The organism is Exiguobacterium sp. KRL4 (assembly GCF_001870785.1).
GTDB lineage: Bacteria > Bacillota > Bacilli > Exiguobacteriales > Exiguobacteriaceae > Exiguobacterium_A.
Map to the genome: position 1 here is coordinate 56553 of NZ_MOLV01000005.1, position 57671 is coordinate 114223.

The window sequence follows — 57671 nt, forward strand, 5'->3', positions numbered from 1 at the left end:
TTTTTTAAATCATGGAAAATGACGGCGCCGACACCGACTTCGCGTGCCGTCTGTTCCGCATTTGCGAGGTTTGGATTTTTCTCGGCAATGTTTTGCTTCGCGACATTGATCGCATCTTGTAACACTTCTTCAAGAAGAACAATCCGACCCTTACGCGTCGACATCTTTTTCCCATCCTTCATGATCAGACCAAACGGTACATGGTGCATACCGTCGACATTTTCAAAACCAAGTTTTTTCAAGACCGCAAACAATTGTTTAAAGTGTAAGGCTTGTTCGCCGCCGACCACATAAAAGGCTTGCTCAAAACCGTATGTCTCAAGACGGTAGACCGCAGCCGCTAAATCACGTGTCGCGTACAACGTCGCACCATCTTTTTTCTTGATCAAGGCCGGAGGCATCCCTTCTGCTTCGAGATCGACAACCATCGCGCCTTCTGATTCAACTAACAATTCTTTTTCTTCGAGCAGATCAATGACGTGCTGCATCTTATCATTGTAGAACGCTTCCCCATTCAAACTGTCGAAGCTGACACCAAGCATTTCATAGACGCGGTTGAACTCGACGAGCGACACTTCACGGAACCATGTCCAAAGTGCCGTCGCTTGTTCATCACCCTGTTCCAGTTTTTTGAACCAAGCACGGCCTTCATCTTCTAAAGCCGGATTTTCTTCCGCCTCTTCGTGGAAACGAACGTACAGTTTGAGTAATTCCTTGATCGGCTCAGCGCGGACATCTTCTTCCTTGCCCCACATGTTGTAAGCAACCATCAGCTTGCCGAACTGTGTTCCCCAGTCTCCGAGGTGATTGATTCCGACGACGTCGTATCCTTTTTTTCGTGAAATTTGATTCAATGCATTTCCGATGACCGTCGAACGTAAATGCCCCATCGAAAACGGCTTCGCGATATTCGGAGATGAGAAGTCGGTGACGATCGTTTTCCCGGTCGACTCACTTGAGCCGTATGCCTGTTGTTCGTCTAACACACGTTTGATGATCTCACGCGAAACGATTTCCCGGTTTAAGAAGACGTTGACGTATGGTCCTGCTGCTTGGACGTTTGAGAATAAGGGATTATCGATTTTTCCAGCCAGTTCCGTCGCAATCATCATTGGTGCTTTCCGGAATGCTTTAGCGAGTTGGAAACAAGGGAAGGCCAAATCTCCGTGGTCCTCATGTTTCGGTTGTTCAATCAGTTGTTCAATCTCTTGTTGCGACAAAGCATCACCAATCACACTGTGCAATACTTCCGCATATTGTTGCTTATAACTCATGTTATTCCCTCCAACAGTTTATTTTTTCCAATAAAAAACGCCCTTTGCGCAACACGCAAAGAGACGGAATGACCGCGGTACCACTCTTCTTGGTGTCAAACATGTGACACCCACTTTAACTGGGGATAACGGGGAGCCCCCGGCTACGCCTGATCAGATTGATTCGGATAGCATCTCGGAAGTGCGTTTCACGGTTTTTGTTTCATTCAGGCTTCCACCATCCCCTGATTCGCTGGCTGATCAAATCATCCCGTTACTTTCTTCGTCATCGATTGTTGATATCTTTCACATTATACGCAATCCCTCTCATTCTCTCAACCTTATTTTTTTGTAAATCCATCATCATATTTTCCACAAAACGGGTATAAGTAGGAAAGGACTGCTAAAGGAGGGGACGCACTATGGTCTACTATCAAAAAGTGGCGCGCACTGGTTGGCTTGTCTTGTGTCTCGTCGTGATTATCCTTACCTTCACTTTACTAATGTACCCGACACTTCTCGACTTTCCGCTCTCATTCGGAAATGCGGTCTATCTACTGGCACTCATCATTTTGTTTCAATTCGATAATGTCCGTCGCGGCGGCATTTATTATACATTTCAAGAAGGTATCATCTTATTCATCTTCCTCAACTACGGATTATTGCCATCCATCCTTCTCAGTCAGATTGGCATTCTGATTTTTCAATTTTTCTCACATAAGCAAGAAATCCGCTTAAAACGATTTTTATATTTGTATCCGATCAATGTTTTGTTTGACCTCATTTATCTTGCTTGTCCGTCACTGGTCTATTTAGCACTAGGTGGTCCGATTGGAACCGGTTTTACGTACTCTGAAGCCTTAGTTCCATTTTCAGGCTATTTGGCGACCGTCATGACCGTCTCTTACGTGCAGTGCCGTTTCGTCAACCGCGTCCTCTTCTTAAAATACGACTGGACTCGCCTCGTTCGCTTACAGACACTTGTCTACGGCATCAGTATGCTGTGCGCCTTTCTTGGAATCTGGTTTTATGATGAGAATCCCCTCATCGCCGCCTCTGTCTCGGCGCTGATCTTACTTTTATTTAAACGCTTGTTGCAACAACGAGGTGTGACGCTTGAAGCAATGGAAAATGCCAAACGGTTTGATGATGCCAAAGAACATCTGCTGATTTCCCGTTTCGAACGCGAGACCATCGACTCGTTACTACTTGATTTACCTCATTTACTTGATTTTTCAGAAGGATGGATCTCGATTCAGCAACAACGTAAACAAGTCATCTATAACATCCGGACAAAAACTGTCATCGATGTCCTTCCGTTGTTCCACTCGTTATCCGCGGAACAATTGCAGACCCCGATCATCCACGGTCTACGATTTGACTGGGGAACGGATATTCAGATTGCCTTACCGGTCGACCGTCACTCGATGCTTGCGATTCCTTCCATCACAAGCGAGGATGTTGATGTCTCGATCGTTTTGTTCCATCAAATAGCAGATGCATATGATGAAACGAACGCCGATGAACTGGCACGCCTACTCCGTATCTTTTGCCGTGTGTTGCATCGTTCACAGGAAACGTATCAACTGTATGCCGAAAGCCGGACGGATGCTTTAACGGAACTCGCTAACAGCCGGGCTTTTTATGAAGAAGGAGCGCATCAATTTGCTGCTGCTCATTATCCGTTATCGATTATCTTGTTTGACATCGATCATTTTAAGTATGTGAATGATACGTATGGTCATAAAGTGGGTGATTTGGTCTTACGCGAACTCGGCCGGCGCATTTTATCCTTACAGCAAAAACAGCCGACGATGTTCGCTGCCCGCTATGGTGGTGAAGAATTTGTCTTATTGATTCCTCATTGTCCGCAAAATCAGGCGATTGACTTAGCAGAACAAGTTCGGCATGCTGTCCTTGATCGACCTTTCGTCGTCGAGGGGAACCGTCTATCGATTACAATCAGTCTCGGTGTCGATACGGTCAACCAGCCCTATGAACGTTCCTTTGAAGAATCACTCCGTCAGGCAGATCACGCTCTTTATGTAGGTGGAAAACACAATGGTCGAAACTGTACTGCACATTACGCGAATCTCTGAAAGGTCGTGAACACTTTGTCAATCATTGAAATTGAACGCACACTCCCGACACTTGAGCTCCCACGGACAATTCGGATTTATCGCCCGACAGAGCTGCCGGCTGACGAAGCACTTCCGGTCATCTATATGCATGATGGGCAAAATGTCTTCAGCGGCGAAACGGCTTCGTTCGGAAAAGGTTGGGAAGTACATCACGCCTTGCACACCGTGAAGCTCCATGCGATGATCGTCGCCATCGATAGCCCGGATGACGCGATGGACCGCTACGACGAATATGCACCTTGGACCGACGAAGCCTTATTGATGCGCACCGCCTATCCTTCACACCGGACAACAATCGGAGGACACGGCAAACGATACATGGACTGGATCGTTCACGAACTAAAACCTTATATCGACGAACACTACGCTACTGTTCCGACGGATACGACCATGATCGGCAGTTCGATGGGCGGGGTCATTTCGCTTTATGGTTTGTTCGCTTATCCGGAAATCATTACACGTGTCGCGGCTCTCTCGACTGCCGGATGGGCTAATTTTTCATCCCTTCTTGAATTCATCGAACGTAGTCCAAATTTGTCGGAGCAACATCGTTGTTATATGGATGTCGGAACAAAAGAAATCAGCGGACCGATGACCGAAATCGATTATTTACACACAAATGACGTGCTTGCTCAGGCTGTTCGGCGAAAAGTAGATACGGCGAGATATGAAGTCATCCCAGACGCCGTCCATCATGAAACGGAATGGGCAAAACGAATGCCAGATATACTCCGGTTCTTATTTTCTTCCTAAACGACAAACAGACTGCCTGTACCCCGTGGGGTCCGGACAGTCTGTTTTGATGACGTACCACTTAGTTGACGAGTTCTTCCATCTGTTCTTTTACGTAGCGATTCCGTGGATGTTCCCGGCATTCATCTGAACAAGAGCGCATGACTTTCGGTTCACACTCTTCACAGCAGAAGTGCTGACGATTACATTCCGGGTTCGCACAGTTCACATAACGTGTCTCGTCTTTCCCGCAGTAGTAACATGTTGAGACGACGGTTGGATTGACTTCATTGACAGGTACTTGTACCCGTTCATCAAACACATACAGTTCGCCTTCCCAGTCTTCTCCACGCGTTGCTTCGTCTTTCCCGTACATGACGACGCCACCTTTTAAGTGGAAGATGTCGTCGCTGTTTTGACGTCTCCGGAAATAAGCCGTGAATTTTTCACAACGGACGCCGCCCGTGCAATACGTCAGGACTTTTTTCCCTTCAAACAGGTGTTCATTTTCGTCGAGCCATTGTGGAAATTCACGTGACGCATCCACATCTACTTTGACCGCATTTTTAAAATGACCGAGATCGTATTCATAGTTGTTTCGAACATCAAGAATGACCACATCTTCGTTTTGCATCATATCTTTCCACTCAGTTGGTTCAAGATACGTCGCGTGTTCTTCCGGCACGTTGAATTCATCTTCAAAGCGCCATGTCACGAGTTCGCTTTTGTACCGGACAAAGATTTTTTTGAAGGTGTGCTCGTCGACCTCATCGATTTTGAACTCGATGTCACTAAACCGTGGGTCAGCAAGTAAGTCTTGCATGTACTGTTCTGTCTGCTCGACAGTCCCAGACAACGTGCCATTGATGCCTTCTGGTGCGATCAAGATTCTTCCTTTGATGCCGAGCTCTTTGCAGTAAGCAAGGTGCTCTTTTGTTAATTGTTCCGCATTTTCAATCGGAACATACTTATAAAATAATAGTACGCGATAAGGTTTCATAATCCTCATTGGCCCCCATGTCAGTTTTTTGCAGTAAAACGAACGTTGGCGAACGAAGCGTCATAGCTATTAGCTAGCTGGGAACGCCTGCAAAACGCACCCATTTAAGTATAATACCAACTTCATTTGAATTGTACAATTGCCAGTTCAGCGGACGACACGATAAAGTTTTTCCTTTCTGATGAGTAAAGAGTTAAAATAGAAATTAGCAGTTTATTTTGTAAGGAGGATTCCGAATGCTCCAAACCGTCCGTCAGTGGATCGAACAGATGATTACGTTTCTTCAGGATCTTCCGGGTGGTGCTTCGACCGGGTTAATCGCTCCTTTTCTTGAATCGTTGTTTCCGTTCCTCCCATTAGTTCTCATCATTTCTGCCAATGCAGCGACCTATGGATTCTGGATGGGTGTACTCGTCTCGTGGGCCGGAAGTATGCTCGGTTCACTTGTCGTCTTTGCTTGTATCCGTTATTTATTTCGCCGCCCCGTTACCCGGTGGCTTGAACAGCATACAGCTGCACAACACTGGATTGAACGCGTCCGTCATATGAGCCCGATTTCACTTGGTTTTTTCTTTTCGCTCCCGTTTATGCCAGCATTCATCATCACGTCCATTTCTGCGATGATCCAGTTATCCCTTCGAACTTATTTGATTGCAGCTGGAGCAGGGCGGTTGATTGTCGTCATCATCTTCTCCTTGATCGGTAAAGAGTGGTCAACCTTTTTAGAGCGACCGATCCGACTCGTCTTCCTGTTTTTGATTTTACTCGCTATATGGGGTGTCAGCCGCGGGGTCGAAGAAATCATCAAGCGCCGCGCTCTCGCACGACGCTCTAAGGCATTACGTGATCTTGAACAAGAAATCGAGCACAATAACAAATGATTTGATCAATCATCGGCACACTCTTCATCAGGGTGTGTCTTTTGCTTATCCGATTTATCGTTTCATTCTGTCGTTTCACTTCATTTTTCCAAACAGGACTTTTGAATCATTTTTCCGTTCTAATATTTTTCCGAAATAATGTTCACACTTTGTTCAACATTGTAAACGTTTACATTTTATTGGTAAGACCAATATTAGTATAATATCATTATTTCTCTCTTCTAAATTAGGATGGATTTTCCAAAAGAAGTGTCTTTATAATGAATTTAAATTCATTTCTGAAGGAGGCCATCATGCACCAGGTATCTGAAACAACAAAGACCGAAACGACACGTTCCGCTGAGGCGATCGCTGAAAGTGCATCATTTAAACAATTGATGCACGAAAAAAACAGCTTCATCGTGCCTGCCATCTTATTTTGTCTTATCTTCTATTTTACGCTTCCCATCCTGACTAGCTATTTCACCTTCTTGAACCGGCCGTTGCTTGGCGATATCACCGGAGCTTGGTTGTTTGCATTCCTTCAATTCATCATGACATGGACGTTTTGTACCCTTTACAACAAAAAAGCCCGTTCGTTTGATCGATTGGTCGAACAGATCAAGGAGGAGTCACGATGAATTATACAGCTGTCGCCCTATTCGCTGCGATTGTCGGGTTGACACTCGTCATTACATATTTTGCTGCCCGTAAAACGAAGACAGCGAACGATTTCTACACCGCGGACGGCGGATTGACAGGGGCACAAAACGGAATGGCCATTGCCGGCGACTACATGTCTGCTGCTTCCTTCCTCGGAATCGCCGGAATGATTGCCTTGGCTGGTTTTGACGGATTCTTTTATTCGATTGGTTTTCTCGTTGCCTATCTCGTTGTTCTTTATCTTGTCGCCGAACCGTTGCGCAACTTAGGGAAATACACGATGGCAGATATGATCGCAGCTCGCTTTAATGCTTCGAAAGTTCGTGGGGTCGCAGCGATGAACTCGATTGTCATCTCGATTTTCTACATGATTGCTCAGCTTGTAGGAGCCGGTGCCTTGATTGAGTTGTTACTCGGAATTCCCTATACGACCAGCGTCATCATCGTCGGTATTTTGATGACCGTGTATGTTGTTTTTGGCGGCATGACCGCAACGTCATGGGTACAGATCATCAAAGCTGTGCTCTTGATGGCCGGAACAGCCGTCATCTCCTTTATGGTGTTTGCGAAGTTTGATTTTTCCATCATGAAGATGTTTTCCGAAGTCAAACAAGCGACACCACTCGGTGATTCGTTCTTGAATCCAGGGAATAAGTTTAAGTTGCCGCTCGATACGATTTCCTTGAACTTGGCACTTGTCCTCGGAACGGCCGGACTACCGCATATCTTAATTCGTTTTTTCACCGTCAAGGATGCACCAACTGCCCGTAAATCCGTTGTTTATGCAACATGGATCATCGGTGCGTTTTATATTTTAACGATTTTCCTTGGATTTGGTGCTGCTGCCTTCGTGGGTTCAGACGATATCATTGCTGCGAACGCTGCCGGTAACATGGCAGCCCCATTGCTTGCTCAAGCACTCGGTGGCGACTTACTCTTCGCCTTCGTTGCAGCTGTAGCCTTTGCGACGATCCTTGCCGTCGTCGCCGGACTTGTGTTATCGGCCGCTTCCGCGTTTGCCCATGACTTCTACAGTCATATTCTGCGTAAAGGACAAGCGACGGAAAAGGAACAAATGACGGCCGCCCGTCTTGCCTCGATTGCCGTCGCACTCGTTTCGATGGTGTTGGCTTTATTCGCTCAATCGATGAACGTCGCATTTTTAGTCTCACTTGCCTTTGCAGTTGCGGCAAGTGCCAATCTTCCCGTCATCCTGCTGACGATTTTCTGGCGCCGTTTCAATACTGGCGGAGCTGTCACGGGTATGGTCGTCGGTCTTTTTTCTTCACTGCTTCTCGTTGCGCTCAGTCCTAATATCTGGGCAGTCGACGGTTCAGCCTTATTCGTCGGGGAAGCCTTGTTCCCGCTGTCGAATCCGGGAATCGTCTCGATTCCACTTGGTTTTCTAGGTGCGATCATCGGGACGATTGTTACGAAATCGGACGAAGTCGCCGGTAACTTCGAACGTATTTTGGTCAAAGCCAATACCGGTATCGATACAGCGATTGAAGTCGCCGTATCAAAAGAATAATCCCCTTAACGGCTCCTTCAACCCCCTTGAAGGAGCCGTTCCCTTTTACATTTTGTGAGTAGCTTGCCATACTTATCGTATGATAGATTGTGAAAGGACTGTCCTAGATGGAGTTTTATTATTTTTTACCGCTTGGCTTTTTTATTGGTATCATTTCCGGTTTTTTCGGAATCGGTGGTGGCATCATTCTGACTCCGTTATTGTTGATTCTCGGTTTTGCACCAAGTGTCGCCATTGCGACAAGCTTGATGTTGACACTTGGTTCGACGGTTTCGGGGACGCTATCCCATCTTCGTTTGAAAAATGTCGTTTGGCAGGATAGCCTCGTCGTCGGTACCGTAGGAATCCTCGGTTCGACGATTGCTACACCCATCGTCCTTCGATTGGAGGAGGTCAATGGGGCGCATCTCGTCATTTCAGTGGTTTACATCGGACTGTTGTTATACTTCGCTAATAAGTTTTTACGTCCGAAGTCCACTGATGATACACAGACCGGTTGGAAAAATCGTTACCTTGCCCTCGGCTTCATCGGTTTATTTGCTGGATTCATCTCGTCTTTATTAGGAGTCAGTGGTGGATTCATCATCACTCCGTTGCTCGTCGGGATTGCCGGGTATGAACTCAAACGTGCGGTTGGGACAAGTATCGCCTCCGCTTTATTAATCGTTTTGTCCGGACTCGTCAACTATACAGTTGCAAGTACCGATGTGGACCTTCTCGTTGGCATCATGTTGATCATCGGCGCATTACTCGGTGCGCCAATCGGCGCGAAACAATTAGCTCATTTTGAAAGTCCATTCGTCAAAAAATATTTGGGAATCTTCTATCTGACCGTGGCCTTAAGCGTGCTGCTTGAAGTGCTTCATTTCAATACGGCTTCGTTGACCGTACTCGTGACGCTCAGTATCGTCTTTTTGATGACGCTAGTCGTCTATAGTAGAAAACGCTCGACGAAACCTTAAATAATCTCGAACCTACCGCGTGTCTGAAAAAACATTCCCTCCAAAAATGAACAATCCTTCTCCGCTAGTGAGAAGGATCGTTCATTTTTTACGCTGCGTTTCGAATCGTATCTGCCTCATACTGTTTCGTATGATCAATGACGACTTTCGAAAGCAACAACATACCAATTAAATTCGGAATCATCATCAGCCCGTTGGCGATATCTGCAACAAGCCAAAGCGGTTCAAGATTTGCAATCGCACCGTAACAAGCAGCAGCGGCAAAGATGATCCGGTACGATTCATTAAAGCGTGTGGCACCACTCAAATACTCCAAACATTTTTCACCGTAGACGTACCATCCGATAATCGTCGAATATCCGAAGAAGAACACTGAAAAAGCAACAATCCAGGCTCCACTCGAACCAAGGACACTCGTAAATGCTGCCGATGTCAACGCAGCACCAGATAAGGACGCATCATGGACCACACCTGACAACTCACCACCGGAAGGATCCCAAAATCCGGTCGTCATCAAAACAAGTGCTGTCATCGTACAGACGATGATCGTCACGATGAACGTACTGGTCATCGAAATCAAGCCTTGTTCCGCAGGACGTTCGCTCTTAGCCGATCCCGCAATCAAGGCAGCCGTCCCAAGACCCGCTTCGTTCGTGAAGATGCCACGTGCGACTCCGACCTGCATCGCGACCATGATGGAAATACCCGTGAATGCCCCCGCCGGTGCAAGCGGCTCAAAGGCATATTGAACGATCAAAGTAAGTGCAGGTAGAATTTGATCTGCCTGAATGAACAGAATCAATAGTGCCGCACAGATGTAAAGCAAACTCATCACTGGTACAAAAATCGTTGAGATGGCGCTGACACGTTCCAGGCCACCACGGATAGAAAAATAGACCGCAATCGCTAACACGATTCCGAAGGCGAGTAATGGAACTTCGAAGGTTTGATTCAATACCGTCGACATCGCATTCGCCTGAACCGTGTTCCCGACACCAAACGACGCAATCAAGCCAAACATGGCAAAAGCAATAGCTAGCGGTTTAAATCCTTTTCCAAGCCCTTTTTCGATATAATACATCGGTCCACTGACGACTTCACCACGATCATTTCGATCGCGATAAATAATCGCCAGTAAACTTTCCGCATACTTCGTCGCCATTCCGATCAGTCCGATGATCCACATCCAAAAGACGGCACCCGGTCCGCCCATCGTCAGGGCGACGGCAATACCTGCAATATTTCCATTTCCGATCGTCGCAGCAAGCGATGTCATCAGCATTTGAAAGCTACTGATTTCTCCTTCTCCTTGTTCGGACTTTGTCAAAGCAAGCTGAAACGCTTGTTTTAACCGCCGAAATTGTAATCCACGTAAACGAATCGTAAAGTATAGTCCTGTCCCGACCAACAAGACCATGCTGGGAATACCCCAAATCCATGATGAGATCAGTTGTAATACGTCCATATATCTGGTCCTCTCTTTCTTTAACCTCTATTCTGTCGCTCACCTTATCATAAGTTTGTTTATTCTTACAATCGACATCGAAACTTTTTGTGATTTTACACAAACAAAGATATACTGATTACATCAGATGTTTTAGAGAGAAAGAAGGAATGACTTTATGTTAGAAGCGACGTATCATTCGCTTGACGATTTAGCAGAGGCAATCGGCATTGCACTCAATGCTCCAATTACGATTGAGGATCGAAATCATCGTTTGCTCGCCTACAGTACCCATACGGTCGATACGGATCCCGCCCGGATCGCAACCATCATCGGTCGACGGGTTCCGGAATCCGTCATCGATCAACTCTGGAAAGATGAAGTCATTCAAAATCTGGCTGCACAAGATGAACCTCTCATCATTTCAGCTCGGACCGGTGTCGGTCTGAATGACCGGGTGGCAATCGCTATTAAACAGGATACGGAAATTCTCGGCTACATTTGGTCGATCGCTCGGACCACCCCTTTTTCAACGACAGAATTAGCGGATTTAAAAAAAGGCGCACTACTTGCCCAACGGCAGTTGCTCGCAATCGATATGCAAAAGAAACGCCAAGAAGAAAAATCAGAACAATTCTTTTTTGAACTGCTTCATGAAGACATGCCAGAATCAGAAATCTTAAAAACCTTCTCAAAACTGCACCTGGCACCACCCGGAATCAGTCGTTTGATGGTGATTCGTTTTTCGGAAGCCATCACGCCACGACTTGCTGATCGTCTTCGTTATTTGTTGACGATTCAGCAAACGGTTCGACCGCTCTTGTATGCCTATGATGAAACAGATTTCATTTTGTGGATCAGCACAAACGATCAAGACGTCCAACACGAACGCCTTCAATTTGATGCCTTCATCCACTCCTTTCGACAAATGCTTGCGGAACGATTCGGCTATACGAATTTTATTTCCGCGAGTAGTGAGGTCTTTACCGGCGTTCAGTCGATTCCCGAGCGTTACGAAGAAACCGGAATCGTCTTGCGGTTAAAGGATGCCTTCCCATTTGAATTAAACGCTGTCACCCGCTATGAACGACTTGGTTTGTTTCAACTGTTACCTATTTTTTCAGAACGACTGCGCCGTCGGACCGTCCGTCTCGAAGAAATCGAACGTCTCCGTGCTTATGATGGGAAACACGCGGCTTCGTTATGCGAAACATTAGAGTGGTTTTTGCACTATGACGGGAACGTCAAACAAGTCGCTTCCCACCTGCACGTCCACCCGAATACGATCCTGTACCGGATGCGCCGGATTGAAGAAGAGGCCGGCATCCGGATGGAGTCGCTCCCGGAACGTGCGCTCCTTTACTTGTATTTAAAAGCAGACCGTTATCCTTTGTGATTTTTCACAAAGGATTGTCTGTATTTTTGAAATCGCCGATAAAGTAGAACGCTTTCATTTCTCGTATACTGAAGGGGAAGTGAAACACTGTTTGTTTATTCGCGAAAGGGGATCGCATTTATGATCATCGGAGTATTAAAGGAAATTAAAAATAACGAAAACCGTGTTGCGTTAACGCCTGCTGGGGTAGCAGCCTTAACGGGTCAAGGACATACGGTCATCGTCGAAACAACAGCCGGTATGGGGAGTGGCTTTACAAACGAAGAATATACGCAGGCCGGTGCACAAATCATCGAGACGGCTGCTGAAGTTTGGGCAACTGCTGAGCTTGCACTCAAAGTAAAAGAACCGGTTGCTTCGGAATACCAATATTTCCGTCCGGAACTGACACTGTTCACGTACTTGCACCTCGCGGCAGAACCTGAATTGACACGTGCACTCGTTGATTCAAACATTACAGCCATCGCATACGAAACGGTTGAAAAAAACCGGACGTTACCACTCTTAACACCGATGAGTGAAGTGGCTGGTCGCATGGCGTCACAAATCGGAGCCCAGTTCCTCGAAAAACCGCATGGCGGCATGGGCATTCTCTTAGCAGGTGTCCCTGGTGTCCGTCGTGGTAAAGTCACGGTCATCGGCGGTGGTGTCGTCGGAACAAACGCTGCGAAGCTTGCGGTTGGTCTTGGTGCTGACGTGACGATCATCGATGTCAGTCCGGAACGCCTCCGCCAGCTCGATGACATCTTCGGCAATTCAATCAACACATTGATTTCAAATCCGTATACGATTGCGGAAGCAGTCGCTGAAAGTGATCTTGTCGTCGGTGCCGTCTTGATTCCGGGAGCGAAAGCCCCAAAACTCGTCACGGCTGAAATGGTCGAACGAATGAAACCAGGTTCGGTCATCGTCGACGTTGCGATTGACCAAGGTGGAATTTTTGAAACGGTCGACCGGATCTCAACACATGATGATCCGACGTATGAGAAGTTCGGTGTCGTCCATTACGCTGTTGCCAACATGCCGGGTGCCGTTCCCCGCACATCGACACTCGCTTTGACGAATGCGACGCTTCCTTATGTTCTGGAACTCGCAAACAAAGGAACACACCGTGCACTCGCTGAGAATACAGCTCTTGAAAAAGGTCTGAATGTCGCACAAGGATTCGTCACGTACGAAGCCGTTGCACGTGACTTGGGTTACACGTATAAATCCGTTGAGGATGTTCTCCACTTGCACGCTTAATCTCATAACATGTAGACAAGAAACAGTCCGTTGCTTCGCGCAACGGACTGTTTCTTGTCTCAGATATCCTATATGATGAAAAGATAACATGACATAAGGTGGATTAGATATGACACATACGTTACACGCACATTCAAACGACATCACGATTCCGTTTGCAGAACTTGACCTCTTGTATCACCTGACTTCTGAAATCGAAGTGGAGCGATTGCATGAAAAGATTCAATACCTTCAGCACTTGGCACCAACCCATCCCCTTCCCGGTATCGCACATGCCTACGGGTTGTTCCACGCCCAAAATTTTTCAGCAGCACGTCAACAAATCGAGTCGGCGCGTGATAAGACGGGAGATCATGTCCGGGCCCACCTGCTTCTTGGTTTGATGAGCGAAGTGGAGCAATTTCAGCACGAGGCGGAACAACACTTCTTGACTGCCCTCAAGCTTTTCCCGGACGAACCGATTGTCCATCGCCACCTTGCCGTCCATTATTACGATCGTGCATTTCATGGGGAGGCTGCGCATCACGCCCTGCAGTATTTGAAAAAGATCGGACCTGGAGGAGAAGGGACATTGATGACGATCGATATGATGCAGTCGATGCCGGATCACGACGAGCATGTCTTGGAATCGCTTTATGCATTACTCATCGAAATTCCTGAACATCGGCACGATATGGTGTTTCACGCAATTGCCGCTAATAACGCTGAAATGCGGTATGACGCCTTTTGTAAGACACTTGACGGTGAACCGGACGAAGCGACCACTGCGCGTCTTGATTCACTTTTATCCTTGATGGTCGAACATAGTATGTGGGCAGCCATCCACGATCAATCCGATGAACGGATGTATCGCAAGATTTTCACCGACATTTGCCGCGACTTGACGTTTCGTCATGCCGGATTGCGATCCGTTCCGTTATATCTATCCATCCGGTCACGGTACTGGATCAATCGCCTGCTGCACCGCAGATGACTTAAAGAGCGAAGGCGACGAGGGCACCAATCGTCAATGGAATCAACAGATTATCGGTGTCCCGGTACGAAACGGCTTCAATCAACGTGGCGATATTGGCCAGTAAAAATCCGTAGCTGACGGCGAGCCAAGACGGTAATTCATAAAACAAAAACGTTAATGTCAGGACAAGGAACGAGGCGAGGAACATCGCGATGCTCCCCTCAAACGAGCGTTGGATTTTTCCGCGGGTATAAAATGTTTTTCCAAAACGTTTCCCGACGAGAGCGGCCAATCCGTCTCCCCAGGCAAGAACCATACTCCCCGCGACGAGAGCCATCGGTTCCTGTTCGAAAAACAGGAAGACTAATACTGCTAGTGACGCTGGGTAATAGACCGTCCCGTAGGAAATCCGTTCGACCTGATTCATTTGCCCGGTCCCTCGTTTTAAGGTCACAAGATTAACAATTATAAAAAAGAGTAGTGGGACAATCGCGATATACCAATGATTGATCCAGGCTAGTGCCAAAAAGACCCAATGTCCGACCGCGATATGAATCCATTTTCGAATCGTTTCCGGTTGTGCCTGTCTTTTTCGTCCGATCCATTCCAGTAGCATTAAGACCGTTCCAACGATGACGACTGTTCCGATTGCAGCAATCCACTCCATGCGAATCCCCCTTTTTCTGCTACTTCCATTGTACTGTGTTCGATTGGCGTTTGCTCTTTCGAACCTTCATTTGTTAACATAAGGTCAAATGACGTTCTAGAGAGGAAGTATTCTGAATGTATGATGCTCAAGCAGTTCAAACGTTATCCGGCTGCCTACTTCGTTTAAAAGAAGGTAAAGGAATCGGTCCGCTCGTTTCAGAAGAGGAAGCCGAGCTTCCGAAAGTAATAACCCGCCTTAAACAATTTGATTCTACTAAAAACGGTTTGTCCATTAATGAAATCGTCCATCTTGCCAACGCATTGATCGGGGAACACATGTCGGCAACAACGATTCAAAACTGGACGAAACGTGAAGTCCGTGACATCATCGGTGTCCCGCACCGTGGCAAGAAGTATTCCATCAATCAAGCTGCCATCATCTACTTGCTCGATGATCTGAAGCATCTGTTTTCATTAGAAGAAACACGGGAATTATTGACGATCGTCTTTAAGAACCCAAACATCGATGAAGACGACTTGATCAGCCCGCTTGATTTTTATCTTGTTTATACACAACATTCGGAAACAAGCGGTCCGATTGAATTGACGGAAAAACGCCTGAGACGGTCCTTAGAACGAATCAATGCGTACCGCCCTGAAACAGTCCATGTCCTTCAACTTTGTCTCTATGCACGCCGTATATCGCATCTGACGCACGAAGCGAAGCAACGCCTTCAGCAAGTCTTACAGACTTAATCAAAAAAAGATGTCCTTCCGTCGTAGACGAGAGGACATCTTTTTTTGGATTAAACCGCTGTAAGCGATTTGTAGTTGACGGTGTTCGTTAGACTTTTTAAGACAGAGAGCAGTTCATACATCGAAAGTTTGTCCGCATCTTTGACGAGACGGTATTCGTCGCCGTCTTGCAGCAATTCTGCGACGACTTCTCCCGCTGAACTCCGAACTGAGAATTTTCCTTTTGTCAGGTCGAAGGAAATGGTATACGTGCCACGTTCATACACGTTATACTCACATTTCTTCGAGAAGAGTGAAAATTTCTCACGCATTTGACCTACTTCTTGACCATCGTGGTTCATCACGACCCATTTCTTACATGTCGGGATGAACTTACCAAACGCTACCCCTCTACCTTCACCATTCATTACTTCGACACGACCTGTTTCGTCGTGTTGAACCGCACCAATCATTTGGTGGGACTCATCATAAATCGCGGCATGACCTTGCGAAAAAACGCAACCCTGCACATAGACAACTTTGCGCAACAGAAATTCTCCTCTCACTGCTAAAAAGTGCTGGTAGTTCGTCCCCAGTATATTTAGACATTCCGAATAAATTGATTTTCTTTATCTGACTGATATTTCGTTAACGAAAATGATTATTACACCGTTTGAACAAATTGACAACCCCCTTTTGTCGACAATCATTCGACAATGTTAGCGAAAGCCAATCTCATGGGCAAATTCCAGTAATTCGTTTCGATCAATCAAGCGAACCCGGTTCGGTTCAGCTAAGCGATAAGCGGCTTCCGTATAAGACGAGTTGGTCACGACCCATCCCTCATCCATGTCATAAAACGGGACGGCGGCAGCCACTTGTTGAACCGCTTCAAGACCAACGGCTGAACCGTATCGTTTCGCTTGAATCGCAATCCTATACCCTTGTGCGTCTTCAATCAACAAATCTGCTCCGAAATCGCGTGAGGCCGGTGTCAACTCGACACGATACCCGGCTGTTTCAAAAAGCTCGACTAACCATTCCTCAAACTCGCGCCCTTCCATCCGATCCAAGCGATTCGCAAGCGACGGTGTAAGGAAGGAAAGGATTAAAAAGAGTGTACACCCTACTATACTGATAATCAAGATTAAAGGTTCCCAAGAACTCGAAAAAAAATAAGATCCAATTATTCCGATAAATGCGAATAGCAAGGCAATCAGCCTTCGTTTCGTCCGTTTCTGCATCATTTCCCTTTCCCCCTCCTGTCTGTAAACTGCTTTCATATGACCTATGTACAGCAAACCAAATATGCTTATTACCTTGATCTCATCATACTAAATTTATGGATGTCTTGTTCATTCAAAAGGAACGTCGTCATTCGACGGAGAATATATAGAGAATACATCCCTATCGCTAGTGACTTTTTGATGCGAACATACCCATCGCTTATCTTTTTTTAAGGAGGCAGCTCATGGCAGAACATTCATCTCCTTCTTCCAGCAGAGTCATCCATGCAACGTTACGCGCTCTCGAAGAACCTGTCGTGTTGGTTGATCGACTAGGTATGATCGACTTTGCGAATCCTGCATTTCACAAACAATTCCTGACAACGTCAGCTGACGTTTCGCTTTCTTCGTTTTTTTCAATAGAAGAAACACTTTTCCCGCTCTCTCATCAGGTTCGAATCGTTTCGCCCCCCTATGCGTTGACCTTTTCGCCGTTGGAGCAGACTGATTTCTATTTGGTAACCATCAAATCACTCGACTTAAGACAGTTGTTGAACTCAACGATTGATGCCGCCTTACTCGTTACCGACTCGAATTTCTTCATCACCTCGATGAATGAAGCGGCGAGCACGATGTTTGGATTTGATCTTACAGATCCGTTCGATCATGTCACACCCATCTCGCTGCATGATGCGGAAGAATTCCAACTCCGAAAACAACATCTTGAACAATTGAATCTTAAAAACTTAGCCGATGAAGATATTCTTTTGCTTCACGGTCGGGATACTGAAAACGAATGGACCTATCATCGGAAAGACGGCTCTCGTTTTCATGGACGCCTCTATATGACGCGACTCGAAGACGGCGGATTTTTCTTATTCATCACGGATATCAGTTCCCAAAAGCAAGTCGAAACGCATCTCGCTCAAAGTGAACGCCGTTTCCGATTGATTGCAGAATCGGTTCTTGAAGCCGTCATCTTCCATGATCAAGGTGTTATTCTCGACGCCAATCGCGCAGCCGAAATTATCTTTCGGACCAAACTTGAATTGATGAAGGGGCATCAGATTCTTGATCTCATTCAACCTGAGTTTCAAGAGTCTGTCATGCAACGAATCACTGCCCACTACGAGGAGCCGTATGAAGTCATCGGCAGACGGGCGGATGGTACGTCCGTCGGAATCGAAGTGTTTCCTCGCGAAATCACATACGATAAAACACGAATGCGTGTCGCCGTCGTCCGCGACATCAGCGAACGAAAAAAAATCGAAAAAATGTTAGAGCGTGAAAAAAATGCCATCATGCGGCAACGGGATATCACCCAATCGATCCTGCAAGCTTCGAACGAAGGTTTCTTATTGACGGAAGAAGACGGCAGTTTCATCTATATGAATGTCAAGGCACGCAAACTACTTGATGTCCCCGGTATCGCTCCAAGTAAGATTCAGGAGCGGATCAGCATGATCCCGAATCTGGATTTAGCAACACGTTATGCCATGCTGCAGCAAGTCGAAGAGTTGTTGGCCGGAAAACATTCCGAAATCGCCTTCCGGTTCATGTTACAGCAGCCGGATGAATCCAGTAATCATTATTTTGAATTTTATGCGACGTCCATCAAAAAGGAAAAAAGTCGTTTTTCCCGACATGGTTTTTTGTTCGTCTTCCGCGATCGGACCGAAGAGCAAAAAATGGATCAAGTCAAAGATGAATTGGTCAGTACCGTGTCGCACGAATTGCGTACCCCCCTTTCCTCGATCCTTGGTTTCATGGAACTGTTACGTTATCGACAACCGACACCGGAGAAGACAAAACGCTATATAAAAATCGTTCATGACGAAGCCAAACGACTGACCACCCTACTGAATGATTTTTTAGACATCCAACGCATGGAGGGTGGCAAACAGGAATATGCCTTCAAACCGTTTTCGTTGCGCCAGCTTCTTCTCGAAACGATTGAAACCTTTGGTGAGACGGCCGAAACCCATACAATTCGTGTTCATCTAAACGATGATCCGATTCTGATCTTCGCAGACGAAGATAAGGTCAAACAAGTCATCATCAACTTATTATCGAATGCGATCAAGTATTCACCTTCATCAGACCACATCGATGTTCGACTCGAACAATCGGCGGATCAAGCGATTTTGACCGTAAAGGATTATGGACTTGGAATTCCTCAAAATGCTTTTGATAAACTGTTCACGAAATTTTACCGGGTCGATAACTCGGACGTCCGGAAGATTGGCGGGACGGGGCTCGGGCTTGCGATTTGTAAGGAAATCATCGAATCCCATGGCGGTGCCATCTCCGTCGAATCAGAACTAAATCACGGATCCACGTTTACAATCGTGTTGGAGCTTGATCCACGAAAGGAATTTGAGAAACTATGAAACGAACTTACTTGATGACCGGTTTTCCGGGTTTCTTGGCAACGAAGCTCATCGAACGGCTCGCGCTTGTTCCGGAACAGATTGAGTGTTTTTATTTGCTTCACCTCAAGCACGAGCATGCCGGTGCTGTTGCCCAAAAGAACCATTTTTTAAAAACGACCGCCTTAAAAGAAGAACAGTTGGTTTTAGTCGAAGGTGATATCACAAAGGAGGGACTTGGTTTATCGAAAGATGTTCGGCAAGAACTGGCTTTTCGTGTCACCCACTTATTTCATCTTGCGGCACTGTATGATCTAGCGACTTCCTACGATACGGCTTTCCGTATCAACGTCGTCGGCACATCTAACGTGACACGACTCGCCCATACCTTCACTCACTTAGAACGATATGTCTATTTCAGTACCGCATACGTATCTGGTCTACGGACGGGAACAGTGTTTGAAAACGAATTGATCCATCATATGGCTTTTAAAAATGCCTATGAAGAAACAAAATATCTCGCAGAAGTCCGGTTCCGAAAAGAAATCGGGACATTGCCCTATACGATCATCCGTCCCGGTATCGTCGTCGGACATTCACAGACGGGGGAAACACCTAAATGGGATGGTGTCTACTTCGTCCTAAACGCCTTACGACTGCTGAACAAATTTTCGCCGTTACCCTATGCAGGACGCGCGAACGCACTCGTCAATCTGGTTCCTTATGATTATGTCGTCAATGCGACAACCTATCTCAGTCATGCCCCGACAGGCGTTCAGAAGACGTATCATCTAACGGATCCCTTTCCACATGGTGCCCGTGCCATCTACGAGATGTTACATGTCGTCTACTACGGTTCGTATCCACGCGGTGTCGTCCCGTTTCGTCTCGTCACATCGGTCTTGACGCCGCGTGTCGCTAAGCGACTGCAGATGCAACGGCAGACGCTTGATTATTTTGTCCATCCGGTACGGTATGACACAAGTAACACGTTACGCGATCTCGATGGGACCGGTATCGTCTGTCCTGATTTGGCAGAACTCATTCCTCGGCTCGTCACCTATTATAAAAAAAAGCACCCACAGATGGAGGAAACGACATGAATGTTTTGATTACTGGCATGAACGGGACGGTCGCCCCCGTCGTAGCAGATGTCTTCCGGACACAGGGCTATGACGTGACGGCATGGGACCGATCCGTCGTCTCGACGACGGACCTCGCGCTCATGGAAGCGTTCATCGACCGGGTTCAACCGGACCTGTTACTTCATATCGGAATGGGTTCTGCTGAATTCGCCGAGACACTTGCCCGTCTGTCGTTCGAACGAAATATCCCGTTCCTTTTCACAAGTACGGCATCTGTCTATGCTGATCATCAACAGGGTCCTCACGACCCTTTCGTCGCCCCTGAAGCAGAAGATGAGTACGGTTTATACAAACGGACATGTGAACGACTCATTCAAGCGGTCAATCCGAATGCCTACATCGTTCGGATCGGTTGGCAAATCGGACAAGCAGCCGGATCCAATAATATGATCGACTACTTAGAACGTCATGCTGCCTCAGGAGAGATTCCTGCCAGCGCGAACTGGTATCCTTCCTGCGCTTTCTTAGAAGACACGGCAGATACGCTGTATACACTCATCACATCAAAGACACCTGGTCTGTATCTTGCCAATGGCAATCGAGATCATTCATTCTTCGACATCGCGACCGCCCTTAATACGTTACATGGTTCGAAGTGGCAGATCACCGAAGACAACAGCATGACGCGCGATGACCGGATGACCGACTCACGGGTCATCATAAGGCCGATTTCAGAACGCCTGTCCTTCGTCCATTAAAAAAGTGTCGTCCGCCCCATGAAACCAGGGTGAACGACACTTTTTTACCTGTTGTTGAACATCAACCGATCAACATATTTTCTTTCGGATAACGAATCGTCCGGTCGTGTTGCGTCGCAAAGGTAAAGAGAATCGTTAAGGACCCGACCCGACCAAGCAACATCATGAACATGATCAACGACTTACCAAAACTGTTTAATTCTGCCGTCACGTTCAGCGAAAGTCCGACTGTGCCGAATGCTGAGACCGTTTCATAAAATAAACCGATGAATGAGAGATTCGGCTGAGTCAATGCCAGTAACGTCGTAATCAAGGCAATGAACAAGAGACTGAAGACGGCGATCGCATACGCTTTTTGGATGGCTTGTGGTCGAACTGTTCGTCGCATCAAGACCGTCTCTCGTTGTCCACGTAGATAGGTCCAGACGTTTTTTAAGATGACGGCCGCCGTCGTGACCTTGATTCCGGATCCCGTCGAAGCAGAACCTGCCCCGATATACATCAAGACCATCATCAATCCAATCGACAACGGGACCATCGTCGTTAAATCAATCGTCTGGAAACCTGCCGTCCGCGTCGTGACGACTTGGAAGAAGACGATATGGAGCGCTTCGAAAAACGAATAGTCCTTGAGTGACCCTAAATTAGACACCCATTCATACAACATCATCGCGATGACACCAAGACCGTTGATGACAACAAGCGATAGCACCATCAACTTGGAGTGTAAGGAAATCTTCTTGAAGCTGCGTTTCGCCGACAAATCGGCGATGACCGTAAAACCAAGTCCACCAATCATCAATAATGCTGCAATCGTCAGGATGAACGTCGTATCCTGCTGGAACCCGATCAAGTTGTCTCCCCATAAAGCAAAGCCGGCGTTATTGAAGGCTGAGACCGCATGGAACAACCCATAATATAATGATTTTCCGAGCGTGTATTTGTATTGAATGAACAAGTCGAGAGCAATCAATAGCATCCCAATCAATTCAACGACGACCGTCGTCAAAATGATATGGCGGACAAGACGAATCGTACCGCCCGGACTATCGAGATTAAACATCTCTTGAATGATGATCCGTTGACGAATTCCGATTTTTCGTCCTGTCACACTCAACAGGACAAGCGCAATCGTCATGAAACCTAGTCCACCAATCTGAATCAACAACATCAGAATAATCTGCCCCAACAGATTATAGGCTTCCGCGATGTTGATCGGCGACAAACCAGTTACTGTTCCGGCAGACGTCGCGACAAACAGACAATCAATAAATGAGACATCTTGACCTTCCTGTTGAGCGATTGGTAACCACAATAAAAAGCCGCCCAATAAAATCGTTAATGTAAAACCCATCGCAATAAAACGAGCTGGTTTATCAAATAATTGATGATACACCACTTCTCCAAACCGCCCGAACTTGGCTAATCGCGAACGTCTTTTATGTGAAAACATATTCTTACTCCTCCTAGATGAAATGACCCAATTGAATCTATCATACTCTCTCAAAAACATTTGTTCTATTTAAATCTGCAATCCGCTAAACGTTTTCGTTTTTTTTTGGTAAAATAGATAAAAGTCGACGTTTAATCATAAAAGGAGGTTGAAGGAAACAGTGGACCCTAGGACGGCTGACCATACGATTGAGGACGTCTGGCGAAGGCTAGAACGCCAATCACAATGGATGCCCGCACAGTTGTATTATCAATTCGAGGAATTATTATCGCTCCATGTAGATCAATCAATTCTAAATGAATTGTATATTGCATTAAAAAAATACGATGTATTAACCGATATAGAGCGTGACGAACGAAACGAAAGCATTCAATTGCTTATCGACGAAAACGGCGCGTGATTCTCGGTTTTTGGATTTCCGAGCAGAAGACGCCTCTTCTGCTCTTTTTATTTTTCGTTCACGATCAGACAACATGGGGAAAGGTGGCACAATTGAAATGGATATCGTGTCGATTATTGGTATTATACTAGGGCTCATCACCCTCGTCGGAGGAATGTTTTTAAAAGGGGCTTCTCCTATCGCGTTGCTAAACCCGGCGGCGCTCGTCATTATTTTTGCCGGTACTGCGGCGGCAATCATGATTTCCTTTCCAAAGGAACGTTTAAAGATCATCCCTGCTTTATTTAAAGTCATCTTCTTTGAGCAACAACTGATGACAAAACAAACGTTACTCCAACAGTTTTTAACACTTTCGACGCAAGCCCGAAAAGAAGGTTTGTTGTCGCTTGAAACAGCACTCGAAGAAGTCGACAATGCCTTCATGCGACGTGGTGTCATGATGGTCATCGACGGTCAACCGTCAGAATATGTCGAAGATGTCATGACCCGAGATCTTGAAAACATGACTGAACGTCACCATGCGAACGCAAACATCTTCACGCAAGCAGGTACATATGCCCCGACACTCGGCGTTCTTGGAGCCGTCATCGGACTCGTTGCGGCCTTGTCCGATCTCTCGGACATCGAAAAATTAGGTCATGCGATTTCCGGCGCATTCATCGCGACGCTGTTCGGGATCTTTACAGGATACGTCTTGTGGTTCCCGTTTGCGACCAAGTTAAAGCAAAAGTCAGCTAGTGAAATTCAACTGTATGAAATGATGATTGAAGGTATTTTATCCATCCAGAACGGAGAATCTCCTAAAAACCTGGAGGATAAATTACTTGTCTATCTGACACCGAAGGAGCGTGCGACGTATGAAACGGAAAAAGAAGCCGCATGACGAACACATTTCCGAAGGCTGGTTAATCCCTTATGCGGATTTACTTACCTTATTACTCGCCCTGTTCATCGTTCTTTTTGCATCCAGTAACGTGGATGCCGTAAAACTTAAAGCGATGTCTCAATCGTTTAGTTCCGTCTTCAACGGCGGGTCCGGCATGATTACGAACAGTTCCTTGTCGAGCTCACAGGAAGAAGAGGATTCGAAAAAGACGGATGCGCGCACGAAAGCTCAGAGCTATGAGATTGCGGAACTCGAAAAGATTAAAGAAGAAGCGAATGACTACATCAAAAAACAGAAGCTTGAAAAAGACATCAAAGTCGAAGTCACGAACGAGGGTCTGGTGTTCACGATTCGGGACCGGGCTCTTTTCTCCCCTGCCCAAGCCGACGTAAAGGGAGATGCGATTCAAATCGCTCAAGGCATGAGCACGCTGCTCGTCAAAGCGGGCCAGCGTCAAATTCAGGTTTCTGGTCATACCGATAACATTCCGATCAATACGGCGCAGTATCCATCGAACTGGGAGCTCAGTGCCGAACGGGCAATCAGCTTCATGCGGGCACTCCAACGTAATCCTCAACTGTCACCAAAACGCTTTACGGTAAGTGGATACGGAGAGTATCAGCCGATTTCCTCGAATCAGACAGAGCGCGGCCGGAGCCAGAACCGGCGTGTCGAAGTCTTGATTCGTCCGTTGATCGATATTAAAGCACAAAACGTATTAGAGGATCAGAATGCCACACCTTAACAATCCACCGATACCACAAATAACTACGGTTCCAGCTAAAGATAAATCTATATACTTAAACAGGTCCATTCCGAAACGTTCGGAATGGACCTGTTCTCATTCAATAATACGGACGGATCATCACATAGACGATGACACCGGTTAGACTGACATACAACCAAAGCGGCATCGTAAAGCGTGTCCACTTCTTATGTTTTTCGAAATTCTGATTCAGCGCATGCGCAAGCGACATCAAGACGAGTGGAACGATGACCGCTGCTAAGATGATGTGCGAAATCAGGATAACGAAATACAAGGGACGGACAAACCCTTCTCCTCCGAATTTGGTCGATTCACTGACCGCATGATACGTCACGTACGAAATCAGAAACAAGGTCGTCGTCGTCATCGCACCACCGATAAAACGGCGATGGTTGACCCGATTTCCCCGGCGGATTGAAATCCATGCTCCGAGAAGTAACATAAACGTAAAGCTATTGAAGATTGCGTTCAGAAAAGGCAATAGTGTCCAATCGAACCCCTCACCGACCTGTAAGGGCGGCGCAAAAAATAACAGTGCGACCAACAGGTTGATGACAAGCGTCAAGATGATGACGACTGGGACGAAATTACGTTTTTTAGCAGACTGCTGCATGCATCATTCTCCTTGTTTCCAATCAAAGTATCGTTTTAACCATTTTGGTAATGGACCATCAAACAAGCGTTCACGCCAGTACAGATCCGCTGCACGTTGGACGGCCGCTCCACGAATCGGGTACGGATGGACGACACGTGATAGTTGTCCGACTTTATCTTTGCGCGCCATCGCATACACGACTTCCTGCATCCATTCTCCCGCCTGTTCACCGATTGCGTGGGCACCAATCAATTTCCCACGTTTATCGGCAATCAGTTTGACACGTCCTTCGGTCCGACCATTGATGACAAACCGATCGACTTCATCAAGACCCGTTTGATAGACTTTGATATCATCATATTTCTGGCGCGCTTCCTCTTCTGTCAATCCGAGGTGGAAAAGTTCTGGTGTCGTGAACGTCACCCATGGTACCGCTCGGTAATCTGGTTTTGTGCGTAAACCGAACAAGGCGTTCGTGACAACCGTTTTCCCTTCAAGACCAGCAACATGTGTAAACGGTAACGATTGGATCGTATCGCCGACGGCAAAGATGTGGCGTTGGTTCGTTCGAAGCGACGGATCGACTTGGACATATCCTTTTTCGACGCGAACACCCGCACGATCGAGACGTAACGCTTCGATCCGTGGTTTCCGTCCGACAGCGACGAGGACTGCATCCGTTTCAATGACACGTGATTCGTCTCCTGTTTTGACTGTCACTTCAATCCCACTCGCTGCTTTTCGGACACTTGTGACCGTCGTATTCAAGTGCAACGTCAATTCCTGCTCGATTTGTCGTTGCAATACTTCGACCATGCCTTTGTCTTCTCTCGACATCAGCGCTGTTGCTCCTTCGATGACCGTGACTTCTGTTCCGAGATGGGCATAGGCTTGAGACAGTTCAAGACCAATCGCGCCACCACCGATGACAAGTAATCGTTCTGGTCGTTCCGTCTGCTCGAAAATCGTTTCGTTCGTCAAATATGAAATCGTATCCAGTCCGTCAATCGGTGGGACGATCGGCTGTGAGCCGGTCGAAATAACGAATTTTTCACCAACAACCAGTTGTCCCGCTACTTCCACTTCGTTAGCACTCAAAAAACTGGCTTCCCCGATGTAGACATCGACACCTAAATCTTCAAAACGTTTTGTGCCATCATGGGATTGGATGATGTTGCGTGCCCGGTCGACACTTGCTTTCGTTTTCGCGTAGACGGCGTCGCCGTTCAGCGTGATATTATATTTCGCCGCCGTCTGATTCATGACATGTACATCGTGTGCTGCTTCAATCAAGGCTTTTGACGGGACACAACCATAATGTAAACAGTCTCCACCTAAATGTGTATGTCGTTCAATCAACGCGACGTGCGCACCAAGACTGGCCGCTCCCGCTGCAATCGTCATCCCCGCTGCTCCGCCACCAATAACGACCAACTGATAACTTTTCATCGTAAAGCCTCCTTATAGCGTGCTGCAATCTCTTCCATCCGTTTCCGGTTGACACCCCAGTCTGAATAACCGACGCGCGAAGCGGAACGGAAATGGACTGTCTGAGACGCCTGGTCAAAATAAAATTCGACATCATCTTTAAAACGCATGACTTTACTTGAGAAGACAGCATGAATGTAATCGGAATCTTCTTTGACGACTGTTACCCGATCAAGACTTTGAAGAATCCGCATGATTTGAAACTTCGATTCTGCTAAAGTTCCTTTGAACGGTAAAGGTGCCATTTTCAACGCTTCTTTATCCGTCTGTGTCGATACCGCGTTTGGTTTTCCAGTGAGCGGACTTAATGTTCCATTCGATACGCCAAGTGCCATGACTGATTCCTCCATTCGTTTTGCCTTACAGTAAATCTTTATTCTCATTTTACTTTACCAGTTCAGTTTCGAAAGCGCTTCTCATTTGACTTTCTCGTTATGCTTTTGTGACCGGTAAAAGGATGGTCGCGATTGCGCCTCCTTCCGGCTGGTTGTCGATGAACAGCTTTCCTTCATGGGCTTCAACGAGTTCACGGCAGATGGCAAGCCCTAATCCTGTACCCCCTTTTCCTTTTTGGACCTGATAAAACTTCTCCGTCACGTGCCGGAGATGATTTTTCGGAATACCAGGTCCTTCGTCACTAAAGGACAAGAACAAGACCCGTTCCGATCGGACGAGACGAATCGTAATCTCACCGCCAACTGGTGAAAAACGGATTGCATTATCGAGTAAGTTCAAAAAGACTTGTTTCAAGCGGTTCTCATCGTATAATCCGACGACCTGAGCCGGGAGCTTGCGTACGATTCGGATATTCTTTTCCTCCAGCTTCTGACGTAACTGGGCTGTCACCGTTTCAATGACTTCGGTGATGTTCACTTCCTGCCGGTATAAAACCAAGCGACTTGTCTCGAGTTTCGAAAAATCGAGTAACTGTTCGACGAGCGAAATCAAACGTTCCGTCTCCGAGTGAATGATGCCCATTCCGAGCGACGCCTCTTCCGGTAAACGTTCTGGTTCTGCCAGTAATGTTTCACTCCAGCCCTTGATCGAAGTGAGCGGCGTTCGCAATTCATGCGAGATTCCCGAAATGAACTCGTCCTTCAGCGTTTCCTGTTGTTTGATTTGTTGCCCCATGTAGTTGATCGTCCGGGCGAGTTCGCCTAATTCAAAGGTGTACTCTTCATTGACTTTTACATCATAATGTTGCTTCGCGATTTGATCGGAAGCACCGATGACTTCTTGAATCGGACGAACGATGGACGAAACGAGACGGGACGAATAGATATACGCCAGCCCCCAGATGACGACACCCAACAATAGAATCGCTAAACAGATCTCGACGACCCGTTGATCAATTTTAGTAAGCGATGTCGTATAACGAAGTGCCCCGGTCGTCTGTCCAAACGACACGACGGGTTCCGTCACCTCGAGCAAATGTTCCTCCGTTTCCGGATCATCATACCGTTTCGTAATCGTGTTTCCTGCTAGCAAGCGGCTGACTTCTTGTTTCGTCATATTCCGCTTCGAGACGAATCCGGTTGACGAGTAGCGTGGAATTCCTTTAGCATCCAAGACTTCGATTTCAGCATCTGTATAGGCATATGAATCAAGCACATCATGAATCGTTGCTTCTGAATCTTGAAAGTCATACGCAAGACCACTGTTCGCAAATAAAATGGCACTCGCATTCGCATGTCGTTTCAAGACGTCTGTCGCTGTCACATAATAGTAGTTATACGTCACGAACGATAAAATACCGATCACAAGCAAGACGGTCACGGTAATAATCGTCATGAACCGCATCAAAATCTGTCGTTTCATTTTTCGTTACGCCATTTGTAACCGTGTCCCCACAACGTTTCGATAAATTGAGGTTCAGCCGGGTTTTCTTCGATTTTTTGACGGAGACGACGGATGTTGACATCAACCGTCTTCCGATCACCAAAATAATTTTCACCCCAGACGGCATCTAATAATTCATCACGCGACATGACTTGATCTTCATTTTTGATGAAGTGGCACAATAGATCATATTCCGTCGGTGTGACTTCCACATCAACGCCAGCTTTTTGAACCCGTTTCGCTCCAAGATCGATGCGAAACGGACCAGAAAGCAACTCACGGGGTTGTTTGCGGCGACGTAACGTCTCGACTCGCCGCAACAACGATTGAATACGTGCGAGCAACTCGGCTGGACTAAACGGCTTTGCGATGTAATCATCGGCCCCGACACTTAGCCCCATGACTTTGTCCTCTTCCCGCGTCCGTGCCGTCAGCATGATGATGCCGACGACTTCATCTTTCGAGCGCGCTTGTTCACAAACAGCGAATCCGTCGACTTCCGGCATCATGATGTCAAGCAGCAGGATATCGAACATTTGCTCTTCAAAGTAGTCCAATGCTTCGCGTCCGTTTTCCGCTTCAATCACTTCATACCCGGCACGTTTTAAATTAATGACGATGAAACTGCGAATCGCATGTTCATCCTCAGCCACTAATATTTTTGTCATCTTGTTTTCCTCCTGCTTTTACTTTATTCCACAAGTGCTACATTCGTTGCGTACTCTTCATAGGATTGGTTGGCAGTGATGACATAGACGTAATCAATGCCTTCTTTAATTTTTTTCTTTTGATGACTGGCAATGTATTGATTTTTCGGAATGATTTCGAGTTCAAAATCAATCGTTCCAGTCTCGCGATTAATGAAACGCACTCGATTATCTTTTTTCTCAATCGTTTCACGTGTTGCCCAATTCGCGGGGAATCGCATGACGAAATTGTATTCGAGATCAATGTACTGTTCTTCGCGAAGTTCAAAACCACTTTCGAGAAACGGTTGTACGCTTGTACCATTCCATGCGTAATAGGCTGTGATTTGTGGTTTTTCTTCCGCCGACCGTCCGATACTGCCTTTTGGTGTGTATTGATGGGCAAATTCTACGATGCCATCTTGATCCACATCTTTCGGGAACGTATACATCGGTTCGATGATTTCTGGTGTTCCGGCAAAATCGACTGGGCTGAGTTTGGTTTGATCGAGCTGAAACACGAGCAAGTGCATCTTCGCCTCACGCGTAAAGGACACCAGTAGCCCTTTTTTCTTCGCGGCATTGATCGTATCGATTTCAAACAGATCATGATCCGCAAATAAATCGCCTTCCTGTATCGGAAGTGACGTTGTTTGTCGGACAGCAGGCGTCAATGCCTCTTCATAATAAACCAGCTCCGTCGATTGTCCTTTTTTTAGCAAGACCATATCCTGACGTTGGTCCTGATTCAAGTCGGCAATCGTCAATCGATCGTATGTATCGATTTTAGTGACGTCAATCGACGGCTTCATCAAATCCTTTAACAGATAGACTGTATTTTTTTCCAGACTCGTCACGCCAATCACCAATTGATTACGTGTTTTCGTTGGATCGGTGAGAACATGCAGTTGATCAATCGAGCGACCGGTCGCAATCGGCTGACTGACTCGTAACACCCACTTCTTCTTCATCCGCTCATGGACCAACAGCGTGATTTGAAACGTTCCCTGATCCTGCATCCGGTAAAAGGTGACCGCTTCTTCACGTCCATCTCGATTTAAATCAATCAATTCATATAATCTCGAAATCGATTGATTACGAGGGGCAACGATTTCCGCCTGCGTCGGAAGATCTTCATCAATTTTTGTTTTTAACGACTTTTCCCATTCGGGCAAAGCCGGGTGTTCCAGTAACGAAGCAGGGTGAGGCAAGGTAAGACCACATCCCGCTAAATATAGGGTCGATAAGAAAATAACAAAATATTTCATCAGACTTAAATCCTTTCCATACGTGCTCTCCTCAAACTTTATCACACTCTTTCAAGGGAGAGTATATTGTGGAAGAGGAGCCAACTTGTTAAGATGTAACAGATATTCGAAAGGGGTTTATATTCATGGCTTATGAAATGATCGTACTTGATCTTGACGATACGTTGTTGACGAGCGACCACACGATTTCTCCGAAAACGAAACAAGCACTGCTCGATGCCCAGCGTCGTGGAAAAAAAGTTGTTCTTGCTAGCGGTCGCCCGACTTACGCGATGGTCGATCTGGCAAAAGAACTCGAACTCGCTCGTTACGGTAGTTATATCTTAAGTTTTAACGGTGCTTCCATCATCGACTGCAAAACAAATGAAGCCCTCTTCTCCAGTACCCTTCTTCCGGAAACGGTACATCGTTTATACGATTTAAGTAAACGGGAAAACATTCATATCCACACGTACGTCGGGCATGAAATTTATACAGAAACGCCTAACCCGTACACGACGCTCGAAGGGGAGATCACAGGGATGGAGGTCATTCCGGTACCGGATTTCAAGGCTGCGGTCACAGAACCGGTCGTGAAATGTTTGATGTTAGCGGAAGAAAACCGTTTAGCGGAAGTCGAACAAAAACTTCAGCTCGAACTCGCAGGGGAACTTGCCGTTGCCCGGTCAAAACCGTTTTTCTTAGAGTTCACAGAAGCCGGCGTCACAAAAGGGACAAGCCTTGAACTGCTCGCAAACCGCCTCGGAATCAAACGTGCCGATGTCATCGCGTGTGGTGACGGCAATAATGATTTATCAATGATCGAGTGGGCTGGACTGGGTGTCGCGATGGCGAATGCCGCCGACACCGTCAAAGAAAAAGCGCAGTACATGACGGCTTCGAATGACGAAGATGGGATTGCCCTCGTCGTCGAAAAATTCATGATGGATTAAGTTCCTCGAACGAAAAATAAGAGACCGACTCAACAGTCAGTCTCTTTTTGTGTTTTAAGAAATACACCAGTCGATGGGAGCTCTCCCTTGCTGTGTTAACCAGTCGTTGGTTTGCGAATACGGCTGGCTTCCAAAAAAACCACGACTCGCTGAAAGTGGACTGGGATGAACGGATTCGAGTACAAGATGACGTGTCGTATCGATTAAACTTTTTTTACTTTTTGCATGGTTTCCCCAAAGGATGAAGACGATGGGTTGGTCTTGTTTCCCTAATACTTCAATGACACGATCGGTAAAGAATTCCCATCCTTTTTTTGCATGTGACCCCGCTTTCCCCGCTTCTACGGTCAAAGAGGTATTCAGTAAAAAGACACCTTGTTTTGACCACGCTTCAAGATTCCCTGTCGTCGGTGTCGGACATCCGAGATCAGATACGAGTTCTTTATACATATTACGCAAGGAAGGCGGAATCGCGATTCCATCATTAACGGAAAAACTTAATCCGTTTGCTTGATTCGGTCCGTGATAAGGGTCTTGCCCTAAAATCACACAGCGGACATCTTCCGGTGCAACAGCGTCGAATGCATGAAAAATCCGTTCCTTTGGCGGGTAAACCGTCGTCTCGTGATACGCCGTTTTGACGAAGTCCCATAATCGCTGGAAATATTCTTTTTCTTTCTCTTCTCTTAAGATTTCTTGCCAGGCTGGGTGCATGTGACTCGCTCCTTTTTCAGTCTCAAGCCTCTGTTCCTTCTGCTTGATTCTGCTATGATGGGTAATGAGGTGGAATAAATATGATTCAAACAATCCAGTTATTTGGTTTACCTTTTGTCAACACAACACAGTCGACATGGTATACCCATATTAAAACCCTTTTACACAATAATGAAAAAGCCTTTCTAGTGACGGCCAATCCGGAACTTGTCTTACGTTCGTTACGTGATCCCGCTTACAATCGCATCTTGCGACAGGCGACGTTCATTACGCCCGACGGGATTGGCGTGACAGCAGCAAGCAAACGAATGGGCGAACCATTGACGGCCACGTTACCCGGCATCGAAACCGCCCGAGAGCTGTTGCGCACGGCGGATACATTGCAAAAACGTGTATTTTTACTTGGTGGACGCCCGGAAGTCATGAAATCATTGATCAAACAACTATCGATCCGCTTCCCGGACATCCAGTTCGTCGGGACATTTCATGGATTCGGAAAAGAAGCAGAAGCGGCAGCAGCCATTAAATCTGCTCAAGCCGATTTAATCCTGGTTGCACTTGGGGCACCCAAACAGGAACAATGGATCGCATCCGTGTATGATCAAGTCGATCACGGTCTCTTCATCGGTGTTGGTGGTGCCTTTGATGTCTGGTCCGGTCATAGTAAACGGGCACCAAAGCTGTTTCGGAAACTCAAACTGGAATGGCTCTACCGCATTTCCAGTCATCCACGTGGATTCGAAAAATTAAAAGATTTGTTGCTGTTCGTGTTGCTTATCTTACGAAAAAAATCACATCTTTGACGAAAAAAAATCCTGCTCTCCATTTGAATGGAAAGCAGGATTTTTTGTTTTCTTATGCGTTGACCGTTGAGAACGAATGACCAAGTTCTTTTGCTTTCGCGATTGCTTCTTCTTTGATTTCTTCTGCTTTTTCAGGGTTCATTGCCATACCTTCGATGAACAATGAGTTGTAGTCCGTTACACCTGTGAAAGCAAGTGCTTGACGGAGGTAGTCATCACCGAAGTTAAGACCTGACCCTGTATAGACGCCACCTGTTGCTTGGATGTGGAGTGCTTTTTTGCCTTCCATCAATCCTTTAGGACCTTCTGGTGTGTAAGCAAATGTCTTACCCGCAAGAAGAACGCTGTCGATGTACATTTTGAGACGTGCCGGGAATGAGAAGTTCCACATTGGCGTCACGAATACATATTCGTCTGCTTCCATGTACTGCTCAAGGTGCTTCGTCATCGTACCGACTTTTGCGATTTCAACTTCCGAAAGTGCTTCGCCTGTTGCGAATTTTCCCCATGCACTTAATACGTCTGTATCGATTTCTTGGACGTCTTCTTTATAAAGATCAAGAACTTGTACTTCAGCATTCGGGTTGGCAGCTTTGTAGCTCTCAAGGAAAGCTTCACCAGCTTGAAGGCTGAACGAGTGTTCTGTCGATTTCGGGTTTACAGTTACATAAAGTAATTTAGTCATTTTTATTTCCCCTTTTTATCTAAAGTAATTTCTGTAAGTAAATATACCAACAGGGTTTTCGTTTGTCAATTAGTTTGATTTCAAAGAATCAAAAAGAAACTGCCTCCAAACCAAATCGTTTTTGCGATAACCTCAAAAAAAACCTAATCATTGACGATTAGGTTTTTTCCACATGTGTATAGTGATCGGCTTTATGACCCACCCGTTTCAGTAGCTCAATCAACTGTTCTTTTTCTGGAATCGAAAGATCACTGAATAGATCTGTCAAAAACGCTTCGTGTTTCGGGAACGTTTCTTCCATTAACGTTTGTCCTGCCTCCGTCAATGTCCCGAATGTCACTCGGCGATCCGTTGGACAGGAGCGTCGCGCGAGAAGCCCGCGATTTTCTAATTTATCGACGACGTATGTCACACTGCCGCTTGTCAGTAAGATTTTATCACCAATTTGTTGAAGTGGTGTATCTCCCTTGTGGTACAACAATTCAAGAACACCAAATTCGGATGAGTTCAATTGATGTGTCTTGATGTCTACCTTTACTTGTTCCGTTACTGCGTGCATCGTACGAGATAGAACAACGAGCATTTTTAATGCCAGCTTCGAGTCTGTCGATTCCATTTTACGTTCGCCCCTCTTTATCTTGATTCGAAACAATCATAGACCTCTTTTTTCCATTGGTCAATTCCAGTCTGGATTTTACTAGTTTTCGACATGACGTTCACTTTTTCCTTGCCTTGAAACGCGTTCCATAGATTAAGGTCTTGATATACACTACAAAGGAGGTCTGATCATGTCATTTCAAAAAGTCTTACAGCGTCTCGTGAAAAACAATGTGGCCTTTGAGTTAGCGATTGAACAACTTCATACACCGACCGGTTATTACCTCTGTAAACATACGTTAATTGATCAATATCCAGATTTGTCATCAACAGAACAAGTCACGCTTCTTCAAAAAATTGCAGAACAAATCGAACGGTCCACTCGACTTGAAGAAACCATCACGAAACAAGATTGGATTCAAATCCAACAACAATTATCTAACGATCTTTAGGGGGAACTTTTCATGACGAACATTCGTGACTTGGCACGTGAAGCACATGTTTCAGTGACGACGGTCTCGCGTGTCTTAAATGATCATCCGTATGTCGCGGACGACAAACGCCAGGCCGTACAGGCGGCCATTCAGAAACTCGGTTATATCCGAAACCAAACGGCCGTCCATCTGTCGACCGGTCAAACCCACACAATTGGGGTCATGTTGCCTTTCGTCGATCACCCTTATCATGCCGCCATCTTACAAGGGATTGCTCGATGTGCCTTTGAAGAAGGATATCGGTTTTTGACCTGGCAGACGAACTATGTCGAGTCACATGAACATACTGTTCTAAAGGCACTGGCCCAACGTGAGGTCGACGGACTGATCGTCGTCTCGCACAGCCTGTCCGTCGACGAGATTCTCCAGTACGAACAATATGGTCCGATTGTTTTTTGTGAATACCATCCCCATGCTTCTTCCGTTTACATCAACCACTATACGGCATTTCAAAAAGGATTGAAGGCATTACAGTCCCTTCATCATACAAAAATCGGTATTTGTCTCGGACGACCGGACAGTACAAATAGTTTGGCTCGAAAACAAGCCTATCAAGATACCGTGATTGACGACGCACGACCGGAATGGATTTATGAACAGGCGTTGACGATCGAGGATGGTGCACATGTAGCGAGATGCTGGCTGAATCAGTCTCATCGTCCAACAGCCATTTTGACGGCAAGTGATCATGTCGCTGCCGGCATCATTTTAGAACTTCGCGAACAAGGATACCGGGTACCCGAGGATTTAGCCGTAATCGGATTTGATGGCAGTGACCTGGCTGTCGTCCTGAATCTGACGACTGTCGCTGTTCCTTACGAGACGATCGGGCGGCATGCCTTTTCGATCGCCATCAGTGATAGTTGGCAGCAACATCCTCAAACCGAAATCCCGACGACTCTTAAAAATGGGACGACAGCCTCTATACTTTGTACGAAATAACAAACAAAACCCGCTTCTTGTCTCGCAAATGCGTCAAGAGCGGGTTTTGATAGTACAGTTTTTACAACGATCCGGCAGCGACGTAACGTGAACCCCAATACCCGCTCCGGAACGATTCCTTGACGACTTGTCCGTAATACGAGTTGGCATTGATCATCGTTGATCCGTCAACAGCGATTCCGACATGCTGAATTCCACTGCCGTGTGTGAAGAATACAAGATCCCCAGCGACCGGTGCTGTCCGTTTTGTTGCTCCGTATTGTGCAGAAGCTGTTCGTGGTAAGGACTTCCCTAACGCATTGTAGACATAACGTGTGAAACCAGAACAATCAAAGCTGACAGGACCCGTCGCACCAAATACATAAGGACGACCTTTTAATCCTTCAGCGACCGATACGACGGCTGCTCCGTTTTTCGATAAACCGGTCGTCGCTTTCGCATTAAAATCTTTTGTGTACGTTGCTGCTATGTAAGCATTTTTTCCTAAGTAACGGAACTGATACCAATTGTTTGCTGTTTTGTTCGTGACCGTCACTGTTTGTCCTAACTTCAGTTGGCCAAGCTTTTGACCGTTTGTTGTCGCTTTCGCACGCACATTTAACACATCAACAGCGACGACGACCTTTTTGGCCGTACTTGCTTCTGTTTGCCGAGGCACAGCGGCAAAGCTGCTGATTAATAACGTTGCGAATACGATGACACGAACTAAAAATGAACACTTCATCTGTCTCTCTCCTTTGTAAATTGCTTTATGTAAAAAAACAAAATTATCTGATAATTACTGTTTTTATCCTATCATTCTGATTTCTCCAAACGTGTTACAGTTTGTTGACAGCAAGTGTTTCCCGTAATACTTTTGTAACAAATAAAAAAACAGGTCATAAAACGGCATTATAAAGCCATTTTATGAATCCTGTTTCATTATCCTTCTTCTAACCTTACTTAATCAATTGACTTCTTTTTCCGAAAACGTGCGAAGAATTCGTAAACGATCGGCACGATCAACAGAGTCAATAACGTTGAACTCGTTAATCCACCAATGACGGTCACACCTAGTCCTTTCGAAATCAACGCTCCTCCTTCAAGTCCCAGTGCCAGGGGTGATAGGGCACCAATCGTCGCAAGAGCTGTCATTAAGATCGGACGAAGTCGTGTACCTGCCGCATCAAGTAATGCTTCGCGTGTATCGAGACCTTCCTTTTCTTTATGAATGACGCGGTCAATCAACACGATCGCATTCGTCACGACGATACCGATCAGCATCAAAGCACCGATCAAGGAAGAGACGGAAATCGTTTCGCCTGTGATCAAGAGGGCAAGTAATCCGCCGATGATCGCAAACGGAAGGGAGAACAAGATGACGAGCGGTGTTAATGCTCCACCAAATGTCACGACTAAGACAAGATAGACGATTGCAACTGCTGCTGCCATCGCAAGTCCGAGTTGTGTGAAGGATTCTTGAATCTGCTCCGTCACCCCACCTGCTTCATACGACACGCCTGTTGGAAGATCGATTTTTTTGACCGTTTGATCGATGGCTTCTGACGCTTCTGTTGCTTTATCGGTTTTAAGTTCGGCCGTGACGGTCGCGACGAGTTTACCGTCCCGCTCACTGAGTGAGTCAGGTGTCGTCCCTTTTTTGACCGAGATGAAATCCGACAGTTTTCGGACACCAAGTGGCGTCGTGACATCGGTTTTTTGTAAATCATTGATTGAATCATACGTCGTCTGTTCGTTTGGCACGATGACGTCTAACTCTTTCCCATCTACTTTTATAGTAGAAAGTGGTTTTTCTTCTCCTTGCACGTTGGCGATTCCTTGAGCTAGTTGCGCAGTCGAGACCCCGAATTCGGCCGCTTTTTGTTGATCGACTTCAAACGTGTATTGGGTATACGACTCTTTTAAATCGGTCGTGACTTTTCGAACATACTTGGATTCGCCTTCAATTGCTTTGACGAACTTCGGTGTCATCGTTTGTAAATCTTCAATCGAGTTAGCATAGATCGAATACGAGACACCGGAAGAAGCGGCACCGCCACTAAAGTCTTGTTCTTTCCATTCCCCAGTCTGGATCTCTTTGTTCAATTGCTTAATCGCTTGTTGTTTCACATCTGCAAAATCTGCTGTATCCGGATCATACTGGGCGATGAAAACGGCTTGTTTTGTATTTCCCGGATTTAACGGGTTTTCCCCACCCACCGTGAACTGAAGATTATCAACATCACTTTGTTGATCGAAGTAAGCTTCCGCTTGATCAGCTGCTTGTAATGAATCTTCTAACGTTTGACCCGGCTTCGGATTATAGGTGATATAAAACGTTTTTTCACTCTCTTGATTCAAGAAATTGACGCCGATGGCCGGAACGAGCGCAAAACTACCAATCAGCAATAAGACTGCTAGACCAAACACGACAATCTTATGGTTTAACGACCAGTTGAGAACGCCGCGATACCAGTTCGCTAATTTGCCTCCATCCTCTTTTTCTGGTTTTGGTGCTTTACCGCGTTTGAATAACGAATCGGCAAACATCGGAACCACCGTCACAGCAACGATTAAGGAGGCAAACAGCGCGAAGACGACCGTTAAGGCGAACGGGAGGAACAGTTCGCCGACAAATCCTGTGACGAAGCCCAGTGGTAAGAACACGGCAATCGTGACGATTGTCGACGAGGCAACAGGAATGAACACTTCGCGTGTCGCATCGATGATCAGTGCCTTGCCTTTTAACGGCTCAGACGGATCGGTCAATCGACGATAGATGTTTTCAATGACGACAATCGAATCATCGACGACACGACCAATCGCGACAGTCATCGCACCTAACGTCATGATGTTGAGTGAGATGTCCAACTGTTTCAGGACAAGAATGGCCATCAAGAGTGACAACGGAATGGAGATGACCGCAATCACCGTTGATTTGATGTTACGCAAGAATAATAAGATGATGATGACCGCAAATAAGGCGCCAATCAACGCTTTGCTAATCATCGTCGAAACCGATTCTTCGATCGGTTTTCCTTGGTCCAAGGTCACGGATGCTTGGACAGAATCATTTTCTTTTTCAAATGTTTGAATCGTTTCTTTTACCGCGTTCACGACTTCGACCGTATTCGCGTCCTGTGCTTTCGTCACCTGGACACCAATCGAACGTTCTCCATTCGAACGGGAAATCGATTCTTCGATTCCTTTATCCTCGATTGTCGCGAGCTGTGACAATTTGACAGTCGGTACTTGTGTCGGCGTACTTGGTGTAGAAGCGGCAGGATTCGTCGTTGCCGCGTTTGGTGCTTGTGTTGGTGCTTCTGTCGCTCCAGAAGGCACCTGACCTGCTGTAGCCGATTGTTGCGGCGTGTACGGCAGACGGAGGTTTTTCAATTCGTTGACCGTCGTTGCTTTTCCATCCAGGACAACTGCTTGTTCTGTATCACCTAACTCATATAGCCCTAACGCCAATCGTGAATCATTGGCTTGAATCAGTTGCTTGACGTTATCTTCTGTCAATCCATACTGCTGTAATTTTTTATCATCGAACTGGATCTCGATGCGACGGATCTCTTGCCCGGCGATTTGAACCGTCTGTGCGCCGTCAATCCCTTCGAGCTTCGGTTGCAGTTCGTTTTCAACCAATTTCGTTAACTCAGACAGGGAACGTTTTTCGTCTGACACAGCAAATCCGATGACGGGAAACGCATCAAAGGAGATTCGAGACACTTGTGGTTCTTGCGCCCCTTCCGGTAACTCGACGTTTGCTAAAGCTTCTTTGACTTTTTGTTCCGCCTCATCCATATCGGTACTGAAGCTGTAGTCGATTTGAAGATTTGATGCATTTTGGAAAGATGACGATCGAACTGTATCGACGCCACTTAGATTCTCGATTTTACTTTCGAGTTCACGACTGACTTCATCCAACACTTGTTCTGGTGTCGCGCCTGGATAAATCGTCGTCACCGAGACAGTTGGTGTCGTGATGTCTGGCAACGTCTCGAGTTTCATCGTCGTTCCGGCGTAAATTCCGGCAACTGTGATGATAATCGTCAGCAGCCAAAGTGCAAACTTGTTATTGACTGAAAATTGAATGATACGCTTCATGGTAAGGATTCGCCTTCTCTCTCTTCTTTTTCAATTTAATTCTGTTTTCCCGCTGCCTGATCAATCACACGCGCTTGTCGAAGTAAACGTTCAATTAAGGCGTTTCGAAGATCTGGCGCTGGTTGTCCGAACTGAAAGTGTTCCGACATCTTTAAGCCATCTAACGTAAAACGAATCATCATCGCTTCGACCGGATCCGTGTTTTCAATTAACTGATTGAAAAATTGATGGACTTGTTTTTTTCGTTCTTCGACGAATGCCGCATTTTCCTTTAAAAAAGACAATAAAAACAAGACGGTATCAATGTCTAAACAAAATTCTTCTTCGTGTTGCGCTTGTAACATGACGAATGCTTCCATTTGGCCGAGACCTTGTTCGCGGTAAGTTTGATACTGCTGGAACTGGCGTGCTTCTTGTTCTTCAATCACACCCATCAGCAATTCTTCTTTCGAAGCAAAATGATACAACAACCCGCCTTTTGATACCTGTGCCTGTTTCGCTACTTCTTCGAGCGTCAGTTGTGGAAAACCCCGGTTCAGCATGATTTGAACCGTCGCATCCGTGATCCGACGTCTTGTTTCTAACGCTTTTGCACTAACCATCATCTTTCTCCTTTCTTTTCACTGTACCGTCTGGACGGTTTCTTTTTTAAATATACAAATTCTTTACTAACAATGCAAGGTGAAATAGATGTTTCACGTGAAACAGCACTTCTTGAACACATCTGATTTGACCGTAACCGAGGTCCAGACAACAAAAAAACCACATGGTTCTTTGCTGATTTAGCAAGAATGCATGTGGACCTTTGAAATACGTTTGCTCAGCTTTCCTCACGCGCACTTTCCATCAATGCCGCATACATCGCTTGCGATAAGTGATGCTCACGTAAAACGTGCACCCCGCGATCGGTTGGACCTCCCGGAGCCGCTACATCTTCAATTAATGCCGCTGTTGAGCGGTCTTCGTGCAGAAGCAATTCTGCCGATCCTTTCATTGCTTGGGCAATGATGCGGCGTGCCGCCTGTTCATCAAAACCGGCTCCTGTCAGGACCGGTGTCATCGCTCCGACGATTTCATAGAAGAACGCCGGACTACATCCTGCTGCTGCCATCAAATATGGCATGGTGGTGCCGTCGGTTTCGACGGTTTCGCCGACCCGCTCAAACAACTCGATACTCTGTTGTCGGTTGGATTCGGATAACCGTTCACCAAACCAGAGTCCAGTCATACCTGTTCGAAACGCAACGGGTGTATTCGGCATGGCAGAAACGGCTCCGCAGTTTGTAGCGATCTCGATTTCTATTGGTGTAATGTGGGCTGCAACCGATATGACCAATTGATTCGTCCATGTTTGCTGACTGACGTAATCAAGGACTCCCTCTGGTTGCATCGCCAACACGACAACATCATACTGTTCAATCTGTTCGTCCGTCGTCGTCTGAACACCATATTGATCAGCTAACGTGACAAGACGCGACCGATCTGCCCGATTGGTCATCGTGATGGATTGTGGAGAAATTCCGGAATCAATCCATCCCTTGACTAACGATTCACTCATGGACCCTGCACCGACCATTAAAATTTTCATTTTTCTTCCTCCCAACAAAAAAAGGACCAGTCGACACTGGTCCTTATGAATGTATTAATGATTATACACGAACTGCCAAGTCTTCAACAGCTACGACACGCAGCCCTTTTTCGTTCAATTTCTTGACGATTTTCTTTTTTGTTTTTTCATCACAATCTGTCGGTAATGTGATCAAGACACGGCGCATGACACTGCTTTTCGCATCAAGTGTCATGAGACTCGCAACCGTCGAGTACTTATTGACGATTTTGGCGATTTTTTCAAGCGCTCCTTTTTGTTCACTGAGTGCCACTGTTAAGACATAACTTCCCGAATCACGATTCCAGGCCTCTTCGAGCATCCCAAGCATCTTTCCATGTGGTAAGATCCCGAAAAATTGTCCATCATCGTTCAAGACAGCGATGTATGGCAATTCTTTGATTGAGAAAAATACTTCAAAGAAGTTACTGCCCGTATAAATGAACTTAGATGTGTTTTTAATTAATGTCATGACATTGTCGTCCAGACTTCCACCGTTCATCCCATGACGATAAATGTGCATTTTGTAGATGTTCCCTTTGAACTGTTGACCGGATTGATCCAAAACGGGTACACAGCGATATCCCGTTTCTTCCAACGTCTGTAACGCTTCACGGAGCGTGGCTGTTTCTGATACTTTGACACATTGGTGTTTCGGAATGCATAAACTTTGAACGAGCATACAAAACGTCCTCCTCTTTCCTCTTCATGGTTCTGACTGAAATACCTATCGATCTTACCTAGCTTATCATTCGCTTTTGGTCCTCGTTTTCCTGCTTTCCTTCTATTCCCTTCTCAACGACAACCGAAAACACAACTTTTCCTCATAACCACAAGGAAACACCTATGATTCAGAAGATTTTCAATTCATTATTAAATCGGCAATCACTTTTACATTAAGATTTATTAAGATTTCGTAAAGACGAAACATAGTTGTATTTTTTTATAATAGCGTCTGATACAATCGAACTCGTGAAGTCGCTTCACTATCTTATTCTTGTTCTTAATATGGAGGCAGAAAAAATGTTCAGTAAAAAACAAGATCCATTCGCAGTAAAATTATCTGAGATTGCAGGACACTTGCAACACACGTCACAATTTTTCGTCGACTTTAAAATTAATGGAATTGCCGATGTTAAAGAATTCGCCCATAAAGTAAAAGATTTTGAAACAGCTGGTGACGATCTGATGCACCAACTGATCATCGATTTGAACAATGCCTTCATCACACCAATCGACCGTGAGGATTTATTAGCGCTCGCTAACTCTCTTGACGATGTTCTTGATGGCTTCGAAGAATGTTCAGCGATTTTTGAAATCTACAATATCGTTCAAGCAGATGAGCATATGGTTCGGTTTGTTGATGAAATTCATGTCGCGGTCAACGAACTCGCCTTGGCGATGAACCTCTTGGTTGCACGTAAACTTCAACCGATGCGTGAGCATGTCATTAAAGTAAAAGAACAAGAAACGATTTGTGATAACTTACGTCGTAAATCAATCAAAGCATTATTCGCTACTGAAACTGATCCAATTAAAATCATCCAATACAAAGAAATTTATGAGTCGCTCGAGTCAATCGCCGATTACTGCCAAGATGCAGCAAACGTCATTGAAACGATCATCATGAAAAACGCATAAGTGAGGAGCTAACGAGATGGATAGTCTTTTTATCATCACCGCCATAATCGTGATTCTCGCACTTAGCTTCGATTTCATTAATGGTTTCCACGATACAGCGAACTCGATTGCGACTTCGGTGTCAACTCGTGCTTTGAAACCGCGTCACGCCATCATTCTTGCGGCGACGATGAATTTTTTAGGTGCAATTACGTTTACTGGTGTCGCTAAAACAATTTCCGGCGATATCGTCGATCCTTCGACGCTTGAGCACGGAAGTTATGTCGTCATCGCTGCTTTACTTTCAGCTATTGCCTGGAACCTTTTGACGTGGTACTTCGGTATTCCGTCCAGTTCTTCACATACGCTAATCGGTTCAATCGCTGGTGCTGCGATTGCTTCTGTTGGATTTGGTGGCATTGAAGCTAAAGGAATGCTAAAAATCGTTCAGGCATTATTGATTTCACCAATCCTTGCGTTCACGCTTGGTTTCATTGTCTATGCCATTTTTAAAGTGGTCTTCAAGAAGGGTAATCTGGCGAAGACGAATCGTCGTTTCCGTCACATGCAGATTGCGACAGCTGCCCTTCAATCGTATACACACGGAACAAACGATGCTCAAAAAGCAATGGGGATCATCACGCTTGCTCTGATTTCTTCTGGTTACCAAACCGATCATGAAGTCGCGACATGGGTTAAGTTATCGTGTGCGATCGCCATGGGTCTCGGTACATCAGTCGGTGGATGGCGTATCATTAAGACTGTCGGTGGACAGATCATGAAAATCCGTCCTGTCAACGGGGTTGCGGCTGACTTAACGTCTGCTGCCATCATCTTTGGTGCAACAGCGATTCACTTGCCGGTCTCGACGACACACGTCATTTCTTCTGCGATTCTTGGTGTCGGTACATCACACCGGAAAAAAGGCGTCAAATGGGGTACGGCACAACGGATGCTGATTACATGGGTCATCACACTCCCGATTTCAATGGCAGTGGCTGCTCTCATCTACTACATCCTCGATTTCCTTTTCATTAAATAACACCCACTCCCCATCTAGCACGACTAGGTGGGGATTTTCCATAGCGATTAAGCTCCTGGAGTTGTCGCTTTGGCTAGAATTCGCTATGATTGATGGCAAGAAGACATGCTGATTTTATTTAGGAGGAATTCCACATGACAAAACGTAAAGCCTTAACGATTGCCGGCTCTGACACGAGTGGCGGCGCTGGTATTCAAGCTGATTTGAAGACGTTCCAGGAACTTGAAGTCTACGGAATGAATGCATTGACTGTCATCGTTGCTCAAGATCCTGACAACGCTTGGCACCATGCGGTTTACCCAATCGATGCCGAACTCGTCCGGACACAAATCCATACGGTCCTTGGAGGAATTGGTGTAGATGCGATGAAGACGGGTATGCTCCCGACTGTCGAAATCATTGAAGTCGTTGCCGAAAAAATCAAATCGTCTGGCGTTCAAAACATCGTCATCGATCCGGTCATGGTTTGCAAAGGGGAAGATGAAGTCTTGAACCCGGATACGGCTAACGCGCTACGCGACATCCTGACACCACTCGCAACAGTCGTGACACCGAATGTCTTCGAAGCGGGTCAATTATCCGGCCTCGGAAAAACCCCTTCGACGATTGATGAGATGAAACTAGCTGCTGCTCGGATTCATGAAAAAGGCGCACAATACGTACTTGTCAAAGGCGGTAGCAAGATTGATCATCCGCGAGCAGTTGACGTGCTTTATGACGGAAAAGAGTTTATCCTGATTGAGGACGAGCGCATTGAGACACCGTACACGCACGGAGCAGGATGCACCTACTCTGCTGCCATCACGGCTGAACTCGCAAAAGGAGCTTCTGTGGAACAAGCGGTCCGTACTGCGAAATCGTTTATCACTTCTGCGATTCGTCATTCATTCCGTTTGAATGAATATGTCGGTCCGACTGACCACGCTGCTCACCGAACAGTAACGTCTTAATCGCTCAAGAAGTCCGCGCAACTATTCGCGGACTTCTTTCTGTATACGAAAGGGGATACACTATGCAAGCACTTGATTTAACAGCTGTTCAAGACTACATCGACAAGCACGCTAACACTCCGCTTTACGTACACGTCGAAACGACGAACGGGGCTTACGCGACGCACCAAGATCCGACGTTCCACAGCGCCGGCATGTTTTTCCGTAATGCTGAGATCATCTATGAACGTGGATTGATCACAGGAAACGGTCCGTACCGAATCGGCTTGAAACTCGCACACGGTTGGCTGTACGGAGAGGGATTGACCGATTATGAGTTTGCAGGTGATCAGCTCTTGATCGCGGGACATGATATCGAAGGACGTCTCGCAATCGCCTTTGAACTCAGCCCGACACCATTCGCGCAAGGCGCAGAGGAGGTAGAATGATGGCTTACAATGAACAGGATCATCTCCTCGTCATCTTCCCTCACCCGGATGATGAAGCGTTCAGCTCGGCTGGAACGATTATCGAACATGCAGAAAACCGCGGTCCGGTCACATATGCCTGTTTAACACTTGGTGAAATGGGACGCAACATGGGGCGACCCGTCTTTACGAACCGCGAACAACTGGCGACGATCCGAAAACGTGAATTGATTGCTGCATCCGAAAAGATGAAAATTTCTGATCTGCAGATGTGGGGATTACGCGACAAGACGGTCGAATTCGAAGATGAAGCGATGCTCGCGGAACGCATCGGTCGTTTGATTGAGCAAACTCGCCCCACTCGCTTGATTTCCTTTTATCCGGGATATGCCGTCCATCCGGATCACGAAGCAACAGCACGTGCTGTTGTTCGGGCACTCCGGGCAATCGACGAGGCAGAGCGTCCGGAATTTTTAGCGGTTGCGTTCGCCAACAATACAAAAGATGAGCTCGGTGAAGGCTCTTTCATCCATGATGTCAGTGCTTACACCGATCAAAAAGTCGAAGCTCTTCACGCGCATGCTTCGCAAACAGGTGGTTTGATGAAAGTCATCTCGGAAGACTCCAACATCCGGGACTTGCTTGTCAAAGAACGGTATTACCATTATCCTTTATGATTTTTCCACCCTTGAACGTTTTTCGTTCAAGGGTGTTTTTTGTCTTAGAAAACACTTGATTGTCAGTCGACTTTTGTGTCGCCTTCTGCTAGTGTGAATAGTTGAGACTATGTCTCCGGAGTTCGTAACCTCCTCCGTCACAAAAACTAGGAATGGAAGTGTACACTATGAAAAATGAACGTGCTCTTGTCGTCTTCAGTGGCGGTCAAGATTCGACGACCTGCCTGTTTCAGGCACTCGCCGATTATTCAGAAGTTGAAGTCGTTACCTTCAACTATGGGCAACGTCATGCCGCAGAACTCGATGTCGCCCGCGAAATCGCATCCGAACTCGGTGTGAAACATCACGAGCTCGATCTCTCACTCCTCAGTCAATTGACGAGCAATTCCTTGACTGACCACTCACAATCAATCACGACGAATGAAGATGGGCTTCCTTCTACCTTTGTAGATGGTCGAAACCACCTGTTCCTGTCTTTCGCAGCCGTCCTCGCTAAAGGACGTGGCATCCGCCATATCATTACCGGTGTATGCGAAACAGACTTTTCCGGTTATCCCGATTGCCGTGATTCCTTCATCAAGTCACTGAACGTGACGCTTAACCTCGCGATGGACTATCCATTCGTGATTCATACTCCGCTGATGTGGCTCGACAAAAAAGAGACATGGGCATTAGCTGATTCACTCGGCGCGTTTGAGTTTGTCCGCGAACGGACATTGACGTGTTACAACGGAATCATTGGAGACGGTTGCGGCGATTGCCCGGCATGTGAATTACGGAAAAAAGGCTTAGATGCCTACATCGAGGAGGTCCAACATACATGAAATTCAATTATGAAGCACCCGAAACAGTCGAGCGTCCGACGGGCGACTCGCTTATTTATACAAAATCACGTGTCATGATCGTCAAAAAATTGACGTTTGACGCGGCCCATCATCTGTATGACTATGACGGCAAGTGTCGTGCCCTCCACGGTCATACGTATCACGTTGATCTCGGCATCAGCGGATTCCTTGATCACCGCGGGATGACACTCGACTTTGGTGATTTGAAAAAGATTTTTAAAGAACACCTTGAACCGTTGCTCGATCACCGGTACTTGAACGAGTCTCTCCCCTACATGAATACGACGGCTGAAAATATGTCGGCTTGGATTTTTGAGACACTCAGCAAACACCTGCCGGATGAACGCGGTCTCCGTGTCGAGTTCGTCAAACTGTATGAAACTCCGACTGCTTTTGCAGAAGTCCGCCGGGAATGGATGCTTGAGTCATGAATCAATTGAAGAAAACACCGAAGATTCCTGTTCTTGAAATCTTTGGTCCGACCTTTCAAGGCGAAGGACGTTCGATCGGTCAAAAAACGATGTTCGTCCGGACTGGTGGTTGCGACTACTCCTGTGCCTGGTGTGACTCAGCCTTTACATGGGATGGATCAGAGAAACCGGATTTACTGACAGCAGAGGAAATCCTGACTCAACTCGATGCCCTCGGTTCGTATGGTCATGTCACGATTTCCGGCGGTAACCCGTTGTTACATGCGTCGATTGGAACGCTCGTCGACGCCTTGAAGAGCCGTGGCATCACGATGTCGGTCGAAACACAAGGTTCATACTGGCAAAACTGGATCCTCGATATCGAAGACGTCACGATCAGTCCCAAACCCCCTTCGAGTGGGATGACGGTTGATTATGATCGGCTTGATGTCTTTTTTAAACGGTTACCTGAACAGCAACGGGCCGTCAAAATCGTTATTTTTGATGAAGTGGATCTTGATTTTGCCGCTGCCGTTTCCGATCGCTATGCCTTGAAGACCCTTTATTTATCACTCGGTAATCCTGATCCCGCAGAAGAAGGTACGATTGCTCCGCGGATGTTATCTGATTTAAAAACTTTATGGGAACGCGTTGCAGGTGATGCACGATTTAATCACGCACGGGTTCTCCCACAACTACATGCCCTCGTTTTTGCGAACGATCGCGGCGTCTAAGGAGATTAATTATGCGTCCAGAAGATTTAAACGATTTGTCTTTACTTGGTCAAAAGTCCGTCCCGTATATTTTTGAATACCAACCGGAAGTGCTAGAAGCCTTCCCGAACCGTCATCCGGAAAATGATTACTTCGTAAAATTCAATGCACCTGAATTCACAAGCCTTTGCCCGATTACGAATCAACCCGATTTCGCGACGATCTACATCTCGTATATCCCGGACGAAAAACTGGTTGAATCCAAATCACTGAAACTTTATCTATTTAGCTTCCGTAATCATGGTGACTTCCATGAGAACTGTATCAATGTCATCGGAAAAGATCTCGTCAAACTGATGGAACCCCGTTATCTTGAAGTATGGGGTAAGTTCACACCACGGGGCGGCATCTCGATTGATCCGTACTACAACTACGGTAAACCGGGAACAAAGTATGAACAGATGGCAGAACATCGTCTCTTCAATCACGACTTATATCCAGAAACGATCGACAACCGTTAAGTCCTCAAAAATCCTCCTTTGCCATACCGGCAGAGGAGGATTTTTTGATTCGTTAACTAGACGGTAAATCAATGATTTTTGTCCGTTCTTCGTGCTGACGGATCATCTTTGCAGGCCAGATATGTCGCAGTAAATGATCGTAAGGGACATTGAGTGTTTTTGCTAACCGTTCGATCATCGCGAATGAAGGATGGGCGATGCTCCGCTCAATCCGTTCCATCATTTCCGGTGTCGTCTCTGTCAATTCAGCCAACTGTTCGAGATTGATGTCCTGTCGCTCACGTAATGTGCGAATCCGTTCTCCATAATTCGCAAGCGGACTTATCGTTTCACTCATGATTCCGTCTCCTTTTCTAAGCACACCCTTCGCCGCTTTTGTTCCTGTTAACTTATTCCCGATTTTTATTTTTCAACACCCCTCTCTTTCATAATATTCATGATATGAAATATTATTTCAGATAAATCATAAAAAAGGACTAGCTTTTTAAAAAGTTATCGCTTACAATTCTAAGTGCAAGCGGTTGCATTAATCGCTTACATTGTTTGCACTAATTAGATAAATAAAAGCTACATAGAGGAGTGAGACCACATGAAAAATAAGATTTCATTTGATTTCTGGCAAAAGCTAGGAAAAGCGTTAATGGTAGTCATCGCAGTCATGCCGGCTGCTGGAATCATGATTTCGATCGGAAAGTTGATCGGGATGTATGGCGGTGATCTTGCGTTCATGCAAACGATTGCAAGAATCGTCGAAGATTTAGGTTGGGCCATCATCACTAACCTCCATGTGCTCTTTGCGGTCGCCATCGGTGGATCGTGGGCAAAAGAACGTGCCGGTGGAGCCTTCGCTGCTTTACTTGCCTTTATCTTGGTCAACCGTGTCACAGGTGCCATCTTTGGTGTCAATTCAGCGATGCTTGCCGATCCAAAGGCAACCGTCACTTCATTGCTTGGTTCTGACTTAATCGTGAAAGATTATTTCACTTCTGTTCTTGGTGCACCCGCTCTGAATATGGGAGTATTCGTCGGGATCATTTCCGGTTTCCTCGGAGCCGTACTGTTTAACAAGTTCTATAACTTCAGTAAATTACCGGATGCCCTCGCCTTCTTTAACGGAAAACGGTTTGTCCCGTTTGTCGTCATCGGTGGATCAGTCGTTGCAGCATTCGCCTTATCACTCGTCTGGCCGTTCGTTCAAGGGTTACTGAATGACTTCGGACGCTGGATTGCGACTTCACGTGATACAGCTCCCATTCTTGCACCATTCGTCTACGGAACGCTTGAGCGTCTCCTTTTACCGTTTGGTCTCCACCATATGTTGACGGTTCCGATGAACTATACGGAACTTGGTGGTACGTATAAAATCTTAACTGGTGCTGCACAAGGTTCGACGGTCGCTGGTCAAGACCCGCTCTGGCTTGCCTGGATCACTGATCTCGTCAACTTAAAACAAGCCGGCAACACACAAGGCTACAATGACTTGATCAACAGTGTCGTTCCAGCACGTTTCAAAGAAGGCCAAGTCGTCACATCACTTGCTTCTTTAATCGGTGTCGCCGTTGCCATGTACATGTCTGTTGACGAAGATAAAAAGAAAGCATATAAACCGGTCTTCTTATCTGCTGGTCTTGCTGTCTTCTTGACGGGTGTCACAGAGCCAATCGAATTCATGTTCATGTTCATCGCACCGGTTCTTTACGTCGTCTATGCTGTCTTGACGGGAGTCGCCTTTGCGCTGGCTGATGTCATGCATCTTCGGATCCATGCGTTCGGGGCAATCGAATTGTTGACACGGATTCCGCTGATTGCGAAAGCCGGTCTGATGGGTGACCTGATCCGCTTCATCGGTGTCTGTATCTTCTTCTTTTTCTTGAACTTCTTTACGTTCCGTTTCGTCATCAAAAAGTTCAACTATGCGACACCGGGTCGTAACGGAAACTATCTCGATGACGTGATCGTTTCTGACGGTGCTCAAGCTACGAACGAAGCTGCTGCGACAACGGATCAATCACAAGCAGCACGCATCATCGGGTTACTGGGTGGTCAAGCAAACATCGAGGAAGTGGATGCCTGCATGACACGCTTACGTGTCACGGTCAAAGATCCAAGTCTTGTCGCACCTGAGTCCGATTGGAAATCAAACGGTGCACTGGGTCTTATCCTGAAAAATAATGGTGTGCAAGCCATTTACGGTCCAAAAGCGGATGTCTTGAAATCTGATATCCAAGATCGAATCGGCGCATAAACCAAAACAATTAGGGTAAATAACAAAAGGTGAAGCTCATCATGAGTTTCACCTTTCTTTATTGAAAATCAGGAGGAACAACAGATGCGATTACTCACGTTAAATTGCCATTCTTGGCAAGAAGAACAGCAACTCGATAAATTGAATCAAATCGTCACGCAAATCATTCAACAGGATTACGATGTGATTGCCTTACAGGAAGTCAGTCAGCTGATGGATACACCGATTCTCTACGATAACGTTCGAGAAGATAATTTCGTCTACTTGATTCAGCAGGCATTGCTCGAACACGGGATGAACTATTCCTTTGTCTGGGACTTTTCGCATATCGGATATGATGCCTACGAGGAAGGTCTCGCCATCCTGACGAAACATCCGATCTTAAAATCCGATACGTATTACATCAGCCGGAGTCAAGATACGATGGATTGGAAATCCCGAAAAATCGTCCGGGCGACGATCGATGTCGCAGGTACCCAGATTACATTCAACTCCTGTCACCTCGGTTGGTGGGAAGATACGGATGAACCGTTCAGCGAACAATTCAATCATTTGATTGCGCGGATGGATCCCCTCGAATGGACCTTGTTTTTAGGCGACTTCAATAATGATGCGCTCGAGCGTGGGACAGGGTACGATTACATGATGCAGCGTGGACTTCATGATGTCTTTTTATTGGCACAAGAAACGGTCGGTGTCGAGACCGTCGAAGGAAAAATCGATGGCTGGGAAGAAAATCAAAAAGGTTTACGGATTGATTTAGTTCTGTCGAACCGAAAAATTGACGTGGACCGGGTCGGTGTCGTCTTTGACGGCGTCTTCGCCCCTGTCGTTTCCGATCACTTTGGAGTCGAAGTCGATATTTCCATTCAAAAGGAACCCATTTAACAGTTGACAACGCTTTCTTTTCTCCTTATGATGAGGGCAACAAATAAATAGTGCGGATTGTGACAGTACGGCTGGCAAGACCGATTCAGCATCTCGTTTCTAGAGGTGTTGTTCGGTCTTGCCTTTTTTTGTAGCCTGTCCTCTCTACACGTCTTTCCTGAAGGAGGAATCAGCATGGATTATAAACAAACAGCGGCACGTGTGCTGGAATTAGTGGGTGGCCGAGAAAACATCATTACAGCAGCCCATTGTGCGACGCGTCTTCGTCTTGTCTTACATGATGAATCAAAAGTCGATCAAGCAGCCCTCGAGGATTTAGACGGTGTCAGTGGTGCCTTTTCCAGTTCCGGTCAATACCAGATCATCTTCGGGACAGGGACCGTCAATAAGGTCTTTGCTGAATTCGCGCCGCTCGCCGGGATAAAGCTCGATGGAGAAGAACCGCTCGATGTCAAAAAAGCAGCTGCTCAAAAATTAAATCCCTTCGCCCGGCTTGCCCGTGCGTTATCCAATGTCTTCGTGCCGCTGATCCCGGCAATCGTCGCTGCCGGTCTGTTAATGGGACTGCTCGGGATGATCAAAGCATTTGGTTGGGTCAGCGGTGACTCAGCAATCGTTCAATTGCTCGATATGTTCTCTTCTTCCGCGTTTATCATCTTACCCATTTTAATTGGTTTCTCGGCAGCACGTGAGTTCGGAGCGAATCCGTACCTCGGTGCCGTCATCGGTGGAATCATGACCCACCCGTCGTTACTGAATCCATGGACACTTGGGAACAGTGATCCGGAAGTGATGAAGTTCCTTGGAATGAACATCGAACTGATCGGATATCAAGGAACCGTTTTCCCCGTCCTTCTAACGGTTTGGGTCATGGCTAAGATTGAACAACAAGTCCGCAAACGGACACCGGAAACGCTTGACTTACTCGTGACACCGTTCGTGACGATTCTTGTGACGGGATTCCTCGCCCTGATCGTCATCGGTCCGATCGGAACGTTGCTCGGTAAAGGGATTTCATTCATTCTCGTCTTCTTCTATGAACAATTCTCGGTCGTCGCTGGTCTTTTATTCGGCGGTCTTTACTCGACGATCGTCATTACGGGGATGCACCACAGTTTCCATGCGATTGAAGCCGGGCTGCTGGCGGATAAGAGTATCGGTAAAAACTTTCTCCTGCCGATCTGGTCGATGGCCAATGTCGCGCAAGGTGGAGCAGGTCTTGCCGTTTACTTCATGACGAAAAACGTCAAACTAAAAGCACTCGCGCTCCCTTCTGCGTTTTCTGCTTTCCTTGGCATCACAGAACCTATCATCTACGGGGTGAACCTGCGACTCGGGAAACCATTTATCGGCGGTGCCATCGGTGGTGCCATCGGCGGTGGCTATGTCGTCTTGACACAAGTCGCAGCAAACGCTTACGGATTGACGGGCATCCCGATGATTGCAATCGTCGCGCCGCTCGGTGCCTCGAACTTGATCAACTATCTTGTTGGTTTTGTGATTGCTGTCGCAACGGCTTTCGTCGCCACTGTTATCCTGATGCGTCTCGATGCACGAAAACAAAAACAGACGGATTTGGCTGCTTAATTAAAAGATGCGACCCCTTGAGAATCCTCTTCGGGTCGCATTTGTCAGTTTTCCTAGTTGAAGGATTAGCCGTATAATACAAGTAGAAAGGAGGTAGTCAGACTGATCATCTATAAGGTACTCAACAACAACGCCATCGTCACAAAAGAACAAGGTCAGGAACGGATCATCATGGGACCAGGCATTGCTTTCGGTAAAAAAAAGAAGGATCCCGTCGATCCATCAAAAATCGAAAAAATGTTCATCCCGTCTTTTGAGAATGCCGAACAGTTCAAGGAAATCCTGACGACGACTCCACTCGATATCATCGATTTGTCGGAACAGATCATTTCTTATGCAGAAGGCGAACTGAAAACACCTTTTCATGATTACATTCATGTCAGTCTGACCGATCACCTCGCCCACGCCGTCCGGCTTGCCCGGGAACAATTGGTCGTCCACAATCGGTTGGCGGAAGAAATCCGGTTACTGTATACAGCTGAATATCAGATTGGGGAATGGGCAGTCGCCCATATCGAACAAAAGTTAGCCGTTTCATTACCGAAAGAAGAGGCTGCAAATATCGCCCTTCACCTGTACAATGCACGGCAACGGCATCCGAACATGGCAACAGCCCTGCAGACGGCTACCTTATTAAATGAACTTCGTGAACAGATCGAAGCTTTTTTTGGTCAGACCATCGAGACGACCTCGATGACGTACTATCGTTTTTTTACTCATATGAAACTTGTCCTGGCACGGATTGAACAAGGACAAACGTTACACGACATGGACGACGTCATTTTAGAGGCCGTCAAAACAAGGTATACCGATGCGTTTCAATGTGCTGAAAAGATGGCAACCTGGCTCGAACAAGAATTACAGACGACGGTTCCGATTTCTGAAGTCGGCTATATGGCCCTTCATGTCGAACGGATCCGACCTGATTTCGAAAAGGAGCGATTCTTATGAAAATCTTTAGTTTAGGCGAAGCCCTGATTGATTTAATTCCCTTAGACGCAGACAATCTGACCTTCCAAAAAAATCCCGGTGGTGCTCCGGCAAATGTCGCTGTTGGTTTAGCGCGGCTCGGTGCAGACAGCTATTTCCTTGGATCTGTCGGTGACGATTCGATGGGACATTTCCTAAAAGACACTCTGCATCATTATGGGGTCAAAACGGACCACCTCGTCTTTGATCCGGCGAACAAAACCGGCCTTGTGCTCGTCACGAATACAACGGATGGTGAACGATCGTTTGAATTCATCAATTCGTATCGCGCCGATATGAGTTTTCACGAAAAAGATTTACCCGCTTCTTTTGACGAGGCTGATTTGTTGCACATCGGATCGATTTCATTGATTTCCGGTGACTCGGTTAATGCCACTCGTCGCGCGATCGAGATGGCCAAAGCACAGAATGTCCCCATTTCATATGATCCGAATTTACGGGAATCGTTATGGGCTGATTTAGATGCAGCCCGGTCGACGATTCGTTCCGTTTTACCCGATGCGCAAATCGTCAAACTGGCAGAAGAAGAACTGATTTTTTTGACGGGACAGACGAACCTCGATGAAGGAGCTGCTGAACTATTAGCAGAATATCCGATTCGGTTACTTGCTGTGACACGCGGTTCTGAAGGTTCTCTTCTTTACTCGGACCGCTCCATGGCAGAAATCAATGCGATTTCCGTCGATGCCATCGATACGACAGGAGCCGGTGACGCATTCATGTCAGGACTTCTGCATCAGTGCGCCATCCGGTCGTTTTCGTTTGACTGGGGTGAAGAAGAATTACAGGACATCGGTCGTTTTGCTGCGATTTCTGGTGGTCTTGCGGCATCCGTCAAAGGAGCGATGGCCGCCTTGCCGACGCTTGACGAAGTGGCACGACGATTAAATTAATCTTGCCGTGACACAGGCAACTTTCCATCATCACACAATAATCGAGTCAAAAGGAATTACTTCTTTTGAATGCGACAAGGAGGCTGACTCAAAAGTTAGTCTCTACAAAGACAAGGGTAGCAGATTATAATTCTGCCACCCTTGTTTGATTTTAAAAAAGAATCACTCCCTTCACGCAACTCCTACAGGAAAAGCGCCATTTTTTGCGCTGTCTGAACTACTCCCCGTCAAGTAGACAGGTAAAATAATATAAAATTTTTAAACGGCTTGAGCCCTGAATTCCAGCGGACTTAAGCCGTTTAATCGTTTTTGATACCGTAGCTCATTATAAAATCGAATGTAGCGTCGGATTGCATCGTGAAGTTCATCGAACTTCTCGAATGTATGAAGATAGTAGCTTTCACACTTTAGTGCTCCCCAAAAAGATTCGATTGGACCATTATCGATGCATTTACCGGCACGGGACATGCTTTGTGTGATCCCTGCTTCTTGAGTCATACGATGAAAGGCATTCGACGTATATTGAAACCCACGGTCACTATGAAGAAGAGGGGAACTACCCGAATCACCATCCAGAGCCAGTTTGAGCGTATCAAAGACGATCTGACTGTTATTCGAGCGACTCAGCACGAACGAGCGAATTGATCCATCATACAAATCCAGAATTGCACTTAAATAAGCCTTTTTTGAGACACCGTATTTAAATTCTGTGATATCTGTTAACCATTTCTGATTCGGTTTTTCCGCATTAAATTCACGATTCAGAAGATTTTCCGCCGTTTGTCCGGGTATGATTCTCATATATTTCGGTCGTGTTCGACGGATGACGCAACGAATGCCGGCGATCCGCATCAAGCGACGAACCCGTTTATGATTAATAGTTCTGTTAAATTGGCGATCTAGATTTAGGACCATTCGTTCACATCCATAGATTCCATTTACCGACTCATGAATAGATGTCAGCTCTTCAATGATCATGATATTCTCTTCTTCGCGTACCGTCGGTACACGATTCAACCATTTATAATAGGCGGCACGGGAGACGTCCGCAAAACGACAGAGGGCGACAATCGAATAGCCAAACTGGTCCGCCAACGATTGTATAGCCTTGTACTTATCCAAATTTCGAACCTGGTCTAATCTCTCCCCCTTTCGAACTCCTCTAGCTTTTTTAAGAACTCATTTTCCATTCGAAGAAGCTCGTTCTCCTGCTCAACTTTCTTCATCTCGATGGAAAGGCGTTCCACGTCCGTCAGTTCCTCAAAAGGTTTCATACGTCCACGGCCATCCATCAGTCCGTCAATCCCGTTTTTTTCATACTTTTGAACCCACTTGTAGATTTGTTGGTAGGAGACCCGATGGGTCTTCGCAGTTTCTTTATATTTCTTTCCGTTTTTAAGACAGTCCTTGACTATACTGACGCGTTCTTCGAATGTCGTGATTCTTCCTTTGGTCATAGTGGATCGCTCCTTTAGTAATCTGCCTTCACTACGACCATTATAGTTTGAAATCCAACGTCTGAGTACGCTCGTACTGGAGATGTTTAGTTTTATGATGACGTCCATGACGGGCTCACCTTTTTCTAGCACGTCGCGCACAGCTCGGTCTTTAAATTCTTTGGAATACTTCGTACATACTGATCGTTTCTCCAAAGCTGAGATACCGCCTTGACGATACATCTGTCTCCATCTGAGTAGAGTCGATTGTGTAACCCCGAAGAGTCTTGCGACTTCCCACAACGTGGACACACCTTCTTCATAGGTTTGGATGGCATCTAGTTTTTCACTAGCGGAACGCTTGAATTTGGACATAGAAAAAAGCTCCTTTCAAAAGTAAACAGTTTTTCTTATTTCAACTGTCTACTTTTTGGGGAGCATATCAGTCAGAGACAGACAAGACCCGCTTTTCTGCCTCAATGAGGCAGGAAAACTGGCTTGTGTCTCGCCTGAGGAAAGTGCGTGAAAGAACGAGTGATTCCTTTTTGAGTCAGCCCCCTTGTGTATATTGGGATTCACTTTTTTACTGAGCCTTCAGAAACGCCTCGATGACCGTCAACGTTTCATCCTGTTGTTCTTTTGCGCTCAACGGACTTGAATTGTCACCTTTTTGTTTTCCATACATCCCGAAGTTAGCATGATTTCCGTCCTTAATCAGATGGAATGTCGCGTCAGACCGAACATCCTCTTTACTTGCTTCAATATCCTTTACCGGCAGAACGCCGTCACGACCACCGTACACTGTCAATGAAGGCGTATCAATGGTGTCGATCGGATAGGAGGCGAGGAAAATGATGCCTTTGATTTTTGGACTATCGTCTAAAATCGTCGATGCTGCGCTCCCACCTAGTGAGTGACCGATCAGGTACCACCGTTTGACATCGGGATGATCGTCTATGATCGATAATCCTTCATTGGCGTTGAGTAAAGCGATGTTAAAAGGCAATTTCGGAATCATGACGAAATGTCCCTTCTCCGCGAGTTGTTGCCCGATATAACTGTAAGCAGCAGGGTCTACTTTGGCACCTTGATAAAAAATAAAGCCGGTTTCGCTCTTCGGATCCCCAAACTGATACCCTTGTCCAACTTTTTCTCCAAGATACGTTTTAGCTTCCGCGGTCGGTCCATAATCGAATTGAGC

58 protein-coding genes and 1 other annotated feature (2 of these 59 cut by a window edge) are annotated in these 57671 nt (G+C 46.3%); of the genes, 34 read left to right on the forward strand and 24 right to left on the reverse strand.

Annotated elements, in window-relative coordinates:
* A protein-coding gene (gene argS, locus BLD48_RS04670) for an arginine--tRNA ligase (RefSeq protein WP_071499149.1) crosses the window boundary here: on the reverse strand, positions 1-1274 show its 5' portion. 409 nt of this gene lie to the left of the window's left edge; 1274 of the gene's 1683 nt are visible here — the first part of the coding sequence; it begins with the start codon at positions 1272-1274; the stop codon falls past the left edge of the window.
* A 56-nt stretch (positions 1275-1330) separates the two neighbouring features.
* Positions 1331-1552 (reverse strand) — a binding site (T-box leader).
* 123 nt (positions 1553-1675) lie between these two features.
* Here argS and BLD48_RS04675 point away from each other — a divergent pair.
* A complete protein-coding gene (locus BLD48_RS04675; protein WP_071499150.1) occupies positions 1676-3352 on the forward strand; it encodes a GGDEF domain-containing protein in 1677 nt (558 codons plus the stop codon).
* A 6-nt stretch (positions 3353-3358) separates the two neighbouring features.
* Positions 3359-4147: an alpha/beta hydrolase gene (locus BLD48_RS04680; protein ID WP_236629942.1), complete on the forward strand. Its 789-nt coding sequence runs from the start codon at positions 3359-3361 to the stop codon at positions 4145-4147.
* A 61-nt stretch (positions 4148-4208) separates the two neighbouring features.
* On the opposite strand, the gene trhO is transcribed toward BLD48_RS04680, so the two are convergent.
* Positions 4209-5126, reverse strand: coding sequence for an oxygen-dependent tRNA uridine(34) hydroxylase TrhO (gene trhO / locus BLD48_RS04685; RefSeq protein ID WP_083412240.1), 918 nt, complete (start codon positions 5124-5126; stop codon positions 4209-4211).
* 236 nt (positions 5127-5362) lie between these two features.
* On the opposite strand from trhO, the gene BLD48_RS04690 reads away from it, so the two are divergent.
* The 4 genes from BLD48_RS04690 to BLD48_RS04705 all read left to right on the forward strand — a co-directional run bounded on the left by BLD48_RS04690 (position 5363) and on the right by BLD48_RS04705 (position 9142).
* Positions 5363-6007, forward strand: a complete 645-nt coding sequence (locus BLD48_RS04690) for a TVP38/TMEM64 family protein (protein WP_071499153.1) — start codon at positions 5363-5365, stop codon at positions 6005-6007.
* Positions 6008-6300: 293 nt separating this feature from the next.
* A complete protein-coding gene (locus tag BLD48_RS04695; protein WP_071499154.1) occupies positions 6301-6627 on the forward strand; it encodes a DUF485 domain-containing protein in 327 nt (108 codons plus the stop codon).
* On the forward strand, positions 6624-8180 hold the full coding sequence (locus BLD48_RS04700; RefSeq protein ID WP_071499155.1) for a solute symporter family protein: 1557 nt from the start codon (positions 6624-6626) through the stop codon (positions 8178-8180). Before BLD48_RS04695 ends, BLD48_RS04700 begins: the two co-directional genes overlap by 4 nt.
* A gap of 107 nt (positions 8181-8287) precedes the next feature.
* Positions 8288-9142 carry a sulfite exporter TauE/SafE family protein gene (locus BLD48_RS04705; protein ID WP_071499156.1) on the forward strand — a complete coding sequence of 285 codons (855 nt, stop codon included), beginning with the start codon at positions 8288-8290 and terminating at the stop codon, positions 9140-9142.
* 88 nt (positions 9143-9230) lie between these two features.
* Here the strand turns inward: BLD48_RS04705 and BLD48_RS04710 are convergent, their stop codons facing one another.
* Complete coding sequence (locus tag BLD48_RS04710; RefSeq protein ID WP_071499157.1) at positions 9231-10607, reverse strand: alanine/glycine:cation symporter family protein; 1377 nt, start codon at positions 10605-10607, stop codon at positions 9231-9233.
* A gap of 157 nt (positions 10608-10764) precedes the next feature.
* On the opposite strand from BLD48_RS04710, the gene BLD48_RS04715 reads away from it, so the two are divergent.
* The 3 genes from BLD48_RS04715 to BLD48_RS04725 all read left to right on the forward strand — a co-directional run bounded on the left by BLD48_RS04715 (position 10765) and on the right by BLD48_RS04725 (position 14200).
* Positions 10765-11982: a PucR family transcriptional regulator gene (locus tag BLD48_RS04715; protein ID WP_071499158.1), complete on the forward strand. Its 1218-nt coding sequence runs from the start codon at positions 10765-10767 to the stop codon at positions 11980-11982.
* A gap of 120 nt (positions 11983-12102) precedes the next feature.
* A complete protein-coding gene (gene ald, locus BLD48_RS04720; protein WP_071499159.1) occupies positions 12103-13227 on the forward strand; it encodes an alanine dehydrogenase in 1125 nt (374 codons plus the stop codon).
* Between the two features lie 109 nt (positions 13228-13336).
* Positions 13337-14200 (forward strand): tetratricopeptide repeat protein, encoded by an 864-nt coding sequence (locus BLD48_RS04725; RefSeq protein ID WP_071499160.1) that lies wholly within the window; start codon positions 13337-13339, stop codon positions 14198-14200.
* A gap of 1 nt (position 14201) precedes the next feature.
* Here BLD48_RS04725 and BLD48_RS04730 read toward each other — a convergent pair whose 3' ends face one another.
* A complete protein-coding gene (locus BLD48_RS04730; protein WP_071499161.1) occupies positions 14202-14849 on the reverse strand; it encodes a diacylglycerol/polyprenol kinase family protein in 648 nt (215 codons plus the stop codon).
* 116 nt (positions 14850-14965) lie between these two features.
* Between BLD48_RS04730 and BLD48_RS04735 the strand changes: the two genes are divergently transcribed.
* Positions 14966-15586 (forward strand): DUF1836 domain-containing protein, encoded by a 621-nt coding sequence (locus BLD48_RS04735; protein WP_071499162.1) that lies wholly within the window; start codon positions 14966-14968, stop codon positions 15584-15586.
* A gap of 50 nt (positions 15587-15636) precedes the next feature.
* On the opposite strand, the gene BLD48_RS04740 is transcribed toward BLD48_RS04735, so the two are convergent.
* Positions 15637-16113: an LURP-one-related family protein gene (locus BLD48_RS04740; protein WP_071499163.1), complete on the reverse strand. Its 477-nt coding sequence runs from the start codon at positions 16111-16113 to the stop codon at positions 15637-15639.
* Positions 16114-16284: 171 nt separating this feature from the next.
* A complete protein-coding gene (locus tag BLD48_RS04745) occupies positions 16285-16812 on the reverse strand; it encodes a restriction endonuclease (protein ID WP_083412241.1) in 528 nt (175 codons plus the stop codon).
* Positions 16813-17036: 224 nt separating this feature from the next.
* Here BLD48_RS04745 and BLD48_RS04750 point away from each other — a divergent pair, with 224 nt between their 5' ends.
* The 3 genes from BLD48_RS04750 to BLD48_RS04760 are packed head-to-tail and all read left to right on the forward strand — an operon-like array spanning position 17037 to position 21003.
* Positions 17037-19181, forward strand: a complete 2145-nt coding sequence (locus BLD48_RS04750) for a PAS domain-containing sensor histidine kinase (RefSeq protein WP_071499164.1) — start codon at positions 17037-17039, stop codon at positions 19179-19181.
* Positions 19178-20263 carry an SDR family oxidoreductase gene (locus BLD48_RS04755; RefSeq protein ID WP_071499165.1) on the forward strand — a complete coding sequence of 362 codons (1086 nt, stop codon included), beginning with the start codon at positions 19178-19180 and terminating at the stop codon, positions 20261-20263. Before BLD48_RS04750 ends, BLD48_RS04755 begins: the two co-directional genes overlap by 4 nt.
* Entirely contained in the window at positions 20260-21003 is a 744-nt protein-coding gene (locus BLD48_RS04760; RefSeq protein ID WP_071499166.1) for a sugar nucleotide-binding protein, read from the forward strand. Before BLD48_RS04755 ends, BLD48_RS04760 begins: the two co-directional genes overlap by 4 nt.
* 61 nt (positions 21004-21064) lie before the next feature.
* On the opposite strand, the gene BLD48_RS04765 is transcribed toward BLD48_RS04760, so the two are convergent.
* On the reverse strand, positions 21065-22456 hold the full coding sequence (locus BLD48_RS04765) for a TrkH family potassium uptake protein (protein WP_071499167.1): 1392 nt from the start codon (positions 22454-22456) through the stop codon (positions 21065-21067).
* A gap of 160 nt (positions 22457-22616) precedes the next feature.
* On the opposite strand from BLD48_RS04765, the gene BLD48_RS04770 reads away from it, so the two are divergent.
* The 3 genes from BLD48_RS04770 to BLD48_RS04780 all read left to right on the forward strand — a co-directional run bounded on the left by BLD48_RS04770 (position 22617) and on the right by BLD48_RS04780 (position 24487).
* Complete coding sequence (locus BLD48_RS04770) at positions 22617-22856, forward strand: hypothetical protein (RefSeq protein ID WP_014971591.1); 240 nt, start codon at positions 22617-22619, stop codon at positions 22854-22856.
* Between the two features lie 97 nt (positions 22857-22953).
* The gene (gene motA / locus BLD48_RS04775) at positions 22954-23739 is read left to right on the forward strand and encodes a flagellar motor stator protein MotA (RefSeq protein ID WP_014971592.1); all 786 of its coding nucleotides are present in this window, start codon (positions 22954-22956) and stop codon (positions 23737-23739) included.
* The gene (locus BLD48_RS04780; RefSeq protein ID WP_071499168.1) at positions 23714-24487 is read left to right on the forward strand and encodes a flagellar motor protein MotB; all 774 of its coding nucleotides are present in this window, start codon (positions 23714-23716) and stop codon (positions 24485-24487) included. Before motA ends, BLD48_RS04780 begins: the two co-directional genes overlap by 26 nt.
* A gap of 100 nt (positions 24488-24587) precedes the next feature.
* On the opposite strand, the gene BLD48_RS04785 is transcribed toward BLD48_RS04780, so the two are convergent.
* The 6 genes from BLD48_RS04785 to BLD48_RS04810 form a co-directional block, all read right to left on the reverse strand.
* The gene (locus tag BLD48_RS04785; protein ID WP_071499169.1) at positions 24588-25121 is read right to left on the reverse strand and encodes a DUF420 domain-containing protein; all 534 of its coding nucleotides are present in this window, start codon (positions 25119-25121) and stop codon (positions 24588-24590) included.
* 3 nt (positions 25122-25124) lie between these two features.
* Positions 25125-26552 (reverse strand): dihydrolipoyl dehydrogenase family protein, encoded by a 1428-nt coding sequence (locus BLD48_RS04790; RefSeq protein WP_071499170.1) that lies wholly within the window; start codon positions 26550-26552, stop codon positions 25125-25127.
* The gene (locus BLD48_RS04795; protein ID WP_071499171.1) at positions 26549-26926 is read right to left on the reverse strand and encodes a DUF1499 domain-containing protein; all 378 of its coding nucleotides are present in this window, start codon (positions 26924-26926) and stop codon (positions 26549-26551) included. Before BLD48_RS04795 ends, BLD48_RS04790 begins: the two co-directional genes overlap by 4 nt.
* 97 nt (positions 26927-27023) lie before the next feature.
* Positions 27024-28409, reverse strand: a complete 1386-nt coding sequence (locus tag BLD48_RS04800; protein WP_071499172.1) for a sensor histidine kinase — start codon at positions 28407-28409, stop codon at positions 27024-27026.
* Positions 28406-29098: a response regulator transcription factor gene (locus tag BLD48_RS04805; protein ID WP_071499173.1), complete on the reverse strand. Its 693-nt coding sequence runs from the start codon at positions 29096-29098 to the stop codon at positions 28406-28408. Before BLD48_RS04805 ends, BLD48_RS04800 begins: the two co-directional genes overlap by 4 nt.
* A 23-nt stretch (positions 29099-29121) precedes the next feature.
* Positions 29122-30384 carry a hypothetical protein gene (locus BLD48_RS04810; protein ID WP_236629943.1) on the reverse strand — a complete coding sequence of 421 codons (1263 nt, stop codon included), beginning with the start codon at positions 30382-30384 and terminating at the stop codon, positions 29122-29124.
* A 125-nt stretch (positions 30385-30509) separates the two neighbouring features.
* Here BLD48_RS04810 and BLD48_RS04815 point away from each other — a divergent pair, with 125 nt between their 5' ends.
* Entirely contained in the window at positions 30510-31316 is an 807-nt protein-coding gene (locus BLD48_RS04815; protein WP_014971600.1) for a Cof-type HAD-IIB family hydrolase, read from the forward strand.
* A 54-nt stretch (positions 31317-31370) separates the two neighbouring features.
* Here BLD48_RS04815 and ung read toward each other — a convergent pair whose 3' ends face one another.
* Positions 31371-32030, reverse strand: a complete 660-nt coding sequence (gene ung, locus BLD48_RS04820) for a uracil-DNA glycosylase (RefSeq protein WP_071499175.1) — start codon at positions 32028-32030, stop codon at positions 31371-31373.
* Between the two features lie 80 nt (positions 32031-32110).
* Here ung and BLD48_RS04825 point away from each other — a divergent pair, with 80 nt between their 5' ends.
* Complete coding sequence (locus tag BLD48_RS04825; protein WP_071499176.1) at positions 32111-32833, forward strand: WecB/TagA/CpsF family glycosyltransferase; 723 nt, start codon at positions 32111-32113, stop codon at positions 32831-32833.
* A gap of 52 nt (positions 32834-32885) precedes the next feature.
* Here BLD48_RS04825 and BLD48_RS04830 read toward each other — a convergent pair whose 3' ends face one another.
* Complete coding sequence (locus BLD48_RS04830) at positions 32886-33518, reverse strand: FMN-dependent NADH-azoreductase (protein WP_071499177.1); 633 nt, start codon at positions 33516-33518, stop codon at positions 32886-32888.
* Positions 33519-33675: 157 nt separating this feature from the next.
* A complete protein-coding gene (locus BLD48_RS04835; RefSeq protein WP_071499178.1) occupies positions 33676-34134 on the reverse strand; it encodes a MarR family winged helix-turn-helix transcriptional regulator in 459 nt (152 codons plus the stop codon).
* A 172-nt stretch (positions 34135-34306) separates the two neighbouring features.
* On the opposite strand from BLD48_RS04835, the gene BLD48_RS04840 reads away from it, so the two are divergent.
* A complete protein-coding gene (locus tag BLD48_RS04840; protein ID WP_071499179.1) occupies positions 34307-34567 on the forward strand; it encodes a hypothetical protein in 261 nt (86 codons plus the stop codon).
* Between the two features lie 12 nt (positions 34568-34579).
* Entirely contained in the window at positions 34580-35551 is a 972-nt protein-coding gene (locus BLD48_RS04845; RefSeq protein WP_071499180.1) for a LacI family DNA-binding transcriptional regulator, read from the forward strand.
* Between the two features lie 61 nt (positions 35552-35612).
* On the opposite strand, the gene BLD48_RS04850 is transcribed toward BLD48_RS04845, so the two are convergent.
* From BLD48_RS04850 to cbpA, 5 genes are all read right to left on the reverse strand, one after another.
* Positions 35613-36275, reverse strand: coding sequence for a C40 family peptidase (locus BLD48_RS04850; protein ID WP_071499181.1), 663 nt, complete (start codon positions 36273-36275; stop codon positions 35613-35615).
* 218 nt (positions 36276-36493) lie between these two features.
* Positions 36494-39640, reverse strand: coding sequence for an efflux RND transporter permease subunit (locus tag BLD48_RS04855; protein ID WP_071499182.1), 3147 nt, complete (start codon positions 39638-39640; stop codon positions 36494-36496).
* A 35-nt stretch (positions 39641-39675) separates the two neighbouring features.
* A complete protein-coding gene (locus BLD48_RS04860) occupies positions 39676-40242 on the reverse strand; it encodes a TetR/AcrR family transcriptional regulator (RefSeq protein ID WP_071499183.1) in 567 nt (188 codons plus the stop codon).
* A 218-nt stretch (positions 40243-40460) separates the two neighbouring features.
* The gene (locus BLD48_RS04865) at positions 40461-41228 is read right to left on the reverse strand and encodes a pyrroline-5-carboxylate reductase family protein (protein WP_071499184.1); all 768 of its coding nucleotides are present in this window, start codon (positions 41226-41228) and stop codon (positions 40461-40463) included.
* Positions 41229-41289: 61 nt separating this feature from the next.
* Positions 41290-41928 carry a cyclic di-AMP binding protein CbpA gene (gene cbpA / locus BLD48_RS04870; RefSeq protein WP_071499185.1) on the reverse strand — a complete coding sequence of 213 codons (639 nt, stop codon included), beginning with the start codon at positions 41926-41928 and terminating at the stop codon, positions 41290-41292.
* Between the two features lie 341 nt (positions 41929-42269).
* On the opposite strand from cbpA, the gene BLD48_RS04875 reads away from it, so the two are divergent.
* The 9 genes from BLD48_RS04875 (at position 42270) to queF (ending at position 48431) form a co-directional block, all read left to right on the forward strand.
* The gene (locus tag BLD48_RS04875) at positions 42270-42887 is read left to right on the forward strand and encodes a DUF47 domain-containing protein (RefSeq protein ID WP_071499186.1); all 618 of its coding nucleotides are present in this window, start codon (positions 42270-42272) and stop codon (positions 42885-42887) included.
* 16 nt (positions 42888-42903) lie between these two features.
* A complete protein-coding gene (locus BLD48_RS04880) occupies positions 42904-43908 on the forward strand; it encodes an inorganic phosphate transporter (protein ID WP_071499187.1) in 1005 nt (334 codons plus the stop codon).
* A gap of 134 nt (positions 43909-44042) precedes the next feature.
* The gene (locus BLD48_RS04885; RefSeq protein ID WP_014971613.1) at positions 44043-44858 is read left to right on the forward strand and encodes a bifunctional hydroxymethylpyrimidine kinase/phosphomethylpyrimidine kinase; all 816 of its coding nucleotides are present in this window, start codon (positions 44043-44045) and stop codon (positions 44856-44858) included.
* 62 nt (positions 44859-44920) lie between these two features.
* Positions 44921-45286, forward strand: coding sequence for a YojF family protein (locus BLD48_RS04890; protein WP_071499188.1), 366 nt, complete (start codon positions 44921-44923; stop codon positions 45284-45286).
* Positions 45286-45942 (forward strand): bacillithiol biosynthesis deacetylase BshB2, encoded by a 657-nt coding sequence (gene bshB2, locus BLD48_RS04895; RefSeq protein ID WP_071499189.1) that lies wholly within the window; start codon positions 45286-45288, stop codon positions 45940-45942. Before BLD48_RS04890 ends, bshB2 begins: the two co-directional genes overlap by 1 nt.
* A 167-nt stretch (positions 45943-46109) precedes the next feature.
* Positions 46110-46766: a 7-cyano-7-deazaguanine synthase QueC gene (gene queC / locus BLD48_RS04900; RefSeq protein WP_026827150.1), complete on the forward strand. Its 657-nt coding sequence runs from the start codon at positions 46110-46112 to the stop codon at positions 46764-46766.
* A complete protein-coding gene (gene queD / locus BLD48_RS04905) occupies positions 46763-47218 on the forward strand; it encodes a 6-carboxytetrahydropterin synthase QueD (RefSeq protein ID WP_071499190.1) in 456 nt (151 codons plus the stop codon). Before queC ends, queD begins: the two co-directional genes overlap by 4 nt.
* Positions 47215-47931 (forward strand): 7-carboxy-7-deazaguanine synthase QueE, encoded by a 717-nt coding sequence (gene queE / locus BLD48_RS04910; RefSeq protein WP_071499191.1) that lies wholly within the window; start codon positions 47215-47217, stop codon positions 47929-47931. Before queD ends, queE begins: the two co-directional genes overlap by 4 nt.
* 11 nt (positions 47932-47942) lie before the next feature.
* A complete protein-coding gene (gene queF, locus BLD48_RS04915) occupies positions 47943-48431 on the forward strand; it encodes a preQ(1) synthase (protein ID WP_012371770.1) in 489 nt (162 codons plus the stop codon).
* A gap of 52 nt (positions 48432-48483) precedes the next feature.
* On the opposite strand, the gene BLD48_RS04920 is transcribed toward queF, so the two are convergent.
* Positions 48484-48768 carry a helix-turn-helix domain-containing protein gene (locus BLD48_RS04920; protein ID WP_071499192.1) on the reverse strand — a complete coding sequence of 95 codons (285 nt, stop codon included), beginning with the start codon at positions 48766-48768 and terminating at the stop codon, positions 48484-48486.
* Positions 48769-49020: 252 nt separating this feature from the next.
* Here BLD48_RS04920 and BLD48_RS04925 point away from each other — a divergent pair, with 252 nt between their 5' ends.
* The 5 genes from BLD48_RS04925 to BLD48_RS04945 all read left to right on the forward strand — a co-directional run bounded on the left by BLD48_RS04925 (position 49021) and on the right by BLD48_RS04945 (position 55034).
* A complete protein-coding gene (locus BLD48_RS04925) occupies positions 49021-50676 on the forward strand; it encodes a PTS transporter subunit IIBC (RefSeq protein WP_071499193.1) in 1656 nt (551 codons plus the stop codon).
* 84 nt (positions 50677-50760) lie between these two features.
* Positions 50761-51564 carry an endonuclease/exonuclease/phosphatase family protein gene (locus BLD48_RS04930; RefSeq protein WP_071499194.1) on the forward strand — a complete coding sequence of 268 codons (804 nt, stop codon included), beginning with the start codon at positions 50761-50763 and terminating at the stop codon, positions 51562-51564.
* A 174-nt stretch (positions 51565-51738) separates the two neighbouring features.
* Positions 51739-53151: a sucrose-specific PTS transporter subunit IIBC gene (locus BLD48_RS04935; RefSeq protein ID WP_071499195.1), complete on the forward strand. Its 1413-nt coding sequence runs from the start codon at positions 51739-51741 to the stop codon at positions 53149-53151.
* A 108-nt stretch (positions 53152-53259) separates the two neighbouring features.
* Positions 53260-54102, forward strand: coding sequence for a PRD domain-containing protein (locus tag BLD48_RS04940; RefSeq protein ID WP_255366245.1), 843 nt, complete (start codon positions 53260-53262; stop codon positions 54100-54102).
* A complete protein-coding gene (locus BLD48_RS04945) occupies positions 54099-55034 on the forward strand; it encodes a carbohydrate kinase family protein (RefSeq protein WP_071499197.1) in 936 nt (311 codons plus the stop codon). Before BLD48_RS04940 ends, BLD48_RS04945 begins: the two co-directional genes overlap by 4 nt.
* Before the next feature lie 258 nt (positions 55035-55292).
* Here BLD48_RS04945 and BLD48_RS16035 read toward each other — a convergent pair.
* Both BLD48_RS16035 and BLD48_RS04960 read right to left on the reverse strand, forming a co-directional pair.
* Positions 55293-56845, reverse strand: a protein-coding gene (locus BLD48_RS16035; RefSeq protein WP_236629944.1) for an IS3 family transposase whose coding sequence is annotated in 2 segments (ribosomal slippage) — positions 55293-56200 and positions 56200-56845 — 1554 coding nt in all. Because the reading frame shifts where the segments join, the coding sequence is not laid out codon by codon here.
* A gap of 208 nt (positions 56846-57053) precedes the next feature.
* On the reverse strand, positions 57054-57671 hold the 3' portion of the coding sequence (locus tag BLD48_RS04960) for an alpha/beta hydrolase (protein ID WP_071499199.1). 78 nt of this gene lie beyond the right edge of the window; the window shows 618 of its 696 coding nt (coding positions 79-696); the start codon falls outside the window, past its right edge; the stop codon is at positions 57054-57056.

Bases quoted from the DNA above. Each gene is read 5' to 3' on its own strand.
- BLD48_RS04675 (WP_071499150.1), top strand. From the start codon at position 1,676: ATGGTCTACTATCAAAAAGTGGCGCGCACTGGTTGGCTTGTCTTGTGT.
- trhO (WP_083412240.1), bottom strand. From the start codon at position 5,126: ATGAAACCTTATCGCGTACTATTATTTTATAAGTATGTTCCGATTGAA.
- BLD48_RS04690 (WP_071499153.1), top strand. From the start codon at position 5,363: ATGCTCCAAACCGTCCGTCAGTGGATCGAACAGATGATTACGTTTCTT.
- BLD48_RS04695 (WP_071499154.1), top strand. From the start codon at position 6,301: ATGCACCAGGTATCTGAAACAACAAAGACCGAAACGACACGTTCCGCT.
- BLD48_RS04700 (WP_071499155.1), top strand. From the start codon at position 6,624: ATGAATTATACAGCTGTCGCCCTATTCGCTGCGATTGTCGGGTTGACA.
- BLD48_RS04705 (WP_071499156.1), top strand. From the start codon at position 8,288: ATGGAGTTTTATTATTTTTTACCGCTTGGCTTTTTTATTGGTATCATT.
- BLD48_RS04710 (WP_071499157.1), bottom strand. From the start codon at position 10,607: ATGGACGTATTACAACTGATCTCATCATGGATTTGGGGTATTCCCAGC.
- BLD48_RS04715 (WP_071499158.1), top strand. From the start codon at position 10,765: ATGTTAGAAGCGACGTATCATTCGCTTGACGATTTAGCAGAGGCAATC.
- ald (WP_071499159.1), top strand. From the start codon at position 12,103: ATGATCATCGGAGTATTAAAGGAAATTAAAAATAACGAAAACCGTGTT.
- BLD48_RS04725 (WP_071499160.1), top strand. From the start codon at position 13,337: ATGACACATACGTTACACGCACATTCAAACGACATCACGATTCCGTTT.
- BLD48_RS04730 (WP_071499161.1), bottom strand. From the start codon at position 14,849: ATGGAGTGGATTGCTGCAATCGGAACAGTCGTCATCGTTGGAACGGTC.
- BLD48_RS04735 (WP_071499162.1), top strand. From the start codon at position 14,966: ATGTATGATGCTCAAGCAGTTCAAACGTTATCCGGCTGCCTACTTCGT.
- BLD48_RS04745 (WP_083412241.1), bottom strand. From the start codon at position 16,812: ATGATGCAGAAACGGACGAAACGAAGGCTGATTGCCTTGCTATTCGCA.
- BLD48_RS04750 (WP_071499164.1), top strand. From the start codon at position 17,037: ATGGCAGAACATTCATCTCCTTCTTCCAGCAGAGTCATCCATGCAACG.
- BLD48_RS04755 (WP_071499165.1), top strand. From the start codon at position 19,178: ATGAAACGAACTTACTTGATGACCGGTTTTCCGGGTTTCTTGGCAACG.
- BLD48_RS04760 (WP_071499166.1), top strand. From the start codon at position 20,260: ATGAATGTTTTGATTACTGGCATGAACGGGACGGTCGCCCCCGTCGTA.
- BLD48_RS04765 (WP_071499167.1), bottom strand. From the start codon at position 22,456: ATGTTTTCACATAAAAGACGTTCGCGATTAGCCAAGTTCGGGCGGTTT.
- motA (WP_014971592.1), top strand. From the start codon at position 22,954: ATGGATATCGTGTCGATTATTGGTATTATACTAGGGCTCATCACCCTC.
- BLD48_RS04780 (WP_071499168.1), top strand. From the start codon at position 23,714: ATGAAACGGAAAAAGAAGCCGCATGACGAACACATTTCCGAAGGCTGG.
- BLD48_RS04785 (WP_071499169.1), bottom strand. From the start codon at position 25,121: ATGCAGCAGTCTGCTAAAAAACGTAATTTCGTCCCAGTCGTCATCATC.
- BLD48_RS04790 (WP_071499170.1), bottom strand. From the start codon at position 26,552: ATGAAAAGTTATCAGTTGGTCGTTATTGGTGGCGGAGCAGCGGGGATG.
- BLD48_RS04795 (WP_071499171.1), bottom strand. From the start codon at position 26,926: ATGGCACTTGGCGTATCGAATGGAACATTAAGTCCGCTCACTGGAAAA.
- BLD48_RS04800 (WP_071499172.1), bottom strand. From the start codon at position 28,409: ATGAAACGACAGATTTTGATGCGGTTCATGACGATTATTACCGTGACC.
- BLD48_RS04805 (WP_071499173.1), bottom strand. From the start codon at position 29,098: ATGACAAAAATATTAGTGGCTGAGGATGAACATGCGATTCGCAGTTTC.
- BLD48_RS04810 (WP_236629943.1), bottom strand. From the start codon at position 30,384: ATGAAATATTTTGTTATTTTCTTATCGACCCTATATTTAGCGGGATGT.
- BLD48_RS04815 (WP_014971600.1), top strand. From the start codon at position 30,510: ATGGCTTATGAAATGATCGTACTTGATCTTGACGATACGTTGTTGACG.
- ung (WP_071499175.1), bottom strand. From the start codon at position 32,030: ATGCACCCAGCCTGGCAAGAAATCTTAAGAGAAGAGAAAGAAAAAGAA.
- BLD48_RS04825 (WP_071499176.1), top strand. From the start codon at position 32,111: ATGATTCAAACAATCCAGTTATTTGGTTTACCTTTTGTCAACACAACA.
- BLD48_RS04830 (WP_071499177.1), bottom strand. From the start codon at position 33,518: ATGACTAAATTACTTTATGTAACTGTAAACCCGAAATCGACAGAACAC.
- BLD48_RS04835 (WP_071499178.1), bottom strand. From the start codon at position 34,134: ATGGAATCGACAGACTCGAAGCTGGCATTAAAAATGCTCGTTGTTCTA.
- BLD48_RS04840 (WP_071499179.1), top strand. From the start codon at position 34,307: ATGTCATTTCAAAAAGTCTTACAGCGTCTCGTGAAAAACAATGTGGCC.
- BLD48_RS04845 (WP_071499180.1), top strand. From the start codon at position 34,580: ATGACGAACATTCGTGACTTGGCACGTGAAGCACATGTTTCAGTGACG.
- BLD48_RS04850 (WP_071499181.1), bottom strand. From the start codon at position 36,275: ATGAAGTGTTCATTTTTAGTTCGTGTCATCGTATTCGCAACGTTATTA.
- BLD48_RS04855 (WP_071499182.1), bottom strand. From the start codon at position 39,640: ATGAAGCGTATCATTCAATTTTCAGTCAATAACAAGTTTGCACTTTGG.
- BLD48_RS04860 (WP_071499183.1), bottom strand. From the start codon at position 40,242: ATGGTTAGTGCAAAAGCGTTAGAAACAAGACGTCGGATCACGGATGCG.
- BLD48_RS04865 (WP_071499184.1), bottom strand. From the start codon at position 41,228: ATGAAAATTTTAATGGTCGGTGCAGGGTCCATGAGTGAATCGTTAGTC.
- cbpA (WP_071499185.1), bottom strand. From the start codon at position 41,928: ATGCTCGTTCAAAGTTTATGCATTCCGAAACACCAATGTGTCAAAGTA.
- BLD48_RS04875 (WP_071499186.1), top strand. From the start codon at position 42,270: ATGTTCAGTAAAAAACAAGATCCATTCGCAGTAAAATTATCTGAGATT.
- BLD48_RS04880 (WP_071499187.1), top strand. From the start codon at position 42,904: ATGGATAGTCTTTTTATCATCACCGCCATAATCGTGATTCTCGCACTT.
- BLD48_RS04885 (WP_014971613.1), top strand. From the start codon at position 44,043: ATGACAAAACGTAAAGCCTTAACGATTGCCGGCTCTGACACGAGTGGC.
- BLD48_RS04890 (WP_071499188.1), top strand. From the start codon at position 44,921: ATGCAAGCACTTGATTTAACAGCTGTTCAAGACTACATCGACAAGCAC.
- bshB2 (WP_071499189.1), top strand. From the start codon at position 45,286: ATGGCTTACAATGAACAGGATCATCTCCTCGTCATCTTCCCTCACCCG.
- queC (WP_026827150.1), top strand. From the start codon at position 46,110: ATGAAAAATGAACGTGCTCTTGTCGTCTTCAGTGGCGGTCAAGATTCG.
- queD (WP_071499190.1), top strand. From the start codon at position 46,763: ATGAAATTCAATTATGAAGCACCCGAAACAGTCGAGCGTCCGACGGGC.
- queE (WP_071499191.1), top strand. From the start codon at position 47,215: ATGAATCAATTGAAGAAAACACCGAAGATTCCTGTTCTTGAAATCTTT.
- queF (WP_012371770.1), top strand. From the start codon at position 47,943: ATGCGTCCAGAAGATTTAAACGATTTGTCTTTACTTGGTCAAAAGTCC.
- BLD48_RS04920 (WP_071499192.1), bottom strand. From the start codon at position 48,768: ATGAGTGAAACGATAAGTCCGCTTGCGAATTATGGAGAACGGATTCGC.
- BLD48_RS04925 (WP_071499193.1), top strand. From the start codon at position 49,021: ATGAAAAATAAGATTTCATTTGATTTCTGGCAAAAGCTAGGAAAAGCG.
- BLD48_RS04930 (WP_071499194.1), top strand. From the start codon at position 50,761: ATGCGATTACTCACGTTAAATTGCCATTCTTGGCAAGAAGAACAGCAA.
- BLD48_RS04935 (WP_071499195.1), top strand. From the start codon at position 51,739: ATGGATTATAAACAAACAGCGGCACGTGTGCTGGAATTAGTGGGTGGC.
- BLD48_RS04945 (WP_071499197.1), top strand. From the start codon at position 54,099: ATGAAAATCTTTAGTTTAGGCGAAGCCCTGATTGATTTAATTCCCTTA.